The organism is Brevundimonas sp., from assembly GCF_030704825.1.
Classification (GTDB): Bacteria; Pseudomonadota; Alphaproteobacteria; order Caulobacterales; family Caulobacteraceae; genus Brevundimonas.
In genome coordinates, this window is sequence record NZ_JAUYNX010000022.1 from 1 (window position 1) to 55523 (window position 55523).

51 protein-coding genes (1 of these 51 running past the window's edge) are annotated in these 55523 nt (G+C 69.5%); 27 read left to right on the plus strand and 24 right to left on the minus strand.

The window, feature by feature from the left end; all coding sequences use genetic code 11:
* The first annotated feature begins 303 nt into the window (after positions 1-303).
* Genes Q8Q71_RS11975 through upp form a run of 3 tightly spaced genes read left to right on the plus strand, consistent with a single transcriptional unit; the run spans position 304 to position 3435 of the window.
* Entirely contained in the window at positions 304-1557 is a 1254-nt protein-coding gene (locus Q8Q71_RS11975) for a GTP cyclohydrolase II (RefSeq protein WP_305759827.1), read from the plus strand.
* Complete coding sequence (locus tag Q8Q71_RS11980; protein ID WP_305759828.1) at positions 1544-2785, plus strand: URC4/urg3 family protein; 1242 nt, start codon at positions 1544-1546, stop codon at positions 2783-2785. The genes Q8Q71_RS11975 and Q8Q71_RS11980 overlap by 14 nt, the downstream gene beginning before the upstream one ends.
* Before the next feature lie 20 nt (positions 2786-2805).
* Positions 2806-3435 carry a uracil phosphoribosyltransferase gene (upp, locus tag Q8Q71_RS11985; protein WP_305759956.1) on the plus strand — a complete coding sequence of 210 codons (630 nt, stop codon included), beginning with the start codon at positions 2806-2808 and terminating at the stop codon, positions 3433-3435.
* A 3-nt stretch (positions 3436-3438) separates the two neighbouring features.
* Here the strand turns inward: upp and Q8Q71_RS11990 are convergent, their stop codons facing one another.
* The 4 genes from Q8Q71_RS11990 to Q8Q71_RS12005 form a co-directional block, all read right to left on the minus strand.
* The gene (locus Q8Q71_RS11990) at positions 3439-7008 is read right to left on the minus strand and encodes a M1 family aminopeptidase (RefSeq protein WP_305759829.1); all 3570 of its coding nucleotides are present in this window, start codon (positions 7006-7008) and stop codon (positions 3439-3441) included.
* Between the two features lie 10 nt (positions 7009-7018).
* Entirely contained in the window at positions 7019-7897 is an 879-nt protein-coding gene (locus Q8Q71_RS11995) for an ABC transporter ATP-binding protein (protein ID WP_305759830.1), read from the minus strand.
* A gap of 64 nt (positions 7898-7961) precedes the next feature.
* Positions 7962-10094 carry a malate synthase G gene (locus tag Q8Q71_RS12000; RefSeq protein ID WP_305759831.1) on the minus strand — a complete coding sequence of 711 codons (2133 nt, stop codon included), beginning with the start codon at positions 10092-10094 and terminating at the stop codon, positions 7962-7964.
* A gap of 66 nt (positions 10095-10160) precedes the next feature.
* Positions 10161-10613: a hypothetical protein gene (locus Q8Q71_RS12005; protein WP_305759832.1), complete on the minus strand. Its 453-nt coding sequence runs from the start codon at positions 10611-10613 to the stop codon at positions 10161-10163.
* Positions 10614-10989: 376 nt separating this feature from the next.
* On the opposite strand from Q8Q71_RS12005, the gene Q8Q71_RS12010 reads away from it, so the two are divergent.
* A complete protein-coding gene (locus tag Q8Q71_RS12010; protein WP_305759833.1) occupies positions 10990-12492 on the plus strand; it encodes a DEAD/DEAH box helicase in 1503 nt (500 codons plus the stop codon).
* Positions 12493-12599: 107 nt separating this feature from the next.
* Here Q8Q71_RS12010 and Q8Q71_RS12015 read toward each other — a convergent pair whose 3' ends face one another.
* A complete protein-coding gene (locus Q8Q71_RS12015; protein WP_305759834.1) occupies positions 12600-14654 on the minus strand; it encodes an alkaline phosphatase in 2055 nt (684 codons plus the stop codon).
* Between the two features lie 191 nt (positions 14655-14845).
* A complete protein-coding gene (gene ctrA, locus Q8Q71_RS12020; protein ID WP_305759835.1) occupies positions 14846-15559 on the minus strand; it encodes a response regulator transcription factor CtrA in 714 nt (237 codons plus the stop codon).
* A gap of 238 nt (positions 15560-15797) precedes the next feature.
* Here ctrA and Q8Q71_RS12025 point away from each other — a divergent pair, with 238 nt between their 5' ends.
* Positions 15798-16217 carry a chromosomal replication initiator DnaA gene (locus Q8Q71_RS12025; RefSeq protein ID WP_305759836.1) on the plus strand — a complete coding sequence of 140 codons (420 nt, stop codon included), beginning with the start codon at positions 15798-15800 and terminating at the stop codon, positions 16215-16217.
* Positions 16214-16945: a DUF6456 domain-containing protein gene (locus Q8Q71_RS12030; RefSeq protein WP_305759837.1), complete on the plus strand. Its 732-nt coding sequence runs from the start codon at positions 16214-16216 to the stop codon at positions 16943-16945. Before Q8Q71_RS12025 ends, Q8Q71_RS12030 begins: the two co-directional genes overlap by 4 nt.
* 22 nt (positions 16946-16967) lie before the next feature.
* On the opposite strand, the gene Q8Q71_RS12035 is transcribed toward Q8Q71_RS12030, so the two are convergent.
* Positions 16968-17393, minus strand: a complete 426-nt coding sequence (locus Q8Q71_RS12035; protein WP_305759838.1) for a SufE family protein — start codon at positions 17391-17393, stop codon at positions 16968-16970.
* A gap of 173 nt (positions 17394-17566) precedes the next feature.
* Here Q8Q71_RS12035 and Q8Q71_RS12040 point away from each other — a divergent pair, with 173 nt between their 5' ends.
* Positions 17567-19264 carry a HAMP domain-containing sensor histidine kinase gene (locus Q8Q71_RS12040; protein ID WP_305759839.1) on the plus strand — a complete coding sequence of 566 codons (1698 nt, stop codon included), beginning with the start codon at positions 17567-17569 and terminating at the stop codon, positions 19262-19264.
* A gap of 15 nt (positions 19265-19279) precedes the next feature.
* On the opposite strand, the gene Q8Q71_RS12045 is transcribed toward Q8Q71_RS12040, so the two are convergent.
* Together Q8Q71_RS12045 and Q8Q71_RS12050 are read right to left on the minus strand one after the other, a co-directional pair.
* On the minus strand, positions 19280-20722 hold the full coding sequence (locus Q8Q71_RS12045; protein WP_305759840.1) for a PAS domain-containing protein: 1443 nt from the start codon (positions 20720-20722) through the stop codon (positions 19280-19282).
* A 69-nt stretch (positions 20723-20791) separates the two neighbouring features.
* A complete protein-coding gene (locus Q8Q71_RS12050) occupies positions 20792-21652 on the minus strand; it encodes a hypothetical protein (RefSeq protein WP_305759841.1) in 861 nt (286 codons plus the stop codon).
* Positions 21653-21708: 56 nt separating this feature from the next.
* Between Q8Q71_RS12050 and Q8Q71_RS12055 the strand changes: the two genes are divergently transcribed.
* Entirely contained in the window at positions 21709-22038 is a 330-nt protein-coding gene (locus Q8Q71_RS12055; protein ID WP_305759842.1) for a DUF1491 family protein, read from the plus strand.
* A 148-nt stretch (positions 22039-22186) separates the two neighbouring features.
* Entirely contained in the window at positions 22187-22567 is a 381-nt protein-coding gene (locus Q8Q71_RS12060; RefSeq protein WP_305759843.1) for a hypothetical protein, read from the plus strand.
* Between the two features lie 27 nt (positions 22568-22594).
* On the opposite strand, the gene Q8Q71_RS12065 is transcribed toward Q8Q71_RS12060, so the two are convergent.
* Entirely contained in the window at positions 22595-22729 is a 135-nt protein-coding gene (locus Q8Q71_RS12065; RefSeq protein ID WP_305759844.1) for a hypothetical protein, read from the minus strand.
* 200 nt (positions 22730-22929) lie between these two features.
* Between Q8Q71_RS12065 and Q8Q71_RS12070 the strand changes: the two genes are divergently transcribed.
* Genes Q8Q71_RS12070 through Q8Q71_RS12080 form a run of 3 tightly spaced genes read left to right on the plus strand, consistent with a single transcriptional unit; the run spans position 22930 to position 27728 of the window.
* Positions 22930-24504: a lipopolysaccharide assembly protein LapB gene (locus Q8Q71_RS12070; protein ID WP_305759845.1), complete on the plus strand. Its 1575-nt coding sequence runs from the start codon at positions 22930-22932 to the stop codon at positions 24502-24504.
* Positions 24505-24535: 31 nt separating this feature from the next.
* On the plus strand, positions 24536-26167 hold the full coding sequence (locus Q8Q71_RS12075) for a peptide chain release factor 3 (RefSeq protein WP_305759846.1): 1632 nt from the start codon (positions 24536-24538) through the stop codon (positions 26165-26167).
* Positions 26168-26222: 55 nt separating this feature from the next.
* Complete coding sequence (locus Q8Q71_RS12080; protein WP_305759847.1) at positions 26223-27728, plus strand: hypothetical protein; 1506 nt, start codon at positions 26223-26225, stop codon at positions 27726-27728.
* Here the strand turns inward: Q8Q71_RS12080 and Q8Q71_RS12085 are convergent.
* Complete coding sequence (locus tag Q8Q71_RS12085) at positions 27725-28645, minus strand: DMT family transporter (protein WP_305759848.1); 921 nt, start codon at positions 28643-28645, stop codon at positions 27725-27727. The genes Q8Q71_RS12080 and Q8Q71_RS12085 overlap by 4 nt on opposite strands.
* A gap of 71 nt (positions 28646-28716) precedes the next feature.
* Between Q8Q71_RS12085 and Q8Q71_RS12090 the strand changes: the two genes are divergently transcribed.
* The 3 genes from Q8Q71_RS12090 to Q8Q71_RS12100 all read left to right on the plus strand — a co-directional run bounded on the left by Q8Q71_RS12090 (position 28717) and on the right by Q8Q71_RS12100 (position 31344).
* The gene (locus tag Q8Q71_RS12090) at positions 28717-29574 is read left to right on the plus strand and encodes a LysR family transcriptional regulator (RefSeq protein WP_305759849.1); all 858 of its coding nucleotides are present in this window, start codon (positions 28717-28719) and stop codon (positions 29572-29574) included.
* Positions 29575-29650: 76 nt separating this feature from the next.
* Positions 29651-29995: a hypothetical protein gene (locus tag Q8Q71_RS12095; protein WP_305759850.1), complete on the plus strand. Its 345-nt coding sequence runs from the start codon at positions 29651-29653 to the stop codon at positions 29993-29995.
* A gap of 107 nt (positions 29996-30102) precedes the next feature.
* Positions 30103-31344 (plus strand): hypothetical protein, encoded by a 1242-nt coding sequence (locus Q8Q71_RS12100; RefSeq protein ID WP_305759851.1) that lies wholly within the window; start codon positions 30103-30105, stop codon positions 31342-31344.
* On the opposite strand, the gene cysQ is transcribed toward Q8Q71_RS12100, so the two are convergent.
* The gene (gene cysQ, locus Q8Q71_RS12105; protein ID WP_305759852.1) at positions 31341-32126 is read right to left on the minus strand and encodes a 3'(2'),5'-bisphosphate nucleotidase CysQ; all 786 of its coding nucleotides are present in this window, start codon (positions 32124-32126) and stop codon (positions 31341-31343) included. The two genes, Q8Q71_RS12100 and cysQ, sit on opposite strands and share 4 nt — an antisense overlap.
* An 89-nt stretch (positions 32127-32215) precedes the next feature.
* On the opposite strand from cysQ, the gene chpT reads away from it, so the two are divergent.
* From chpT to Q8Q71_RS12120, 3 genes are all read left to right on the plus strand, one after another.
* Positions 32216-32884, plus strand: coding sequence for a histidine phosphotransferase ChpT (chpT, locus tag Q8Q71_RS12110; RefSeq protein ID WP_305759853.1), 669 nt, complete (start codon positions 32216-32218; stop codon positions 32882-32884).
* Positions 32885-32983: 99 nt separating this feature from the next.
* Entirely contained in the window at positions 32984-33355 is a 372-nt protein-coding gene (locus Q8Q71_RS12115; protein WP_292098782.1) for a PleD family two-component system response regulator, read from the plus strand.
* A 4-nt stretch (positions 33356-33359) separates the two neighbouring features.
* Positions 33360-34175 carry a protein-glutamate O-methyltransferase CheR gene (locus Q8Q71_RS12120; RefSeq protein ID WP_305759854.1) on the plus strand — a complete coding sequence of 272 codons (816 nt, stop codon included), beginning with the start codon at positions 33360-33362 and terminating at the stop codon, positions 34173-34175.
* 272 nt (positions 34176-34447) lie between these two features.
* Here Q8Q71_RS12120 and Q8Q71_RS12125 read toward each other — a convergent pair whose 3' ends face one another.
* Positions 34448-34699, minus strand: a complete 252-nt coding sequence (locus tag Q8Q71_RS12125; RefSeq protein ID WP_305759855.1) for a CopG family ribbon-helix-helix protein — start codon at positions 34697-34699, stop codon at positions 34448-34450.
* 122 nt (positions 34700-34821) lie between these two features.
* Here Q8Q71_RS12125 and Q8Q71_RS12130 point away from each other — a divergent pair, with 122 nt between their 5' ends.
* Both Q8Q71_RS12130 and Q8Q71_RS12135 read left to right on the plus strand, forming a co-directional pair.
* On the plus strand, positions 34822-36708 hold the full coding sequence (locus Q8Q71_RS12130; RefSeq protein WP_305759856.1) for a M20/M25/M40 family metallo-hydrolase: 1887 nt from the start codon (positions 34822-34824) through the stop codon (positions 36706-36708).
* 7 nt (positions 36709-36715) lie between these two features.
* Positions 36716-37162: a MaoC family dehydratase gene (locus tag Q8Q71_RS12135; RefSeq protein ID WP_305759857.1), complete on the plus strand. Its 447-nt coding sequence runs from the start codon at positions 36716-36718 to the stop codon at positions 37160-37162.
* A gap of 34 nt (positions 37163-37196) precedes the next feature.
* Here Q8Q71_RS12135 and Q8Q71_RS12140 read toward each other — a convergent pair whose 3' ends face one another.
* Both Q8Q71_RS12140 and Q8Q71_RS12145 read right to left on the minus strand, forming a co-directional pair.
* A complete protein-coding gene (locus Q8Q71_RS12140; RefSeq protein ID WP_305759957.1) occupies positions 37197-37649 on the minus strand; it encodes a MarR family transcriptional regulator in 453 nt (150 codons plus the stop codon).
* 18 nt (positions 37650-37667) lie between these two features.
* On the minus strand, positions 37668-38960 hold the full coding sequence (locus Q8Q71_RS12145; protein ID WP_305759858.1) for a S41 family peptidase: 1293 nt from the start codon (positions 38958-38960) through the stop codon (positions 37668-37670).
* A 254-nt stretch (positions 38961-39214) separates the two neighbouring features.
* Between Q8Q71_RS12145 and recA the strand changes: the two genes are divergently transcribed.
* On the plus strand, positions 39215-40297 hold the full coding sequence (gene recA, locus Q8Q71_RS12150) for a recombinase RecA (protein ID WP_305759859.1): 1083 nt from the start codon (positions 39215-39217) through the stop codon (positions 40295-40297).
* A 229-nt stretch (positions 40298-40526) separates the two neighbouring features.
* Here the strand turns inward: recA and Q8Q71_RS12155 are convergent, their stop codons facing one another.
* A complete protein-coding gene (locus tag Q8Q71_RS12155) occupies positions 40527-40829 on the minus strand; it encodes a hypothetical protein (protein WP_305759860.1) in 303 nt (100 codons plus the stop codon).
* Positions 40830-41029: 200 nt separating this feature from the next.
* Here Q8Q71_RS12155 and Q8Q71_RS12160 point away from each other — a divergent pair, with 200 nt between their 5' ends.
* Positions 41030-41500: a hypothetical protein gene (locus Q8Q71_RS12160; RefSeq protein WP_305759861.1), complete on the plus strand. Its 471-nt coding sequence runs from the start codon at positions 41030-41032 to the stop codon at positions 41498-41500.
* A gap of 14 nt (positions 41501-41514) precedes the next feature.
* On the opposite strand, the gene Q8Q71_RS12165 is transcribed toward Q8Q71_RS12160, so the two are convergent.
* Entirely contained in the window at positions 41515-41934 is a 420-nt protein-coding gene (locus Q8Q71_RS12165; protein WP_305759862.1) for a VOC family protein, read from the minus strand.
* Positions 41935-42021: 87 nt separating this feature from the next.
* On the opposite strand from Q8Q71_RS12165, the gene Q8Q71_RS12170 reads away from it, so the two are divergent.
* Together Q8Q71_RS12170 and alaS are read left to right on the plus strand one after the other, a co-directional pair.
* Positions 42022-42546 carry a MarR family winged helix-turn-helix transcriptional regulator gene (locus Q8Q71_RS12170; RefSeq protein WP_305759863.1) on the plus strand — a complete coding sequence of 175 codons (525 nt, stop codon included), beginning with the start codon at positions 42022-42024 and terminating at the stop codon, positions 42544-42546.
* A gap of 70 nt (positions 42547-42616) precedes the next feature.
* Entirely contained in the window at positions 42617-45280 is a 2664-nt protein-coding gene (gene alaS, locus Q8Q71_RS12175; protein WP_305759864.1) for an alanine--tRNA ligase, read from the plus strand.
* Here alaS and Q8Q71_RS12180 read toward each other — a convergent pair.
* From Q8Q71_RS12180 to Q8Q71_RS12190, 3 genes are all read right to left on the minus strand, one after another.
* The gene (locus tag Q8Q71_RS12180; RefSeq protein ID WP_305759865.1) at positions 45277-45837 is read right to left on the minus strand and encodes a DUF2939 domain-containing protein; all 561 of its coding nucleotides are present in this window, start codon (positions 45835-45837) and stop codon (positions 45277-45279) included. The genes alaS and Q8Q71_RS12180 overlap by 4 nt on opposite strands.
* Positions 45838-45912: 75 nt before the next feature.
* Positions 45913-46590 carry a DUF2939 domain-containing protein gene (locus tag Q8Q71_RS12185; RefSeq protein WP_305759866.1) on the minus strand — a complete coding sequence of 226 codons (678 nt, stop codon included), beginning with the start codon at positions 46588-46590 and terminating at the stop codon, positions 45913-45915.
* Between the two features lie 202 nt (positions 46591-46792).
* Complete coding sequence (locus tag Q8Q71_RS12190) at positions 46793-48010, minus strand: NADP-dependent isocitrate dehydrogenase (RefSeq protein ID WP_305759867.1); 1218 nt, start codon at positions 48008-48010, stop codon at positions 46793-46795.
* Positions 48011-48251: 241 nt separating this feature from the next.
* Between Q8Q71_RS12190 and Q8Q71_RS12195 the strand changes: the two genes are divergently transcribed.
* Positions 48252-49256, plus strand: coding sequence for a DUF1176 domain-containing protein (locus tag Q8Q71_RS12195; RefSeq protein WP_305759868.1), 1005 nt, complete (start codon positions 48252-48254; stop codon positions 49254-49256).
* Positions 49205-50248, plus strand: coding sequence for an NAD(P)/FAD-dependent oxidoreductase (locus Q8Q71_RS12200; RefSeq protein WP_305759869.1), 1044 nt, complete (start codon positions 49205-49207; stop codon positions 50246-50248). Before Q8Q71_RS12195 ends, Q8Q71_RS12200 begins: the two co-directional genes overlap by 52 nt.
* 78 nt (positions 50249-50326) lie before the next feature.
* Here Q8Q71_RS12200 and Q8Q71_RS12205 read toward each other — a convergent pair whose 3' ends face one another.
* Both Q8Q71_RS12205 and Q8Q71_RS12210 read right to left on the minus strand, forming a co-directional pair.
* On the minus strand, positions 50327-52177 hold the full coding sequence (locus tag Q8Q71_RS12205; protein WP_305759870.1) for a DUF885 family protein: 1851 nt from the start codon (positions 52175-52177) through the stop codon (positions 50327-50329).
* A gap of 222 nt (positions 52178-52399) precedes the next feature.
* On the minus strand, positions 52400-52522 hold the full coding sequence (locus tag Q8Q71_RS12210) for a hypothetical protein (protein ID WP_305759871.1): 123 nt from the start codon (positions 52520-52522) through the stop codon (positions 52400-52402).
* Between the two features lie 108 nt (positions 52523-52630).
* Here Q8Q71_RS12210 and Q8Q71_RS12215 point away from each other — a divergent pair, with 108 nt between their 5' ends.
* Positions 52631-53551: a LysR substrate-binding domain-containing protein gene (locus tag Q8Q71_RS12215; protein WP_305759872.1), complete on the plus strand. Its 921-nt coding sequence runs from the start codon at positions 52631-52633 to the stop codon at positions 53549-53551.
* On the opposite strand, the gene Q8Q71_RS12220 is transcribed toward Q8Q71_RS12215, so the two are convergent.
* The gene (locus Q8Q71_RS12220; RefSeq protein WP_305759873.1) at positions 53538-55337 is read right to left on the minus strand and encodes a DUF885 family protein; all 1800 of its coding nucleotides are present in this window, start codon (positions 55335-55337) and stop codon (positions 53538-53540) included. The two genes, Q8Q71_RS12215 and Q8Q71_RS12220, sit on opposite strands and share 14 nt — an antisense overlap.
* Positions 55338-55402: 65 nt before the next feature.
* Positions 55403-55523: the 3' end of a DUF885 family protein gene (locus tag Q8Q71_RS12225; protein WP_305759874.1), read on the minus strand. Its footprint extends 1712 nt past the window's final position; only the last 121 of its 1833 coding nucleotides appear in the window; the start codon falls outside the window, past its right edge; the stop codon is at positions 55403-55405.

Genomic DNA, 55523 nt, shown 5'->3' on the forward strand with positions numbered 1-55523 from the left:
GATGGCCTCGTGTCCGCCCCGCGTCGCAGGCAGCAATGTCTGCGGCGGATGATCCGGCAAGGCTCGAATGTCAGGGCCGCCAGCCGGAGAGCGCGTGGAAAACGACCGCGCGGGGCTGTCTGTCTCGTCGAAACGGTAAAACATTCAAGCACCGGGCGAGGCCCGGCCGCCCCGCACCCTCCCCGCACCGCCGCGAAAGCAGGCGGCCAATGAGTCATGCCCACTGGACAGAACCCGCGACCGGGTGTGTCCTGACGAGTCCGGCTCAAAGAACAACAACAGGCCGGTTTCGAGTGAGGAAACATGTCCAATCGTCCGAGCCATATCCGGCTCAACTCCCACCCCGGCGCGGGGACCGTCAGCCGCTTCCCGGTCGAATGGGGCGCGGCCACCGCGAAGGAACGCGGCCCTGTCATCGGCACGGTGAACTCCGGCAGCGACCGCAACGCCATCGGCGCCCACGGCGGCGCCTATTCGGTCTATCGCGCCCTCGCCGTCTCCTCCGGCGCCATGGCCGCCAACAACCGGCCGGACCTGACCAACACCGCGCCGACCACGCCGATGGGCCCGTTCCCGCAGTGGACCGACGCCTCGAAGATCGTCTCCCTCGACCCCTGGGGCGCCCGTGTCGCCGAGGATTTCGCCGACCAGATCGCCGAGGGCGTCGACATCCGCCCCACCATCGCCGTCACCCGCGCCCGCCTGCAGCTGGGCGAGATCGGCGAGGCCATCGCCGCGGGCCGGCTCAAGGCTGACGGCCAGATCGTGCATGAGAGCGGCGACGTCGCCGTCACCAAGGCCGCCATCGATCCCGTCTGGTATCTGCCCGGCATCGCCGAACGCTTCGGCGTCACAGAGACCGCCCTGCGCCGCACCCTGTTCGAACAGACCGGCGGCATGTACGCCGACCTCGTCACCCGGCCCGACATCAAGGTCTTCCTGCCGCCGATCGGGGGCATCACCCTCTACATCTTCGGCGACCCGGCCGCGATCGCCGACCCGAAGCGCCGCCTGACCTGCCGGGTGCACGACGAGTGCAACGGCTCCGACGTCTTCGGCTCGGACATCTGCACCTGCCGTCCCTATCTGACCCACGGCATCGAGGAATGCATCCGCGAGGCCCAGGACGGCGGCGCCGGCCTGATCGCCTATAACCGCAAGGAGGGCCGGGCCCTCGGCGAGGTGACCAAATTCCTCGTCTACAACGCCCGCAAGCGCCAGCCGGGCGGCGACCAGGCCGCCACCTATTTCGAACGCACCGAATGCGTCGCCGGGGTCCAGGACGCCCGCTTCCAGCAGCTGATGCCCGACATCCTGCACTGGCTGGGGATCACGAAGATCGACCGCTTCGTCTCCATGTCCAACATGAAGCACGACGCCCTGACCGCCTCGGGCATCGAGATCGGCGAGCGGGTGCCCATACCCGACTATCTGGTGCCGCCCGACGCCTCGGTGGAGATGGAGGCCAAGAAGGCCGCCGGCTATTTCACCCCCGACGCACCGCCGTCGGCCGAGGACCTGACCCGCGTGGTGGGCCGCGACCTTGAGCAGTTCTGAAACGCAGCAGGCCCACGGCCTGCTCAACGCCGCCGCGGTCCGCGAACGGGCGCATGAGATGCTGGCCATCGGCGTCGCCGGCGGCCTCGAACACTGGACCGTCGATCTCGACCGCCTGCCGGAGACGGCGCGCTTCGTCGCCGCCGTGATCCGCGACCAGTATCCCACCCTGGCCGTGCCCTTCCACGCCCGCTGGCGCCATTTCGCCGTCGACGGGGTCGACCTTTGGGGCCCCGCCGCGGAGGATCGCGACTGGCTCGACCCCGCCTCCCGCGCCCGGGCCGAGTTCGATCTGGCCATCGTCTCCGTCCTGCTCGACGCGGGAGCCGGACCGGACTGGTCCTACAAGGACCGGCAGACCGGCCGCACCCTGACCCGTTCCGAAGGTCTGGCCATCGCCTCCCTGCGCATGTTCGAGGCCGGCGCCTTCTCCATCACCGAGGACGATCCCTGGCGGGTCGACGCCGTGGCCCTGACCTTCCTCACCGCCGCCGATCTGGCGAAGGGCTTCCAGGTCGCCGACAAGAATCCGTTGGTCGGTCTCGACGGCCGCGCCGCCCTGCTGCGCCGGCTGGGACAGGCCTGCCTCACTCAGCCCGACCTGTTCGCGCTGGAGGACGAGCCCCGGCCCGGCGGCCTGTTCGACGCCATGGTCGACCGAGCCGACGATCAGGACCGCCTGCCCGCCCCCGTCATCCTCGAGGTCCTGCTCGAGGCCCTCGGCCCCGTCTGGCGCGACCGCCCGACCCGCGGCGGCGTCGACCTCGGCGACTGCTGGACCCACCCGGCGATGAAGCGCGCCGACGCCACGGACGGCCTCGTGCCGATCCACAAGCTGTCGCAGTGGCTCAGCTATTCGCTGGTCGAACCCCTGCAAACGGCGGGCGTCGAAGTGACCGATCTCGACGGCCTGACGGGCCTGGCCGAATACCGCAACGGCGGCCTGTTCATGGATCTCGGCGTCCTGACGCTGAAGGACCCCGCCGACGCCGGAAAGCCGTGGCCCGTCTCCGACCCGCTGGTGGTCGGCTGGCGCGCCATGACCGTGGCCCTGCTGGACCGGATCGCGCCCCTGGTCCGCGCCGAGCTGGGCGTCACCGCCGCCGACATGCCGCTGGCCAGCGTGCTGGAGGGCGGCACCTGGGCCGCCGGCCGCCGCGCCGCCGCCGAACGCAGACCGGGCGGCGGACCGCCCCTGACCATTCTCTCCGACGGGACCGTATTCTGATGCCGGCCAGGCCTTTCAAGATGGACGGCGTCACCGTCGTCACCCACCCGCTGGTCGCTCACAAGCTCAGCATCATGCGGGCGAAGGACACCTCCACCGCCCGCTTCCGCCAGCTGCTTCGCGAGATCTCGACCCTGCTCTGCTACGAGGTCACCCGCGACCTGCCGCTGGAGGACTATGCCGTCGAAACCCCGGTCGGCCCGACTGTCGGGCGGCGCATCGCCGGCAAGAAGATGGTCTTCGTCCCCATCCTGCGCGCCGGCCTCGGCCTCGTCGACGGCATGCTGGAGCTGGTGCCGTCCGCCCGCGTCGGCCACATCGGCCTGTACCGCGAGCCGGTGACCCTCGACGCGGTCGAATACTATTTCCGCGCGCCCGAGGACGTCGCCGAACGCCTGTGCGTGGTCATCGACCCCATGCTGGCCACCGGCAACACCGCCGCCGCCGCCATCGAACGGCTGAAAGAGCGCGGCGTGACCAACCTCCGCTTCGTCTGCCTCGTCGCCTCGCCCGAGGGGCTGGAGCGCCTGCGCGGCTGGCACCCGGACGTCCCCATCTGGACCGCCGCCGTCGACGACCGCCTCAACGACCACGGCTACATCGTTCCGGGCCTGGGCGACGCCGGGGACCGGCTGTTCGGGACGCGGTAGGCCTCAGCCCACCGGCCGCACATTGTCGTCCGAGTTGCGGTCGATCCATTTGTTGTACGGATCGACCCCGGCGAATTCCGGCTCCCGCGTGGTGATGAAGCGCAGGGTCTGCACCCCTGAGCGGATCGGCCGCCGCTCCAGCAGGACCACGTCGTCCTCGTCGAAGGCGCCCTTGCCCGGCTCGGCGGCGAAGACGCCGACGTCGAAGACCTCGTTCAGCGGCGCCGCGGTCTCGACCCCCTCGCCGTCCGCATACAGTTTGCGGGCGTCGACCGTGACCGTCACGTCCCAGCGGCCGTCGGCCCGACGCGCGGCCGTCACCCCGGTGGTCTTGACGTCGTACAGGGTGATCTTCTCGAACAGGTCGGTGATCAGCGCCTGCTTGTCGGCCGGAGCCTCGGCCCGGATCGCCGCGATCAGGTCCAGCGAGCGTGGATAGGGGGCGCCCTTGAAGGCATACTGCGCCAGCACCCGCCGCAGGGCGCGGTTGACCGCGTCCTCGCCGATCTGGTCGCGCAGCAGATACATGACCAGCCCGCCCTTCTGGTAGTGGATGTAGCCCTGGTTCTCGACCCGCATGAGCGGGAGCTCCTCCAGCCGCTCGGTCCCGCGGGCGCGCAGATAGCGGTCCAGCTCCAGCTTCAGGAAGCGCCGGATCTGGTCCCTGCCGTACATCTTCTCCATGACCATCAGGGCCGAGTACTGGGCGAGGGTCTCTGACAGGGCGGTCATGCCCTGCTGGTTCGAGCCGACCACCTGGTGGGCCCACCACTGGTGCCCGAACTCGTGGGCGCCGATGTAGGTGACGTAGTCGATCCTGGCCGGATCGCTGAGGTCGGCGATGAAGCCGAGCCCTTCCGACCAGGCGAAGGTGTTCGGATAGGACTGGGCGTAGCTCCCGTAGGGGAACTCCACGATCCGGGCCTGCCGGAACTGGTACGGGCTGAAATTGGTCTGGAAATAGTCCAGCGATGCTTCCAGGCCGTCCAGCATCCGCGGCACGTTCCGGGCGTGGGCCGGGTCGTGGAAGACCACCATCTCCACGCCGTTGTGGAGCCGCGCCGTCCGCTCATAGCGGGCCGATTGAACCGAAAAGAAATTCAGCACCGGCGACTCGGTGACGAACCGGCTGGTGCGGCGATCGCCGGCCACCACGTCGGAGACCATCTGTCCCGGCGCGACCACGGTCTGGTCGGCCTCGGTGGTCACGGTGATGTCGGCCGTGACCCAGTCGGCCCCGATATAGTTGCGGGCGCGGGCGGATTCGTCCTCCAGCCTGGCCGGACGCAGCTCGGCCGGCAGGCCCAGCTTGCGCCGCTTGCTGCGATCGGTCAGCAGCCCCTGACGATCCATGCCGATCCTCGGGGCGAACTCGAAATTGTTCACGAAGCTGCCGTTGTCGACCAGTCGGGTGGTGTTGCCGCTGGCCTTGAAGCCACGTTGCTCCAGCACCGTCTCGAAGGTCACGTTGCGCCGCTCGCCCGGCTGCATCGGCGCGGCGAAGCGGTAGATGCGGTACTCGAAATCCTCCCACTCGCGGGCGATGCTCGCGCCCTCGACGGTCAGGCGGACCATCTCCAGATCGTCCCCCCAGCGCAGATGGACCTCGGGCAGCGGCGCGCCGGTGTTGTTGACGAGGACATAGGAGCCCCGCGTGGTCAGCTTCGGTTGACGCGGGCGCAGATCCATGACCAGCCGCACGTCCGCCACCGAGGGCTGGGGCGTGATCTCGTAGCGCAGCAGCGCCTTCTCATAGGCCGCCTGCTCCTTCTCCTGCGCCTCCTGCGTCCGGTATTCGTTCCAGACGTTGGTGTTCATGTAGATGAAGACGCCCAGGCCGACGAAGGCCGCCAGGGCCGCGCCGCCGATCAGGCCCGCGGGGCCCGCGAGGCGATGCGGCAACCGCTTCAGACGCGGCCACAGACGCTGCTCCGTCCCCCGCCGCCACAGGCCGTAGGCCAGCACCAGCAGGATCACCGCGAAGGCGGTCCAGTAGCCATCGAACCACGCCGCGAAGCCGGCGAAGTCGCCCCGACCGTTCATGTCCGACAGCGGCATGCCTACGCCGCCGCTGTACTGGTACAGCGGGTGGTCGAGGCCAAGGTTGTTCATGACGATCGTCGAGATCACATAGACGACCATGATCGCCCAGCCGACGAACTTGTTGGGCGACAGGGCCTGGATGAAGATCGCGAGCACGGCCAGCTGGAGGAAGCCCAGCGACTGGGGGATCACGTACCAGACGAGGTATTTTCCCAGTTCATAGTCGGTGTGTCCCTTGATCGTCTGGGTCACCACGCCCGCCAGGACGCCGATCAGCAGGGTCGAGATAAGAACCAGCGCCAGCGCCAGGGTCTTGGGGACCAGAAAGGTCCAGTCCGGCGTGGACGAGGCGTCGACGATCTCGTGCATCTTGCGGTCGCGATCGCGCCAGACCAGTTCGCCCGAGTAATAGATGGCGATCACCATCGAGATCAGGCCGAAGGTGCCCGTCAGGCCGGTGATCACCACCCGTGTCACGAGCAGGATCGGCGCGCCGTAGATTTCGCCGGTGAAGAGCAGGAAGGAGACGGCGAAGGCCATGGCCAGCAGCACCAGCACCACATAGGCCGGGCTCTTGAACACGAGCGCGGTCTCGAACAGGGCCCGGGACCACAGCTGGGTCAGGCCACTGCTGAAGCCGTAGCCGGGCTTCGGCAGGGCTCCGACGGGCGTGACGATCATGTCCTTTTCGACCAGAGCCTTGAGGCGCTCCTGCTTCTTCAGCTTGGCTCCGCGCGGCGACGGCCGGTACAACAGATAGGCCGAGGCCAGCAGCAGGGCGCCGACGGCGGTCCAGATCACCCGGTTCCACAACAAGACGTCGACCAGGGGCGCGTTGAGCGTGTTCCGCTCGGCGCCGGTCCAGTATTTGGTGACGAGGCGGTAGGCGCCCGCGCCGAACGGTTCGGCCCAGGCCATGGCTGTCTCGAACTCCGGACGCGATCCCAGCACTCCGTCCGCGGCCAGATAGAGGATCAACACCCCGACCACGCCGATGTACGTCGCCATCATCGACCGGGTGACGGTGGCCAGCATGAAGAACAGGGCCGAGGTCAGGAACAGGCCGCTCAGGCCGAACACGCCATAGGCGTAGGCGTAGTCGCCGAGCCGCAGCGGCCCGAGCGTCTCGGGATCGACCCAGGGCATGAAGGTGCCCAGCAGGGTGCCGAGGGCGATGCTGAGGTAACAGAGGGCCACGGCCGCGAAGGCGCCGAAGAACCGGCCGTACAGATAGGCGCCCTTGGTGATCCGGGTGGACAGGATCATCGGCCCGAAGCCGGTCTGTGTGTCCCGAGCCACGACGTTCGCCACGATCGCGGTCGTCGCCAGCATGAAGAAGACGTTGAAGACGATGTGCGCGCTGGTCAGGGCGAAGGGGGCGTTCTTGTTGACAATCCCCCCGGAGCCGATCTGCACGTTCGGACTGGCGACCGCGCCGAAAGCCAGCAGGCCGAAGACGATGGCGATGACCCAGAAGGCCGGCTGGCGCAGCTGGTAGCGGAATTCGAAACTGGCGATCTTGGCGAACATGATCCGTCCCTCAGGCCGCGCGGCGCGAGGCGTTGACGGTGGCCAGATAGACATCCTCCAGCCCGCCCGGCGCACGCTCGAAGCCGTCGCCCGGATTGGTGTCGGACAGGACGTGGATCACGGTGCGACCCGCGAACAGCCGGGTCGAGATGACGTTGCGGCTGGCCTGTTGGGCCGCCAGATCGGCCTTGTCGATGGTCTTGCGCCAGACCCTGCCCTCGAGCGCGTGGGTCAGTTCGACGGGCGATCCCTCCAGCTGGATCTTGCCGCCCGCCAGCACGGCCATGCGCGGACACAGGTCGGTGACGTCCTCGACGATGTGTGTCGACAGGATGACGACGACGTTCTCGCCCACCTCGGCCAGCAGGTTCAGGAAGCGGTTGCGCTCCTCGGGATCCAGCCCGGCGGTCGGCTCGTCGACGATGATCAGCTGGGGGTTGCCGATCAGGGCCTGGGCGATGCCGAAGCGCTGGCGCATGCCGCCCGAGAAGCCGGCCAGGGCCTTGCCGCGCACCGGCCAGAGATTGACCTGGTGCAGCAGGGCCTCGACCGTCGCCTTGCGGTCCTTGCCGTTGGAGATGCCCTTCAGCACCGCCATGTGATCCAGCATGTCGTAGGCCGAGACGCGCGGATAGACGCCGAAATCCTGGGGCAGATAGCCCAGCACGCGGCGCAGCTTTTCCGGGTCCTTGATCACGTCGATGTCGCCGAAGCGGATCGAGCCGGAGGTCGGGGTCTGCAGGGTGGCGATCGAGCGCATCAGCGTCGACTTGCCCGCGCCGTTGGGACCCAGCAGGCCGAACATCCCCTTGGGAATGGCCAGGCTGACATCGTCCAGCGCCCGCGTGCCGTTGCCGTAGACATGGGTCAGGTTTTCGATCGTCAGCATGGGCCCCTCCATAAAGTAAAGGAACCTTGTCATCCTCCCGGATGGCGCGCAAGTTACGGTTCGTTCAGGTTGGAGCGTCCGTTCGTGGCCGGTCCCGTTCCTTCACCCGTCGCCTGAAGGCGTGCAAGAGCGGTTCGGTGTAGCCGTTCGGCTGAGCCACGCCGTCGAACACCAGGGCGCGCGCGGCCTGGAAGGCCAGGCTGCCGGCGGGATTCGCGGCCATGGGCCGATAGAGCGGATCCGCGGCGTTCTGGACGTCGACCTTCGCCGCCATCCGCAGCAGCGCCGCATCCGCCTGTGCGGCGCTGCAGACGCCGTGCAGCAGCCAGTTGGCCATATGCTGGGACGAGATGCGCAGGGTGGCGCGGTCCTCCATCAGGCCCACGTCGTGGATGTCCGGCACCTTGGAGCAGCCCACGCCCTGGTCGATCCAGCGCACGACATAGCCGAGCAGGCCCTGGGCGTTGTTGTCCAGCTCCTCCGCGACCTCGCCCTCCGACCAGTTCACGCCGCCGGCCAGCGGCGGGGTCAGGAGATCATCCAGTCCGGGCGTCGGCCGCGCCGCGATCGCGCCGCGCAGGGCGAAGACGTCGGTCTGGTGATAGTGCAGCGCATGCAGGGTCGCCGCCGTCGGGCTGGGGACCCAGGCGGTGTTGGCCCCGGTCGTCGGATGGGCCGCCTTCTGCGCCAGCATCTCGGCCATGCGGTCGGGCGCGGCCCACATACCCTTGCCGATCTGTGCCTTGCCGGACAGGCCGCAGGCCAGGCCGATGGCGACATTGCGGGCCTCATAGGCGGCGATCCAGGCGGACGTCTTCATGTCGCCCTTGCGCACCACCGGACCGGCCTGCATCGCCGTGTGGATCTCGTCGCCGGTGCGGTCGAGGAAGCCGGTGTTGATGAAGACGATCCGGTCCTTCACCGCATGGATGCAGGCCGCCAGATTGGCCGAGGTGCGGCGCTCCTCGTCCATCACCCCGACCTTGACCGTGTGCCGCGCCAGACCCAGCAGGTCCTCGACCGCGTCGAACAGGGCGTCGGTGAAGGCGCACTCCTCGGGCCCATGCATCTTGGGTTTGACGATGTAGATCGAGCCGGCCCGGCTGTTGCGGAACCGCCCCCGCCCCTTCAGGTCATGCATCGCGACCAGGGAGGTGACGATGGCGTCCAGCATCCCCTCGGGCGCATCCGAGCCGTCCGGCAACCGGACGGCGGGCGTAGTCATCAGGTGGCCCACGTTGCGCACGAACAGCAACGACCGGCCCGGCAGGGTCACGGTCGATCCGTCGGGCGCGGTGAACTCACGGTCGGGCGCGAGGGACCGCGTCATCGATTTCCCGCCCTTGTCGAACGTGTCGCTGAGATCGCCCTTCATCAGGCCCAGCCAGTTGCGGTAGGCGGCCGTCTTGTCGGCGGCGTCCACGGCCGCGACCGAGTCCTCCAGATCGACGATGGTGCTGAGGGCCGATTCCAGCACGACGTCGGAAATCCCGGCGGGGTCGGACGCGCCGATCGGATGGTCCGTATCGAAAACGACTTCGATGTGCAGGCCATTGTGCCGGAACAGCCGCGATCGTCCGCCCTGGCCGACATACTGACCGGGGTCGCGGATCGCGATGCCCCGGTGCGGATCCGTCAGATCGGCCCATGACCCTTCGGCGAGCGGGACGGCCTCGTCGAGGAAGGCCTTGGCGCGCGCCACCACCCGTGACCCACGCGCGGGGTCATACGGTCCCGGCGGCGGCAGGTCGCCCAGCGCATCGGTGCCGTACAGGGCATCGTACAGGCTGCCCCAGCGTGCGTTGGCGGCGTTGAGCACGAAGCGGGCGTTGAGGCTCGGCACGACCAGCTGGGGCCCGGCCAGGGTCGCGACCTCGGCGTCGACGTCGCGCGTGCCGATGGCGAAGGGCGCGGGCTCGTCCGCCAGATAGCCGATCTCGCGCAGGAAGGCGGTCGCGGCGGGAACGTCATACGGTTGACCGCGATGCTGCGCATGCCAGGCGTCGATCCGCGCCTGAAGATCGTCGCGGACGGCCAACAGCCGACGGTTCGCGGGCGTGAAGCGGGTGAAGATGTCCGCCACCCCGGTCCAGAAGACCCCGGCGTCCAGCCCCAGCCCGGGCAGGACTTCGCTCTCGAGGAAGGCCGCCAGGGCGGATGAAACCGTCAGCGTTGAACGAAGAACGGCGTCGGACATGGGGCGGGCTCCGGGCTATTGCATCGCAACATTGGCCCGGCGCCCCTGGGGAAGTCGAGAGCTTGTTCAGTCGGTCGCGGCCGCGGCTTCCGGCGCGGACGGCTGAACCGCCGCCTGGGCCAGTTGCTGATCACAGTTTCGCCCCGCGTACAGGCCGTTCAGATAGTACCACCGCTGTTGCGCCACGAGCCGTTCGGCCTCGCGCCGTTCACGATCCCGGCGGGCCATGGCGCCCATCGCATTGCCCAGAAGCCCCATGCCGGGGATCGCCCGCCCGGCTCCGGATACGATCGCGCCCTGGATCGCGACGCTGGTCGCGGCGCTGATCGCCTGTTCGCTGCCGAAGACCCCGCCCTCGGGCGCTCCCCCGAGGACCTGCGCCAGTTGACCGGCCCCCTCGACGATCTGGGGACAGGTCAGGCTGGCGTCGCCCAGTTGAATGACCTGTCCCTGCTGGGCCAGGGCGGGCCCGGCAGCCGCCATGGCCCCCGTCGCCGCCAGAATCATGAGTGTACGCATCGTGCCCTCCCTTGTTTGGGTGCCGCGGTCGCGGTCCGGCTCGAATTAGGCGGTTGCGCGTCCCTCCTCTGCTGACGATCCCTGATTTCGCATGAGGCGCCGCCTTGACTTGGCCCTATTGAGCGCCCACTTACGCTGCGTCGCACAATTGCGATGCCCCGGTGCGCTCCAGCGCGTGTGGGTCTTCAGAAGACGAAGACCTGACTGTAGCAGCGGCCGGCCCTCAAGATTCATTCGCTGCCCGGACACGCGGGGCGGCGCCCGATCCACCCCGAAGGCCTCATCCAGAGGCCCGTCGGGACTGGCGGTGCGCGGCCTTTTCGGCGTTGAGCCATGGCTGTTGCGCGTCGCCGCATACGCGAAAGACATCCGCTCCATGAGCAAGACATTCGACACCTTCGGCCTGAACCCGGCCCTGCTGCAGGCGCTGGCCTCCGAGGGCTACACCACGCCCACCCCGATCCAGGCCCAGGCCATCCCCGACGTCATGCTGGGCAAGGACCTGCTGGGCATCGCCCAGACCGGCACCGGCAAGACCGCCGCCTTCGCCCTGCCGATCCTGCATCGCCTGGCCGCCAACCGCGTGGCTCCGAAGCCGCGCACGGCGCGCGTCCTGATCCTGTCGCCGACCCGCGAACTGGCCAGCCAGATCGCCGAAAGCTTCAAGACCTACGGCCGCCACCTCGGCTTCAAGGTCGCCGTCGTCTTCGGCGGCGTGAAATACGGCCCGCAGGAACGCGCCATCCAGGCCGGTCTCGACGTGCTGGTCGCCACGCCCGGCCGCCTGCTGGACCACATGCAGCAGAAGACCCTGGACCTGTCCTGCACGGAAATCTTCGTCCTCGACGAGGCCGACCAGATGCTGGACCTCGGCTTCGTCAAGCCGATCCGCCAGATCGTCAGCCGCATCCCGGCCATGCGCCAGAACCTGTTCTTCTCGGCCACCATGCCGACCGAGATCGGCAAGCTGGCGGGCGAACTGCTCAAGGATCCGGTCAAGGTCTCGGTCACGCCCCAGGCCACCACGGTCCAGCGCATCAGCCAGTCGATCATCCACATCGAACAGGGCCGCAAGCGCGCCTTGCTGACCGAGATGTTCGCCGATCCGCACTACACGCGCTGCCTGGTCTTCACCAAGACCAAGCACGGCGCCGACAAGGTCGCGGCCTATCTGGAAGCCGGCGGCGTCGAAGCCGGCGCCATCCACGGCAACAAGAGCCAGCCCCAGCGTGAACGCACCCTGGCCGCCTTCAAGGCCGGCAAGCTGCGCGTTCTGGTCGCCACCGACATCGCCGCCCGCGGCATCGACGTCGACGGCGTCTCGCACGTTCTGAACTTCGAGCTGCCCTATGTGCCGGAAGCCTATGTGCACCGCATCGGCCGGACAGCCCGCGCCGGCGCCGACGGCACGGCCATCAGCTTCGTGGCCGGCGACGAGATGAAGCTGCTGCGCGACATCGAGAAGGTCACGCGCCAGAAGATCCCCTCGACCGACCGCCGCAACGACAAGTCCCTGGCCCTGCTCGACCAGTCGATCATGGCCTCGGGCGTCAAGTCCAAAGCCTCGATGCCCGACGACGGCCGCGGCGACCGCCAGCAGCAGCGCGGCCCGCGCAACCCGCGCCGCGACGGCGTCAAGCTGGAAGGCGGCGGGCAACCGCACCGCGTCCGCAAGGCCGGCCCGGGCCGCGACGCCCGTCCGATCCCCGAGCGCGCCTTCGACCCGCTGGCCCGCGAGCGTCCACGCAACAGCAACAACGATCCGCGCCACACCTCGGCGCCGGCCACGGCCTCGGCCAAGCCCGACGGCGAGATCAAGCGCCGCCCGCGCCGCCGGCGTCCGTCGAACGGCGGCCAAGGCTACGCCGCCAAGGGCTGATCCTCACGGCTGAACAGTCAAAAGCGCCCGCCGGAGCGATCCGGCGGGCGTTTTCGCATCTGCGGGTCACGGTCCGCGTCCGACCCGAGACGGACGCGATCCGCTTTTCAGATCGCCAGCCCCGGGTCGCCCTCGAGGACTTCCTGCCTCAGCTCGGGACGCTCGCCCGGCTGCCACAGCGAGACGCGGTGCGCCACGCGGTAGACCAGCGGCCCGCCGTCTTCGGTCTCGCTTCGCTCGTGCGGAATGGGAATACAGACGAACTCGGTTTCAAGTTCGTCGGCCGAGGCCCGCACCGTCGTATAGCCGTGACCCGCGAAGTCCATGAAGCGGAGATGCGGCGCCAGCTCCGGATTGCGCGCGGCGCGCGCCTGGGCGGGATCTCCCGTCTCATGCAGGGCCAGGGTGGACTGGACGCCGTGCATCAGGGTCATGCCAAAGGCGCACTCCGCCGTGCCGTCCAGCCTGTCGCGAAGGTAGAAGGGCCGCAGGGGGCGCTCCCTGGAGGCGAGCTGCTGGACCTCGGCGAAGGTCTGGGACGAGATCGAACCGGTCACGAACTCGACCCCGACGGGATCAAACGCCAGTGGCGGCAGGGTCTTGCTGGGATAGCCGGCCCAAAACGCGTGTTTGTCGCCGGCCACGATGGTGAAACCCGTGATCCCTTCCCCGCGGATCATGTCGAAGATCTCGGCGTGTTCGACCCTGTAGCCGCCGCCTTGCATGATCCCGTACCCGGCGCCGGTCGGCCACCGGTCCGCGAACGCCGGGGGCAGGTTCTGGGGATCGGTGCGCCCGGTCAGCGTGCCGAACGAATGGCCCCAGATCTTCCAGGGCGCCCGGGCGGCGCGCAGGCGGTCCTTGAACCAGGCCATCTGTTCGAGGCCGAGATACGCCTCCGGTGGCGCGTCCACGTTCGGATTGGGGAAGTCGGCCCCGCCGACGCGGATCATGGCCGGCGGAGAGCCGCTCCCATGGTCCCGGCCCTCGTCGAGTATCGCGTACATGTCTTCGGGAATGGCGCCGCCGAATTTGAGGTCGGGATGACCGCTGTAGCTGCCCCCGGGCGATCCGTAAGAGCGGTTGTCCGTCAGGATCATGTCGACGTTTTTGCCATACCGGAACGCCCGCTGGATCTGCAGCGCCTTGATGGCCGCAAGGTTGTTGGGCTCCAGCCCCGTGCCACGCGCGTCGAGCTCGGCCAGAAGCATGTTCTCCACCGCCGGCGCCTCGAACACGTCGCCGCTTCCCGGCTTGCGCACCCGCGCGGGCTGGTACTCGTACCAGGCCTGGCTGGCCGCGACCTTCAAGGTTTGGGCCGGACTGATCTCGCCGTTGAGGATCCGCTGGCTCTGATAGGAGCGCCAGTTGAATTCGTGGTTGTCCCACACCGGAACGAACGGCCATCGGGCCCGGGCGTCCTGCAGATCCGGATCGAGGAGATAGCCGCGGTAGGCCGTCCGGTAGTCCTCCAGATCCGCCGGGATGTGGAAGGTCTCCACCTTTTCGCCGGTCGGATAACGCACGATGTCGCGCAGCCGCCGACCCCGCTCGACCCCGCCCGGCCGCTCCTCGGCGTACCAGACCAGTTCGTAGATGAAATCGCCGAGATGCAGGACGAATCCCAGTTGGTCCTCCCGGGGCCGGCGCACGTCTTCGTACAACATGCGCCGGTAGGCGTTCAGGGCGCCCTGGGTGACGTCCTGACAGCTGACGAAGGCGAACTTCACCGCCCGATCGTCGTCGTCCGCCGGCGCGGTCAGGGTCCGGCCGATCCGGCTCGTGTTCCCTTGCTCGTCGACAAAGCGATACCAGTGTTCCCGCGCGGGACTCAGCCCGGCGGCCAGAAAGCGGCAGGTCCAGTCTGTCGCCGCCGTGACCGCGACGTCGCCGCGCGCGACCATGTTCGCGAATCCGGGATCGCGGGCGACCTCGACCGTCAGCCGGTGCGCGGCGCGGTCGCTGTCGGGCGCACGCCGCGTCCACAGGATCACGCTGTCCGCGCGGGGATCGCCGGAGGCGACGCCCTGCGGAAAGAGGTCGCGGCGTTCGCGGCGTGCGACAGTCCCCGGATGGGCGGAGGCCGGTCCGAACGCGAGCGCCGCGCCCAGAGCCGCAGCTTGGGCGGCGAAGGCTCGCCGCGACAGCGCAGATTTGTCCACGGTCCGCGCCCCTCCCGACGTGATGCTTCCCGTCGAAGAGCTGCGGGAAGGATGGAAGGCTGACGGACGACGTCCGGCCTGAGGCCGCAAGTTAACTTTCGTTCAGGAGGGCGGCGTCAGGGACCGGAGCGCCCAACAAAACGCCCGCCGGATCACTCCGACGGGCGTCTGCATATTCGGTGGTCCGTCGATCAGGCGGCGGCGCTGGACGGGTTCGAGATGGTGCTTTCGGCCGGGTCGCGCAGCACATAGCCGCGGCCCCAGACGGTCTCGATGTAATGCTTGCCGCCGGCGGCCGTGGCGAGCTTCTTGCGCAGCTTGCAGATGAAGACGTCGATGATCTTCAGCTCGGGCTCGTCCATGCCGCCGTACAGGTGGTTGAGGAACATTTCCTTGGTCAGGGTGGTGCCCTTGCGGAGCGAGAGCAGCTCCAGCATCTGGTATTCCTTGCCCGTCAGATGGACGCGGTGACCGTTCACCTCGACCGTCTTGCCGTCCAGGTTCACGGCGATCTCGCCGGTGTGGATGATGGCCTGGGCATGCCCCTTGGAGCGGCGGACCACGGCGTGGGTGCGCGCGATCAGCTCGTCCTTGTGGAAGGGCTTGGTCATGTAGTCGTCGGCGCCGCCGCCGAAGGTCTTGACCTTGGTCTCGATCTCCGACGAACCCGACAGGATCATCACCGGCGTATTGACCTTGCCGACGCGCAGCTGACGCAGAACCTCGAGACCGTTCATGTCGGGCAGGTTCAGATCGAGCAGGATCAGGTCGTAGTCATAGATCTTGCCGAGATCGATGCCTTCTTCGCCCAGGTCCGTCGTGTAGACATTGAAGCCTTCCGACTTCAACATCAGCTCGATGCTCTGCGCGGTCGCATGATCGTCTTCGATAAGCAGAACGCGCATTGATGCCCCTCCAGGCAAAGCTTGACAGTTGGGTCCGGCATCCGAAGCCGGGTAACCTTGTTCGAGAGTTAACCGAGTAAAAACTTAAGAAAGGTTAACGGAGCCTCGTTGAACCGAATCGTAGGCTGATTTGCGAATCGGCGTCGAGAGTCCCGAGTCAAGCGGACGCGTTTTTCTGGCCTGCCCCCAACGCCGCCCCGGAAACGCCCGCCCCTGCGACCAAATTCGACGTAACAGGATGATATTCCTATCCCTCGCGACGCCGGAACAGCCGGCGCTGCTGGATGACGGAGCTTGGGACATGGATGAAACGTGGCGCCCGCCGGCGGCGGATGCGGACCGGATCCGCGCGAGCCTGGCGATTCAGCTGGTGGCGACGGCCACGGGGGTCCCGGCCGAGCGGATCCGGGAGCGCGCCCGCCTCGGAGGGTCGGCCTGCCGGGCTCGGCGGCTGGCCATGTACCTGGCCCATGTCGCCTTCGGCTGGCCGCTCGAACGGGTAGGCTGCGCCTTCGGCCTGAACCGGGCGACGGCGGCGGCGGCCTGCCGCTGGGCCGAGGACGGTCGCGACCAGCCCTCGCTGGACGCGATGCTGGACCGGCTGGAGCGGTGCGTGAAAGAGGTGCTGGAGGCGCCGGCCTGCGAGTTGCCGGCATGAGCGGGGCGGGCGAGAGCGGGCGCGGTTCGCTGACGCGGACGCGACGGCTGCTGGCTCGCGGCGGCTGGATCGAGCCTGTCGCGAACGGCTACGCCGTGAGGGCGGGCGGCGACCGCCGCGGACGCGTGCTGTCGACCCTGGACGAGGCGGACTTCCGCCGGTTGATCGCCGAGCCAGGCCTGAGGGTTCGTCAGGGCGGCGGCTGGGCCGCGGCGCGGTCGCCGGTCGCCGGACGGGCGGACCGGCCCCCGCCGGGCCGGCCCGGCGTGATCGACGGCGAGCGCACGGTGATGCAGGACGACGGAAGCCCCGTGCTTCGTCGCGCCAACCTGGGTCATTCCGCCATCGCCTGGCTGGCGCATCGGCCGGGGGCGGACGGGCGGCCGTGGCTGGATGCAGCCGAAGTGGCGGCGGCGACCCGGCTGGGACTCGACGCTGAAATGGCCGCGCGCGGCCCGTCGCTCACCCTGCGATGGGACGCCCTGCCACGTGGGGGCGGCGGCCCGGCGGGCCGGGTCGAGCCCGGCGAAGCGGCCCTTGCCGCGGCGGAGCGGGTGAGGTTGGCGCTGGCCGCCTGCGGGGCGGCGGGTCCCATGGTCGAGGCGATCTGCATCCGCGCCTCGGCCCTGCAGGCGGCGGAACGGGACCTGGGCCTGCGCCGGCGCGACGGCAAGCGGCTGCTCAAGGCGGGCCTGGCGGCCCTCACCGCCCACTACCGCATGGGCTGAGCGCGAAGGTATCCCGGAGGGCTCAGGAGGCGGCCATGGCCGCTTCCCTGATGCGACCGACCATGGCGTTCAGGCCGTTGGCGCGTTGACGGGTCAGGGCGGATGGCAGGCCGAGGCGGTCCAGGGCGGCCCGGGCGTCGAAGGCCAGGATTTCGGCCGGCGTTCGGCCCGAGTAGAGGCGCAGCAGCAAGGCGATGTTGCCCTTCGACAGGGCGCTGTCGCTGTCGGCCCGAAAGTCCAGCCGGTCGCCCTCGCGCCGGACAGCCAGCCAGACCTGGGCGGCGCAGCCGGATACCTTGTTGGCCTCGACGCGATCCGCATCGGCCAGCGGAGCCAGATCCCGGCCCAGTTCGATGACGTATTCGATCCGGCCTTCCCAGTCTCCGAGCAGATCGAACTCCTCGACCAGTTCGGCCAGAACGTCGTCGATGGAGGGGGCGTCAATCATGGGCGGCAGATAGGCCCGACCGGCGTTAACGACAACCATCCGTCTGTCCCCGGAAATCGGTCCGGCGGCGCTTTCGGCCAGTCGCCTGAAACGCGTGCGGGCTTTGGACGACTCACCCGCGCGGCTAGGCTGGCGGGCCGGCGGCGTTTTGACCGGCGCGCAAAACCCCACCCTTGATCCAGCCCGTCCGCCCCGACCCGAAACCCATAGCCGACGCCGCGGCGAGCGATCGCCCGGCGCTGGCCGCTTGGCATGCCGGCTGGGCCGTGGCCGCGGCGCTGCTGGCGCTGGGCGGGCGATGGATGGGCGGCGTCGACGGCCCGGTCTTCTACGGCGTCCTGGCCATGGTCGTGCCGGGGCTGACCGGTCTGGGCCTGCTGCGACGCGACGGCGCGGCGGAGCGGATGACGCTGCTGGGGGTCTGGGGTCTCGCGGCCCTGCTGACGGCGTCGCTGTCGGGCGGCCTCACCGGTCCGTTGGCGGGTTTTGTCTTCCTGCCCCTGGCGGCGGGGATCGCCCTGGGCGGCCCGCGGCCGGTGCAGGCTGCCGCGCTGGCGGTCGGCCTGGCCGCCCTCGCCGGACTGTTCTCGGCCTGGCTGGCCCCGCCGGCCTCGCACCTGCCGGGCCTGGCGGCCATCTCGGCCCTGCTGACGGCGGGGGCGGCGGCCCTGGCGGTGCGGCTCTCGTGGCGTCAGCGTGAAATCCGGCTGGCCGCGGCCGAGGGCGAGACGGCGCGGCTCGAAACCCTGCTGGCGGCCCAGCCCGGACTGACCCTTGTCCTCGAACCCTCGGGCCGGGTCGTGGCGGCCTATGGCGCGCCGCCGGCGGCCCTGCCGGTCGATCCCCTGTTCGAGCACGGGCTGGTGGCCGCCGTACACGCGCCGGACCGCCCCCGCCTGCTGGACGCCATCGAACGGGCCCTGGCCGGTCAGGACGGCGCAGCCCTCTTCGCCCCCCGCGCGGCGCTGGACCGCCGGGTGCAACTGATCCTGCGGCGGCTGGACGATCCGGCCCCGGTTCCCGGCCCCCCTCGCCTGATCGCCCAGGCCTTCGACGCCACCGCCCAGTACGCGCGGGAACTGGGCCTCGAGATCGCCCGCCAGGAAGCCGAGACGCGCGAGGCCGGCAAGACCCGCTTCCTGGCCAATATGAGCCACGAGCTGCGCACCCCCCTGAACGCCGTCCTCGGCTTCTCGGACATCATGCGCCAACGCATTTTCGGCCCCCTGCCCGACCGCTACGGCGAATACGCGGAGAACATCCACCAGGCCGGCGGCCATCTGCTGGACCTGATCAACGACGTGCTGGACGTCACCAAGATCGAGGCCGAACGCTATGCGCTAACGTTGGAGCGGTTCGACGCCCGGGAAGTGGTTTCGGCGGCCATGGCGCTGGTGCGGGTCAACGCCGACGACAAGCGCGTCAGCCTGTCCGGCGTCCTCGGCAACGACCCGGTCGAGGTCTCCGCCGACAAGCGAGCGTTGAAGCAGATCGCCCTGAACCTGTTGTCCAACGCGGTCAAATTCACGCCCCCGGGGGGCGCGGTCACCGTGACGGTCGAGGCCATCGGCCCCTATCTGGAGATCGTCGTCGCCGACACCGGCGTCGGCATCGCGCCCGAGGATGTCCGCCGCCTCGGCCGGCCGTTCGAACAGGCCGGCGAGATCGAACAGCGCCGACAGGGCACGGGTCTCGGCCTGTCCCTGGTTCGCGCCTTCGCCGAACTGCATGGCGGCCGGATGAGCATCGACTCGACCCTGGGCGAGGGCACGGCCGTCACCGTGCGCCTGCCCGTGGCCATGGTGGCCCGCGCGCCCGCCCCGGAGGGCGGCGCCGAGATCATCCGGATGCCGGTGAAGAGCGGAGGGTAGAGTCCGGGATCGCCGTTATTCTGCGGCGAGACGGGGCGCCTGCTCCAGTCCGGTCGCCGGCGCCTCTATGCGGCACGCCAGGCCTTCGGGCCGGAATTCCATCGACACCCGGCCGCCGATCTCGCTGGCGAGGGCGCGTTCCAGCATCTGGGCGCCGAATCCCCGCCGGACAGGCGCGGTCACCGGCGGCCCCCCGCGCTCGCGCCATTCCAGATCCAGCCGATCTTCGGCGAGCGTCCAGGCGATGCGAATCCGCCCCTCGGGAATGGACAGGGCGCCGTATTTGACCGCATTGGTGCAGAGCTCGTGCAGGGCCATGGCCAGCGACACGGCGGTCTGCGGAGACAGCTGCACGAACGGACCCTGGAGGTCGAAGCGGCCCTCGGGCGAACAATGCGGCGCGACGACACGCAGGATCAGATCGTCCAGGGGAGCGCCCCGCCAGCTTCTGACCGTCAGCAGGTCGTGGGCGGCGGCCAACGATTGCAGGCGCGCCTCATAGGCCCGCAGCGCCTGCGGCGAAGTCTCGCCGCGCAGGGTCAGATGAGCCAGGGACTGGACCACGGCCAGGGTGTTCTTCACCCGGTGATTGAGTTCGTTGATCAGCAGTTGCTGGCGCTCGTCGGCGCGTTTGCGCTCCGAAATGTCCACCAGCATGTTGACGCCGCCGACCAGTTCGCCGTCGGCGTCGAAAAGGGGCGTGGCGTAGGGCAGGAAGGGACGCTTCAGGCCGTCCGGCCGCTCTGCGACGGCCTCATGCTGGCCCAGGCTTGGAGTGCGGGACCGGAGCGCCATGGCCATGGGGCACTGGTCGTGCGGCAGGGGCGTTCCGTCGGGCCAGGCCAGCTTCCAGCTGACGCACCAGCTGTCGCTGCCGAGGTCGGGCACGCGGCCCGAAAACTCGACGGCGGCGCGGTTATAGTAGGTGATCCGTCCGTCGCGGTCGGTGGTGTAGACGGCGGCGGGCATGGCATCGAGGATCGTCCGCAACCGGCGCTCGCTCTCCTCGAGCGCCTCCTCGTGGCGTCGCTCCCCGGTGATGTCCCGGGTGATGGCGAGCTGGCCGACCTCGCCGCCGGGCAGGCGGATCGGCGCCGCCCGGGTCTCCATCGTGCGCCGCCGTCCGTTCAGGCCGACGATGTCGAACCTCCAGTTCAGACGTTCGCCCGCGCAGACCCGACGGTGGTTCTCGAGCCACAGCGGACGATCTCCCTCGGCGATCAGATCGAAGGCGCAGACGCCCGCGACATCCTCGAACGCGGCGCCGCCGACCATGTCCACGCCCGCGTGGTTCATCAGCAGAAGGGCGCCGTCGGGGGCGACGACCTTGATGCATTCCGGCGTGGTGTCGATCACGCTGCGCAGGAATGCATGGTTCCCGCCCGCGGCCGCTTCGAGAGCCTCCAGGGTCGTTCCGCCGATGGCGTCTCGCTTGGACGACAGGGTGCTGACATTCATGAAGCAGTAGTTCCGGGGACGCCCAACGGCGAAAACGCCCCGATTTTCATCGGGTTCCACTTCGGCTCGCTACAGTGTGCCCATGGCCAGGAAAGCCCGTCCGGCGGCGAAATCCCCGGCCTCGAACGAAGCCGTGGCCACGCTCCCGTCGCGGAAATGGAATTCGACGGCGAAGGTCTCGCGCGGGTCCAGCCGCTCCAGAGCGGCGGCTGCCGAGGCGGGGAAGCGCCAGGCCTCGCCGGTGCGGCGCCCCTCGGCCAGCAGGGTCGGATCCGCCGCACTGACCCCGGTGGCCCAAAGGCTGGCGCGGGCCGAAACCGGGACGAGACCATCGCCGGCCAACCAGGGACGCGGAACCCGGACCGGGTCGCGCAGAACAATTCGCGCCGCGTACGGACGCGACCGGCCGACGAAACTGACCACCGCGGTCAAGCCCGGCGCGTCGCCCTTGCCGGCATAACCGAACGCCACCGGAGAGGCTCCGACCACGGACATCTGCTGTAGCCGCCAGTTGGCGTCAGTCGAACGGACCCGATTGGCGGTCCATGGCTGGCGCGCACCGGGGAAGACCATGCGCGGCGTCCGCAACCAGCCCGAAAAGGCGCCGTCGACACGGGTCCGCACAATGGCCAGCTGCGGATCGGTGCAGGACACGCCGCGGGCCCGGGCGCGGGCGCGGGCGGCGGCGGCGGCCAGATCAGCCTCGGCCGCGCCCGAGCGCAGGGCCGCTCCGCGGGCCTGGGCCGTGGCTGCATTCAGGGCCGCGTCGATCCGCGGCGCGAACAGGTCGCAGCGGGCGTCGGCGGCGATCACGAAGGCGCGCTCATAATAGGTCTCGGCGGGACCGGCCCACGCCGCACCGGGCAGGCACAGGGCCGCCGCGGCGAGCAGGACGGCTTTGGTCTTCGAGGCGGTCTGGCCTATCGTCATGGGCCGCACCTTACGCATCACGCGTTCCGGTCCGGTTTCCGAGCAGGGTTATCGAAATGCTTCTGTCGAGCGACCTGTGGGTGTCCGCCCTGATCCGCCGCGCCGAGCTCGGCGGGGCCTTCGCGACGGTGGCGCGCAAGGGCGACGCACGGGCGGGGACCGTGATCGTCAAGGCCTTCGACACCTCCACCCGACGCGCCAGACTCTACAGCGAGGCGTTCGGCCCTGACGGCGAACGGCTGTGGGTGCAGCCGGTGGAGAGCGAATTCGAAAGCGAGCTCGACGCCTACATCCAGCGCCAGGCCGGCTACGATCCGGATATCTGGGTGGTTGAGATAGAGGACCGCGAGGGCCGGCACTTCATCACCGAGAAGGTCGCCGACTGATCCCGACGGGTATGGAAACCGACGGGTTAACGCCGCCGCCGGCGGTGCGAATTGCTTAACCGCGTTCGGGAACGGAACCGCAAGCGCGTTGGCCTAGGGTGACCTTCAACGGGCCGGGAACGAGCCCGGCGATGGTGGGTGTTGCTCGATGCTCTTTCTTCTCAACGACGTTGTGTTCGACCTGGACGAGGCCTCTCCGGTCACGCCCGGCGACGCGCGCCGGTTCGAGAACCTTGAGCTGGACTATGTGCTGGAACTGGGCTGCGAACTGTTCGCCGAGGATCCGCTGCTGCACCTCAACGACCCGCAAAGGGCGCGCCGCCTGGCCTGGCTGATCCACGACCGCTCGCCGGACGTGAACGCCGCCCTGTTCGCCGCTCCCGCCGCCGGTTGCGACCCCGATCTGGTCGAACCCCAATTCTGCGCCTTGCCGGACGCCGTGATGCGCCAGCTGAAGAACCGCGCGGCCCGCGGCCAGCTCAACGCCGTCACCGCCGATCGCGCGGTGTGGATGCGCCTGGCGGCGTGACGCCCGCTGGCCTCCCGACCGAGGCCTCTAGACCAGCACGTTGAACACGATGTGCACGATCATCGCGCCCAGCACGATGACGCCGAAGCCGACGATCAGGCTGAGGGCGGGATGCGGGCCGTGGTGATGCGGTGGGGGGGCGCCGGGGTGAAACAGGGCCATGGCCGTTCCTTGCGTTTCCAAGGCGGCGCCCGATTGCGTGACCGGGTCGTCTCGCCGGAACGGACGATGACTCCAATGGCCCCGGGTGGCTAGGGGTTATTCGGAGTCCATGAAGATTGTTGTCGGAGCGACACCGCGCCCCGGTTTGCCTTGACGCACAACGCCTGCGATTGTCCCCTCGTGGGTGTGGGGGCTCGAGGATGTTGACGAGACTGATCGCCGCCGCGACGTTCAGCGTCGTGGTGGCCCTCGGGGTGCTGGCCGCGCCGCGCGAGGCGCATGCGGACTGGCTGCGCGCCGAAAGCGAACGCTTCATCGTCTATAGCGACGGCAGCGAACGCTCCCTGCGCGACTATGTGCGCAAGCTGGAGACTTTCGACCGGGTCATGCGGTTCCGATCGGGATTCCGGATCGCGGACGCCCCGCTTCGCAAGCTCCCGATCTACCTCGTCGGATCCCGCGCCGGTCTGCAGCGCGTGTATCCTCAAGCCCAGGAGAATGTGGTCGGAACCTATTTCCCGACGGAAGAGGACATCTTCGCCGTCGCCATTCGTGGAGAGAACGACGAGGTTCTCCTGCACGAATACGCCCACCATTTCATGCTGGGAAACATGCCAGGCGCCTATCCCGGGTGGTTCGTCGAGGGGTTCGCCGAATACTATATGACCGCCAATATCGAGGGTGATCGGATCGAGATCGGCGGCTACAGCGAGAATCGCGCCTACTGGCTGGTCAACAGCACATGGATCCCGCTCGAGACACTTCTGAGTTCACGGCCGGCCGCCGTGAGGCGCGGCAGCCATCGCGATACCTACTATCCCGTCGCCTGGCTGCTGACCCACTGGTTCTTCAGCAACGACCAGAGGATGGTCCAGTTGAACGCCTATCTGGCTGATGTCGCCGCCGGCGGCGATCCTGTCGAAGCCATGGAGCGGGCGACAGGCCTGTCCATGGCCGAGCTGCGAACCACTCTGCGTCGTTACATGGGCCAGCGGTTGGCCGGCCACGTGATCACCGCCAATTTCCCGGACCCCGAGATCACGGTCACCCGTCTTCCCAGGGCGGCGAACGACCTCCTGCTCCTCAACCAACGCCTGAAGGTCGGGGTCCCGGACGAGGATCGGGCCGCCCTGGGCCAGGAAACCCTGCGCCTCGCCGCCCGCCATGGGGACGACCCTCTGGCGCTTCTGGCTGCCGGTCACGCCGGCATGCATTTCGGCGACAGACCGGCCGGCGAACTGGCGCTCAAACGCTTGCTGGAGCTGGAGCCGGACAATGTCGAGGCGTTGCAGTTCCTGGCGCAGGAACGGCTTCGACAGGCGCGTGACAGCGAGGACGAGGCCGGCGAGCGGGCCCTGTCTCGCGAGGCGCAAGGCTATCTGGCGCGCGCCTACGCAGCCGCGGACAACGATTACCGTACGCTGATGCTGCTCGGTGAATTGCGAAGCGCCCAGCCCAGCTATCCGAACGACAATGATCTGCTTACCCTCGGCCTGGCGTTCGACCGGGCGCCGCAGCTGGCCGGCGTCCGGCTGAACTACGCCGCGGCCCTGGCCGGGAGGGATGAAACCGAAGAGGCGATCGCCGTCCTCGGCCCCCTCGCCAACAACCCCCACGGCGGAGGCGCCGCAGAGGTGGCCGAAGAGATGATCGCGGCCCTGAAAGCCGGAGAGGCGCCGCCGCCGTCTCCGGAAAGCACCGGCGGGACCGGGATCGTCCAGCCCGCACCGGATCCCGCCCCGCCGGAATCAGCGCCCGAGCCCGCGGACGAGTGACTTTCGGCGCACGGCGGGGTAGTCGCCCGCCATGTCGAAACTGACCCTGCCCGAAGAAGCCGCCCGACGGCGGACCTTCGCCATCATCGCGCACCCCGACGCCGGCAAGACCACGCTGACCGAGCACATCCTGCTGGCCGGCGGGGCCATCCGCGCGGCCGGGGCCGTGCGCGCACGCGGCGAGAACCGGCGCACCCAGTCCGACTGGATGAAGATCGAGAAGGAGCGCGGCATTTCCGTCAGCGCCTCGGTCATGACGTTCGAACACGACGGCAAGATGTTCAACCTGCTCGACACGCCCGGGCACGAGGACTTTTCGGAAGACACCTACCGCACCCTGACCGCCGCCGACTGCGCCATCATGGTGCTGGACGCCGCCAAGGGCATCGAGCCGCAGACGCTGAAGCTGTTCGAGGTCTGCCGCCTGCGCGACATCCCGATCATCACCTTCATCAACAAGCTGGACCGCGAGGCCCAGGACCCCATGGCCCTGCTGGACGAGATAGCCTCGCGCCTCCAGCTGGACCCGGCCCCGATCTGGTGGCCGGCGCAGAGCGGCAACCGCCTGCGCGGCATGGTCGAGATGGGCACGGGACGCTTCCAGCCCTACGCCCGCAAGCCCGCCGGCGCCGCCGAGGACGTGCCCCATCCCGAGGCCCTGCCCCTGACCGAGGCCGCGCAATATTTCGAGGCCGGCGAACACGAGGCCCTGCTGGAGGCGCAGGAACTGGTCGAGGGCGGCTATCCGGCCTTCGACCGCCAGTCCTTCCTCGAGGGCCATATGACCCCCGTGCTGTGGGGCTCGGCCCTGCGCCATTTCGGCATCGACGAACTGCTGGCCGCGATCGGCGAATGGGCCCCGCCGCCCAAGACGATGAAGGCGCACAAGGCCGCCCCCGCCGGAACCCGCAACGCCGCCGAACCGGTCCCCCTCACGGTCGCCCCGGGCGAGGCCGAGGTCACCGGCTTCGTCTTCAAGGTCCAGGCCAATATGGACCCCAACCACCGCGACCGCATCGCCATGTTCCGCATGGCCTCGGGCAAGTTCCAGCGCGGCATGAAGCTGAAGGTCCAGAACACCGGCAAACAGCTGTCGGTCAACGCCCCGATCATGTTCTTCGCCAGCGACCGCGAACTGGCCGAGGACGCCTATGCCGGCGACGTCATCGGCATCCCCAACCACGGCGTCCTGCGCGTCGGCGACAGCCTGTCCGATAGCGGCCTGATCCGCTTCGCCGGCCTGCCCAATTTCGCGCCGGAAATCCTCCAGCGCGTCCGGGTCAAGGATCCGCTCAAGGCCAAGCATCTGAAGAAGGCGCTGGACGGTCTGGCCGAGGAGGGCGTCACCCAGCTGTTCCGCCCCGAGATGGGCAGCGACTTCATCGTCGGCGCCGTCGGCCAGCTGCAGTTCGAGGTCATGGCCGACCGTCTGGGCGAGGAATACGGGCTGGAGGTCATCTTCGAACCCTCGCCCTGGGCCGAGGCCCGCTGGATCGGCGGGACCAAGGCCGACCTCGAGGACTTCATGGGCAAATACCGCGGCCAGATGGCCCGCGACATCGACGACGACCCGGTCTTCCTCGCCAAGTCCAGCTGGGAGACCGGCTATGTCATGGAGCGCTTCCCGCAGGTGGCCTTCACGAAGACGAAGGAGCGGGGCTGACGGCTGGACAACCTGTCATCGAAGCCCGTTAGTGGCGCAGGTTGTGAAAGGGGCGATGGTGATAGACAAACTGTTGGCGTTCTGGCGGCCGCTTGCGATCGCCCTGGTTCTCGGTGCGGTCCCCGGCCTCGCCCACGCCGAGTGGCGGCGGGCCGAGACCGATCATTTCGTCGTCTACAGCAACGGTTCGGAACGAAACCTGCGCGACTACGCCGTGCGGCTGGAGCGCTTCGACGCCTTGGTGCGCAGCCGCACCAGCCTTCCGCCGGCGCGGAATGTGCGCAAGCTGCCGGTCTATCTGGTCGCCAACCGGCGCGACCTGGCGATCGTCCGGCCCGGTCTTCCGGACGGCGTGAGCGGCTTCTATTCCGCTTCGGATCGGGACATCCGGGCCGTGGTCGTCCGCGGCCTGGGCGACGACATCCTGCTGCATGAGTACGCCCACCATTTCATGTTCCAGAACTTCCCCGGCGGCTATCCGGGGTGGTTCACTGAGGGCTTCGCCGAGTATTTCATGACCGCGACGGTGAACGATCGCGGTCGGGCGACGATCGGCTATTTCAATCCGGGCCGATTGCACACGCTGAACCAGCAGGCGTGGATTCCGATGGATACGGTGCTCAGGGCCCGGCCGCGCGACCTCGAACGGCGGGGGCAGCGCAGCGCCTACTACGCCCAGTCCTGGCTGTTGCTTCACTACGTGTTCGGGGATCCGGAACGCGTTCGGAAACTCGACGCCTACCTGACCGCGGTGGTCCGGGGCGCCGATCCGGTCGAGGCGCTGCAGACTCATTTCGACCTCACGCCGGACTCCCTCGAGCAGACGCTGCGCGGCTATCTGAACGGCCGCATGACCTATCTGGAGCTGGATGTCCCGGTGATCGACCCGCATGTGGTCGTCACCAGCCTGCCCGACAGCGCGGATGACACCCTGCTGTTCGCCCTCGATATCCGGGACGGCGCGCCCGACTCCGAGGGCCCGGGTCTGCTGGCGCGGGCTCGCACGATCGCGGCCGGGCATCCGCAGGACCCGCTGATCCTGGCGGCTCTGGCCCGGGCGGAACTGGAATGGGGCGAGCCCCCGGCGGCCGAAGCGGCCCTGGCCACGATTTTGGGAGCCGAGCCGGACAACGGGGAGGCTCTGAGGCTCCTCGCCGAGACGCGCATGTCGGCGGGCGACGCCCTCGACGACCCGACGGAGCGGGAGCGGCTGTATCGTCAGGCGCGCGGCCTGCTGGCGCGGGCCATGAATGCGGATCCGACGGACTATCGGGTCTATCGTCTGCTGGCGCACAGCCGCCAGGCGGCGCCGGATTATCCCACCGACAACGACCTGGAAACGTGGCGGCTGGCCGTCGCCCATGCGCCGCAGGTGCTGCCGATCCGCGGGGAGGCGGCGGAGGCGATGCTGCGAAGGGACCTTCACGACGAAGCAACCGCCCTTCTGCTCCCGGTCGCCAACGATCCCCACGGCGGAGGCAATGCGGAACGGGCGCGGGACATGCTCGCCCGGATTCAGACCGAACGCGCCGAAGCCGGCGCATCCATCGCCACGCCCTAGGTTGTTGCGGCGCGGTTCACCATCCGCATCCGCGCCAACTGCACCACCAGCACCCCCGCCCCCGCCAGCGCCAGGCCGGCGACCTGCATCGCCGTCAGCCGCTCGCCCAGGAACAGCACCGCGAGCACGGCGATCTGGATCAGCATGGTGTTGTTGATCAGGCTCGACTCCAGGGCGCTGAGCACGGCCTGGGCGCGGTTCCACAGCCAGAAGGCCAGGGCCGTGTTGGCGGCGGCCAGCCACCCGACGATCATCCAGCCGCGCGGGCTGATCTCGGGCCAGCCCTGCACCGCCACGCCTGTGGTCAGCAGGGCGGCGGCGCCCGCGGCCATGCTGACCGCGGTGATCAGCGACGGCGGCAGGCCGATGTCGCGGTTGATCTTGCGGCCGAGCAGATGCTGGCCGGCGTTTGCGAGGACGCCCGTCGCGCCGATGATCAGGCCGATGGCGGCTCCGGCCGGCAAGGCCTTCGAGAGGAAGTACAGCCCCGCGCCTGCGAGGAAGACGGCGACGCCCAGCACCTCGCGCCAGCCGATGTGCTCGCCCAGCAGCACGCCCCCGAGGATGGCCACCAGCGCCGGGGTGAAAGCCAGCATCAGGCTGAGCGTCGTCGCGGGCAGGTACGACAGCGCCAGGAACTGACAGGCTTGAGTCACCGCATACTGCAGCAGGCCGAAGGCGATCAGCAGGGCCCAGCGCTTGCGGCCGCATTCGGCCAGCCGCTTGCGGTTGGCCGCGGTCAGGATGATCGGCGACAGCAGCAGGGCCGCCAGGGCGTAACGCAGTCCGGCGAACGGCAGGGGCGCGATGTCCACCAGTCCCCATTTGATCAGCACCCAGGACGACGACCACAGCAGGGTCACGAACAGGGCGACGGCGATGGCGGTCAGGTGGGCGCGGCTCAGATGCAGGGTCATCGACGCCTGATGCCCCGCTTGCGGCGCGCGGCCTAACGACTTATCGGACGCTGTTCGTGAGTTTTTCGCACATGAAACCACCCGTTCCCGCCCTGCCCCTGAAGGCGCTCCAGGCCTTCGAAGCGACAATGCGGCTCGGCGGCATGGGCCGGGCGGCCGAGCGGCTCGGCGTCACCCATGGCGCGGTCAGTCGGCAGATCGGACTGTTAAGGCAGGCTCTCGGCCACCCCCTGTTCGAGGGGCCCCGTAACGCCCGGCGGCCGACGGCCGAGGCGGAGCGGCTGTGGAAGGAGATCGCCCCGGCCTTCGCGACGCTGGAGCAGGCGGTGGCCGGGCGCGGCCGGGCCGAACGACGGGTGCGGGTGTCCTGCCTGTCGACCCTGGCGGCGCGCTGGCTGATCCCCCGCCTCCCGCGCTTCGCCGCCGCCGCCCCGGGCGTGGTGGTCGAACTGACCGAGTCCTACGCGGCGCTGGAGCGGACCCTCGGCGGAGCGGACCTGGCCATCCGCATGCTCGCGCCGGGGCAGGCCTGTCCGGAGGGGTTGCGGGCCACGCTGTTCATGGACAACGCCATCGGCGTGGTGACCGCGTCCGCCGGCGCGCCCGACGTCCGGCTGGTGTCGCGCTCGCACCCGGCGGCCTGGAGCAACTGGACCGCCCTGACCGGGCGGCCCGCTCCCCTCGGCGGCCCGATCGAGTTCGACCACCAGCAGACCATGATCGAGGCGGCGGCGGCGGGTCTGGGCGCGGCCGTGGCCCAGCGGCCGCTGGTCGAGGCCGACCTCGCCTCCGGGAGACTGTCCGCGCTCCATGGCTTCGTCGGCGACGGCGCCATGTTCGCCGCCTTCAGCCGAGCCAATGACCTGGGCCCGGCGGCGCGGCGGCTGCTGGACTGGCTGGGCGAAGAGGGCCGATCACGAGCGCGTTGAGCGCCTTCCTTCCGCCGCCGGGCCGTGTTTCTGTGCGGATCGACGAAACGGCGCGGGGCGCGTCGTGGAGGTTCCGATGATCATTCTGGCCTTCTCGGCCGCCCTGACTCTCGCGGGCCCTTTCGCCGCGCAGGATCCGCTCCCGTCCTACGACGAAGCGGTGCGCTGCGCCGGCCTGACCCAGGCCGCGTCGGAACTGGAAGGCGGCGAAAGCGGCGAAGGGCGCAGCCTCTACGACGCGGCGCTCTACTGGTCGCTGACGGCCCTGCAGATGGCCCAGGCCGCCGCCCGGCCGATCCCGGCCACGGAGGCGGACCAGACCCGCGCCCGCATCCGCGGGGTGCGCGAACTCAGCGCCGGGGACGCGGCGGCCCGGACCGAACTGCAACGCTGCCGGACGCGGGCGCCGCGGTTGGGCTGAAGCGGCTGTACGGTCAAGCCGAACCTCGGGCGCGGCGTCGCGTTTGCTAGTCGAAGCCTGTGGGACGCCTGACGGTCCCGAAGCGGGACGACCGGAGCGCCTGGCCCATGTTCGAATTCGGCCGAGACCTGAGAAAGCTGTTCGAAAAGGCGCGCGAGAGCGACGATCTGGGCTGGTTGGAGCTGATCGGCGCCGATCTGGTCGCGGCCGAGGCCCAGTCCCTGGCCCTCGACGCCGGCCGGGTGTCCTGCGCCCGCCCCTTCGACGCCTGGATGCGGGCGTCGGCCCTGTGGCGCGAGCATGCCCGGCGAACCGGCCTTCGGACCAGCCTGGACCGGGCCGCGGCGGCCGCTTCCGACGCGGCGCGACATACCGCGACGCCCGATCAGACGGCGGTCGCGGCGATCGAATCCGGCCAGATTCACCTGCTGCGTTTCGACCTGTTCGGCGGTCCGGAGAAGCTGACGGCGGCGCTGGCGGATGTTCAGTCCCTGACCGCCGAGCGGCCGGTCACCCGTTCCGCGGCGGCGGCCCTGCACGCCCGGCTGACGGCGCGGCGGGCGCGGCTGTCGGGCGAGCCGGGAGCCATGCTCGACGCCGCGGCCCTGCTCGACGCGGCCCTGCACGGGGCCAGGGCCCTGCCGCCGACTTTGGGCGACGACCTGCGGCTGGACCGGGCGGCGCTGGCGCTGGAGGCAGGGGTGGCGCGGCGCGACGGCCGACTGCTGGACCAGGCCGGGCGCGACCTGCGGGCGCTGGTCGAATGCGCCTCGCCGGACTACCGGCCCCTGACGCGGGCGCGCGCCCTGGCCCTGGCCGGGGCCGGGCTGATGGCCCTGGCGCGGCTGGCGAAGAATGAAGCCGCCGAGGCCCAGGGCCAGGCTCTGTTCGAAGCCGCCGCCGACCAGTTCACCCCCGATCACAGCCCGCTGGACTGGGTGGCGGTGCAGCTGGTCCAGACCGATCGTGAGACGCCGTTGGCGCGGCTGGTCGAGGCCGAGGCCCTGACCCGCGCGCCGGGGCTGGTTCTCGGGGCCCTGACGCGCGAACGTCGGCTGGCGGCCGAAGCCGCCCTGGCGGAAGCCGCGGGCGATGTCGAAAGCCTGACCGGCCTGGAAGCCGTGGTGCGGCGCGGTCTGGCCGAGGCGGCCCGGACCCAGCCGCTGGAATGGGCCGCCGACCAGATCGGCATGGCCCATCTGGCCCTGGCCAAGGGTCGGCTGACTGGAACCGAGCCCCGCGCGGTCGGCATGATGCTGGCCGAGGCGATGGAGACCGCCCGCGAATGGGGCGCTCCGGCCCTCGCCCGGCGCGCCTCGCTGGTGCAGCCGCAGCCCGCCGCGGTCTAGCCGCCCAGGGCGACGAACCCGCCGTTGGCGAAACACGGCTTGCCGTAGCGCAGGGGCTGGCCGTCTTCCGCCATCACCCGTCCGCCGGCGGCCTCCAGCACCGCCTGCCCCGCCGCCGTGTCCCATTCCGAGGTGGGGCCGGTGCGCGGATAGGCGTCGAACCGGCCCTCGGCGATCAGACAGAATTTCAGCGACGAATCCGTGCCCTGCCACTGGACGCAGCCGTGGCGCGAGGCCAGACGCCCGGCCTCGACGTCGGTCATGCTGTGGCTCATCACGGCCATGGGCGAAGCCGGGCGGTTGCGGACCTTGATCGGCTGCCAGGCCTCGCCGAACCGGCGGCGGAAGGCGCCGGCGCCCGGCGCGCCGCTGCGCCAGGTGGTGGCCGTGGCCGGGGCGGTCACCACGCCCGCCACCGGCGCGCCCTTGTGGATCAGCCCGATGTTGACGGTGAAGCTCTCGCGCCCCTCGACGAAGCCGCGGGTGCCGTCCAGCGGATCGATCAGCCAGAACCAGTCGGCGGCCGAGGCCGGCGCCCCATCCGCCGCGACGGCCTCCTCGGCCACGGTCTGGACGCCCGGATACAGGACCTCCAGCCGCGCCAGAATGAGCGCTTCCGCCTCCTGGTCGGCCCGGGTGACAGGACTGTCGTCGGCCTTGGTCTCCGCGACCACGCCGTTGCGCCAGTAAGGCAGGATGACGCGCGCGGCGTCCTCGGCGATGTCGGCCAGGGCCTCGATCAGGGCGCCGGACGCGAGGTCGGCGGTCAGTCGTTTGCTCATGCCGCCCGATTAGAGCATCGGACCGGTTTCGCGAACCGGCAAATCAGGTCAGCGTCCGGCCTGACATCCGACTGTTGCTCCGGGGCCCTATGACCGACACCTCCACCGCCCTGCCCGACGGCCAGGCGCTTCCTGACGGCCAGGCATTGGCCGCCCTGATCGCCGGCAAGCTGTGCCACGACTTCATCAGCCCGGCCGGCGCGATCAGCTCCGGCCTGGACCTGCTGAAGGATCCATCCGCCCAGGATATGCGCGACGACGCCATGGGCCTGATCGAGGCCAGCGCGAAGAAGATGGTCGCCCTGGTCTCGTTCGCGCGGGTGGCCTTCGGGGCCGCGACCTCGGCCGAGCGGTTCTCGGGCGTCGAACTGGGCGGGCTGGTCGCGGGCCTGACCGAGGGCGGACGGGCGACCCTGGACTGGCGTGTCGCCGAAGGGGACTATTCCAAGGCCCAGTCGCGGGCGCTGGTCAACCTGGCCTGGCTGACGACGGCCGCCCTGCCGTCGGGCGGCGTGGCCGCGATCACGACCCGGCGCGACGGCGCGGATCTCGTGATCGAGGGGCTGGCCGAGGGGAACCGCGCCCGGCTGAAGGCGGAGGCCGTCGCGGGACTGGCGGGACAGCCCCTCAGCGAAGGCCTGCCCGGACAATGGATCCAGCCCTACTGGCTGTGGCTGACCGCCCGCGACGCCGGCGGTTCGCTGGACGTCCAGGCCGACGAGGGCCGGGTCGTGCTGACCGCCCGCATGCCTAACTGACGCTTAAGCCGGTTTCCCAAGGACTCGTTAACCGGCGCGGGCCGATTATGGGCCCTCGCACACGGGGGCGTTGTGCACCCTGTTTCGGAATCTTCAACCGTGACTCCCAGAACCTGTCTGATCGTCGACGACAGCCGGATCATCCGCAAGGTCGCGCGGCGCATCGTCGAGGGACTCGGCTTCGAGGTCGACGAGGCGGCCGACGGCTCGGAGGCCCTGGCCTTCTGCGGCGGAGTCATTCCCGAGGTCATCCTGCTGGACTGGTCCATGCCGGTGATGGATGGCATGACCTTCCTGCGCCGCCTGCGCGCCCTGCCCGGCGGCATGGCTCCCAAGGTGCTGTTCTGCACCATCGAGACCCGCGCCGAACGCATCGCCGAGGCCCTGTCGGCCGGGGCCGACGACTATGTGATGAAGCCGTTCGACGGCGAGATCCTGACCTCGAAATTCGCCGAAGTGGGGGCCGTCTGAGCCGATGACCCCGGACGATTTCGATCGCCTGCAATCGCTGATGGCCTCGCGGGCCGGCTTCCGGCTGACGCGCGACCGGATGAAGCTGGCCGAACACCGGCTGGGCCCGGTGGCGCGGCGCGAGGGATTCGAGACCGTTGACGCCATGCTGGCCTCGCTGTGGGCCAGGCCGGTGGCCTCTCTGGGGTGGTCGGTGATCGAGACGCTGCTGAATCCGGAGACCTGGTTCCGGCGCGACCGCGACAGCTTCGACACCTTCGGCAAGGAGCTGCTTCCGGCGCTGGCCAAGGCCCGCGGCGGACAGCCGATCAGGGTCTGGTCCGCCGGCTGTTCGACCGGTCAGGAAGCGTGGTCTCTGGCCATCGCCGCCCGGGACGCCGGCGCGCCCGTCGAGATCGTCGCCACCGACCTGTCCCAGCGCGCGCTGGAAAAGGCCCGCTCCGGCGCCTACACCGGCTTCGAGATCCAGCGCGGCCTGAAAGCCGAAACCATGTTGCGCTGTTTCGACCAGGTCGAGGACGCGTGGATCGCCAGGGCCGAACTGCGCGCCATGGTCCATTTCGCCCGCGCCAACCTGGTCGACGCCCCGACCGACGAGCACCGCTTCGACATCATCTTCTGCCGCCATGTCCTCGGCGACGCCGATCCGGCCCGGCGCGGCGAGATGTTCGACAATCTCGAACGCCGGCTGGTCGACGACGGCTGCCTGTTCCTCGGCCCGGAGGAACAACCCGACGGGGACAGCATCGCCTTCCGCGCCGTCGCCGGTCGCAAGGGTCTGTTCGTCAAGTCCCCGGCGGCGCTGCGCCGCGCGGCCTAGATCCGGTCCACGGGCCGTCGCGCCATGTGACGGACGTGCATGATGCGGAGGGCGTCCGGATCGATCACATAGATGACCAGTAGGGAGGTCTGGCGCACGGGCAACTCGCGCGTGCTCTCCACCCGACCCGACCAATTTCGGGATGACGTTCCAGGCGACCGACGGCCTCGATCACCGTGCTTCGACGTCAAACGCCGCTGCGGGACTGTCCCGGGCGATGTAGTCACATTGCGCCCGCAGGTCCGAAAGGGCCCGCCGGGTCCAGAGTGGTTTCACGGCCCGGTTTGCGCGGCCGCCCGCCTCGCTTCGAATTCCGCCGCCACGTCCTCATGCGACGTGACCCGGCCCGCGGCGATATCAGCGCGGGCCTCGGCCACCGCCGCGATGATCTCGCGTTGGTCCTGGACATAGATGGCGACCGCCTCCGCCACCATCGAGCCGACCGGGACGCCGCGCGTTTGCGCCCAGGCCTCGAGATCGGTCCTGTCCGCATCCTCCACGGGGACGGAGATGTGTACGGTCATGGCGTGGAGACTACGCCCAAATCGACGAGGTCGCCAAGATCGGGAACCAACCGTCGATAGAACCCGAGGATGACGGACGCGCAAGGGCCCGCTAGCGTAGCCTTTCATCGGGGAGGTGGATCATGCGGCTGTTCTGGCTGATCGGGTCGTTGGCGCTTGCGCTCGGTCTCGCGGCGTTCACCTTGCAGGTCCCCGCGCCGGCGGGTATCGGCGCCCCGGTCACGGACTTCTCCGCCGGGCGGGCCATGATCGATGTCCGCGAGATCGCGCAACGGCCTCACCCCGTGGGCTCGGCGGATCATGCGCGCGTCCAGGCGCTTCTGCTGCGGCGGATGGCGGCGCTCGGCCTGCAGACCTCGACCCAGACCGGCCCGATCTCGCCGGGCGCGATCCAGTATCTGCGCGAGATGGGCGGCGACCCCGAGGCCGCCGATTTCGCCGCGACCAATCTGGTCGGCGTCCTGCCCGGGCGCGACCCGCGCCTGCCCGCCGTGGCCCTGATGGCCCATTACGACACCGTGCCGATGTCGGCCGGGGCGGCCGACGACAGCACCGGCGTGGCGGCTGTGCTGGAGGCGGTGCGGGCCATCCGCGCGCGCGGTCCGGCCGACCGGACGCTGGTGGTCCTCTTCACCGACGCCGAGGAGATCGGCCTCGACGGCGCCCGCGTGTTCTGGGGCGGCCACCCCCTGCGCGACCGCATCGGCGCGGTGGTCAACCTCGAGGCGCGCGGCGGCGGGGGTCGGGCCATGATGTTCGAGACCGGACGCGGCAACGCCGGAACCATCGGCCTGTTCGCCCGCGCCGGGGCCCGCGCCACCGGGGGCGTCTCGTCCAATTCCCTGGCGGTCTTCGTCTATGAGGCCATGCCCAACGGCACCGACTTCACCATCCCCAAGGACCGCGGCGTCCAGGGGATCAACCTGGCCTTCATCGGCCGTCCCGAACAGTACCACGCGGCCGTCTCGACCCCCGGGGCGCTCGATCGGGGCAGCGTCCAGCACATCGGCTCCCAGGCGCTGGAGATGTCGGACGCCCTGTTGCGCGCGCCCGCCCTGCCGGCCGCCACGGCCAACCTCGTCTACGCCGACCTGTTCGGCCGGGTCGTCGTCGGCCATCCGCCCGTCGCGGGATGGGGACTGCTCGCCCTGGCCCTCCTTGGCCTCGGCCTCGCCGTCTGGCGCGCCAGGACCCGCGCGGGTCTGACCTTCGCCGACGCCGGGCGCGGCATGGTCGATGGCCTGTGGTTCCTGTCGACGGGACTGGTCCTGACCCAGCTCGTGCGCCTGCTGGCCGGGCCGATGTCGGCGCGGGCCGAGAGCGCCGACGCCTACTACACCCTGCTGGGCCGGCTGCCGTGGATGGAGGCGGGCGCCGCCCTGACCGTCCTGGCCGTGGCGCTGGCCCTGTTCGGCGGACGGACGCGCGTGGACCGCCGCATCGTCGCCGGGGCCATCGCGGCCGCCGCCGTTCTGGCCCTGATCCTCGGCGGCGTGAACCCGATCGTCATCGGCGCCGCTGTGATCGCGGTCGGCCTGTCCCTGGTCCCCGGCCTCGCCGCCCGCTCGACCTGGGGCGGGTGGACCGGCCTGATCGCCCTGATCCTGGTCGTCGCCACGGCCGCCCAGGCGGCGGCTCCCGAGGCCGCCTTCCTGTTCGTCTGGACCGGGCTGCTCGCCGCGACCGCGGCCGCCCTCGCCGCCTTCCTCGACCCCGGCCTGACCGGTCCGCGGTCGCTGGTCCCGGCCGCCGTCGCCGCCGTGCTCGGCGGCGCATGGATCATGGGCCAGGCGCACACCGTCTTCCTCGGCATCGGCATGGACCTGCCCGGCGTTCTGGTTCTGCTGGGCCTGCTGGTGCTGATGCTGGTGCGGCCGCTCAGCCCGGAACGGGGTCTGGCGCGGCCCCTGCTGATCGGGGCGGCGGCGGCCCTGCTCCTCGCGGGCGGTCTGTCCGTGACGGCCCGGATCATGGAGCCCATGGGCCCCGCCGACGCCGCCCGGACCTGAGCCGGGCATGACGGAGCCGCTCTATCTCGAAGACCTCCACGTCGGTCAGACCTTCGTCGGCGGGCCGGTCACGGTCACCACCGAACAGATCAAGGCCTTCGCCGCCGAGTTCGACCCCCAGCCCTTCCACCTCGACGAGGCCGCCGCCCGCGACAGCCTGTTCGAGGGTCTGGCCGCCAGCGGCTGGCACACGGCGGCCCTGACCATGAAGCTGCTGGTCGGCGCCTTCCCGCTGGCGGGCGGCCTCGTCGGGGCGGGCGGCGAGACCACCTGGCCGCGCCCGACCCGGCCCGGGGATGCGCTCACCGTCCATGTCGAGGTGCTGGAGATCATGCCCTCCCGGTCACGCCCCGACCGCGGCATGATCCGCACCCGCAGCGAGACCCGCAACCAGCGCGGCGAGGCGGTGCAGGTCTCGACGGTGCGCATCGTGGCCTGGCGCCGGCCGGCCTGAGGCCTGGGCCGCCCTGGGCGCCCGTCGCGGACTTTCAGACGACTATGCGGTCGATCAGGGGGCGGGACCTGAGGGAGCTGATCGCGCGATTTATGGCTTCGAACACGGGGCCGGCGTCCTCCTCCATTTCGGCGTAGGCGCGGTCGAACTCGGGATCCAGCCGGTCGAGCAACGCCAGTTGCTCGCGCCCCCTGTCCGTAATCTCGATCAGGATGACGCGCTGGTCGTCAGGATCGGGCCGGCGGCTGATCAGGCCCAGCGTCAGCAGCTTGGGCATCTTCTGTTGGATGAGTTGGTGTGAACGGTCCAGCGCCCGCACGAGATCGGCGACAGAAACCGGGCCGAGCGTCGCGATGGCGCCCAGCAAGGACGAGGACTTGACCGGGATGACAATGCCGGCGCGCCTGAAAACTTCCGCCGACTGTTGCTCGATCAGTTCGCTCAACTGCTCGCTAAGGCGACCCAGGAAGGTGCGGTTCAACTCCATCATTTGTTCAACAGCCCCTCAATCCAGACGGCGATAGGCAGCCGTCTCGCCGGATTTCCACACACGCTCCAGACCGCTCACCGCACCATTTTCACGGACCAGACGTAACCGGTAGTCATCCGTTCCCTGGACCGCAAACAGATCCTTCCCGATCGGATCAAGAGCGAGAACGAAGCGATCGCGCCAGTGGTAGGAGAGACCCGTCGGAGTGCGGACAAGCGTTCGACCTTCGTACGTTCCGACCGCTTCATCCAGGTTCGCGGCGTCCGGGGCCTGGCCGGAGATCGCGAACTCGACGGGCGCCAAAGCCCATCCGGCGTCGGCGTCGCCCGCCTCCGCCCGGCTCTGCAGCAGGAATTTCTGCGCCGCCAGCAGGGCGTCGGAGGCCGGCACGACAAGGTCAGGGGTCACGCCGACGCCCTCGAAATCCTGTCCGTTGACCGGGTCCCGGATCTGACCGATCGGCACCTGCAGCATAAACCGGTCGTCTATCGGCACGCGGCCGACGGGATGCGCGCCACCGGCGGTGCGTTCGCCGATGATGGTCGCACGGCCGAGCCGCTGGAGCGAAAACGCCATCCATTCGGCTGCGGAGAAGGACGTCGATCCCGTCAGCACCACGACCGGCATATCCGCCGAGCGCTGGCCGGGCACGGCGGCCAGGCTCCACTGGCCCCGCTCCACGCGGACCCCATGGTCGTTGTAGTTATAGTCGAAGAATTCCTGCTCCTTGCCCGGCGCGTATAGGTAGCTCATCAGGAATTGCGCCATCTCCAGGACGCCGCCGTTGTTGTAGCGAAGGTCAAAGATGAGCCCCTCGGCGCCTTCGGCAAATCGCATGGCCCCTGCTGCGATCTCCTGAGCGTATTGCGGATCGGCGAAGAAATCGAAGCGGATATAGGCCAGGCCTCCATCCAGCCGTCGGGCCTCGCGAAAGCCGAAATTGGCCGCCCGCTCGCTGTCGCGCTGGGCCTGGGTCGCCGTCTCGCCGCCCGCCTTCGCCCGGTTTTCAGCCGCGACGCCATCGGGATCGAAGGCCACCGAGAAATGCAGATCGTCGCTCGCCCTGACCAAACCCTGCGCCAGGATTTCGGCGAAATGCTCGCCATCGACCGGCCCGGATTGAACCCGTCTCTCCAACTCGGCGGATATGGCGGGGATGCGTTCGGGAAAAACGTAGTTCTGCCGCAGCGCCGCCTCGAGGTGAGAAACAACTTCCCGCTGCGCCTCGCGATCGAGGGTCTGCGCGACGACCGGCCCCGGGGCCAGGGTGGCGACGGCCAACAGCGAGAGAATAGCCCGAAAAATCATCTACAACTCCTGTCATACAATATATTGCGCAATATATTGTATTATTCCTCGCGTCAACCTTCGCCGGCGGTAGGGCAAGAGGGACGCTCATCCGGGAGTCAGCTGCGTCAAATTTGGACGTACTCTCGCCGGCTCGCAAAAGAACATATTGGCAACCGGAACAAACCGTGTACTAACTGCGTCTCAACAGGGAGCGGGTCCAGGCGGGTCTCTCCCGGAACCAGATGGGAATCATGGCAAGGGAGAGCGGCAAGGTGGCGGCACAGGCGAATCTGAAATTGGTGACCCGGGACGACGGCGACAAACAACGCGCGCTTGAGGCGGCGATCGCCCAGATCGACCGCGCCTTCGGCAAGGGCTCGGTCATGAAGCTCGGCAAGGGCGGGGTGGTGGCGGAGATTCCGTCCGTCTCGACCGGCTCGCTGGGCCTCGACATGGCGCTCGGCATCGGCGGCCTGCCGCGCGGCCGGGTGATCGAGGTCTTCGGACCCGAAAGCTCGGGCAAGACGACGCTCGCCCTGCACACCGTGGCCGAGATCCAGAAGGCCGGCGGCACCGCCGCCTTCGTCGACGCCGAACACGCGCTCGATCCGGGCTACGCCCAGAAGCTGGGCGTCAATCTCGACGACCTGCTGGTGTCCCAGCCCGACACGGGCGAACAGGCGCTGGAGATCGTCGACACCCTGGTGCGTTCGGGCGCCGTGGACATCGTGGTGGTCGACTCCGTCGCCGCCCTGACGCCGCGCGCCGAGATCGAGGGCGAGATGGGCGACAGCCTGCCTGGCCTGCAGGCCCGTCTGATGAGCCAGGCGCTGCGCAAGCTGACCGCCTCGATCAACAAGTCGCAGTGCATCGTCCTGTTCATCAACCAGATCCGCCACAAGATCGGCGTCATGTACGGCTCACCGGAAACGACGACGGGCGGCAACGCGCTGAAATTCTACGCCTCGGTCCGCCTCGACATCCGCCGCACCGGCGCGATCAAGGATCGCGACGAGGTCGTCGGCAACACCACCCGGGTCAAGGTGGTCAAGAACAAGGTCGCCCCGCCGTTCCGCGAGGTCATCTTCGACATCATGTATGGCGAGGGCATCTCCAAACTGGGCGAGATCATCGACCTGGGCGTCAAGGCCGGCATCGTCGAGAAGTCGGGCAGCTGGTTCTCCTACGACAGCCAGCGCATCGGCCAGGGCCGCGAGAACGTGCGCGCCTTCCTCAAGGCCAATCCCGACATCGCCGATTCGATCGAGAAGGCCGTGCGCGCCTCGACCACCAGGATCGCCGAGGAACTGCTGGGCACGCCCGAACCCGACGAGGGTCAGGACCTCGAGGGCTGAGCCGGACGGAGCGGACTCTTCGGACGCTTCGGACGGTGTTTTTCGCCGCCGATCCGGACGGAGCGGACGCTTCGGACGCTTCGGACGCTTCGGACGGTGTTTTTCCGCCCGCGGCCCACATCGACCTTCTCCGGCCGGGTCCCGCGACCCGCCATCCGACCCCGCCGGGCCGGGCCGGACGGAGCGGCCGCTCGACCTCCACCCGGGTCGGGCGGCCTTTTTTCCGTGATCAGTACGGCCAGTCAGGCGGCAGATAGGGCCCCATCTCGGAGCAGACGTACATCGGGGTCTGATCGTAATAGGGGGTCGGGATATAGGGGTGGATCACATAGACCCAGCTCCCGCTTTGACCGCAGGAATCCGTCGCCGTGCCCAGTTCCTCGGTCTTCGCCTCGTCGGCGTAATAGACATAGGAATAGGCGACCAGGGCGGGATCCCAGGACTGCCGCATCAGCGCCTCGGCCGGCCCCACCGCCGCCGTCACCAGGGTCGCGGTCGCCACCGCCAGACCCAACCGTCGAATGTTCTTCATCTCGAACTCCCTCCGTGCGCCCAATGCGCGCCCGGACCATGAGAGGCCAGTACCGGCGGTTGCAAATCACATAGTCGTGCCTACCTATGGTTAATCCTGCGCGTCGCCCGCCGGACCGGACGGAGCGGCCGCGGGCCCGGCGGTGTTTTCCCTTGTTCGGGGCTCCGGCAAGCGTAACCATGGCGCCGGGAGGACTTCAGATGATGCGATCGGATTTCGGCGCTCTCGCCCGCGCCACGGTTCTGGCCGGTCTGGCCGGCGGCGCGGCGGATATACTCACGGCCTTCGTCATCTACCGCCCGGCCACGCCCGTGGTGATCCTGCAGGCCGTAGCCAGCGGTCTTCTCGGCCCGGAGTCGTTCAGCGGCGGCGTGGGCGCCGCGGCCGTCGGCCTCGCCGCGCATTTCGTGATCGCCATCATCTTCGCCGGCATCTTCGTCGCCGCCGCCCTCCAGGCGCCGGTGGCGTTCCGCAGGCCGGTGCTGGCCGGCCTGCTGTTCGGCGTCGCGGTCTATGGCGTCATGAACGCGATCGTGGTGCCGCTGTCGTTGTCGCCTGCGCGCCCCACACCGCCCGACCATATGATCGGCCTCGGCCTGCTGGCCCACGCCTTCTTCGGCGTCGCCCTGTCGCTGGTGGCCGCCCGGATGTTGCGCCGGGCGACGGACTGAGCCGTGCCCCGGCCTCAGGCGCGCAATTCGACGCCGTTGCCGTCCGGATCGGTGATCGAGAAGGACATGCCATTCCCGCTCGCCCCGTAGCGGACGCCTTCGGATTCGACCTCGACGCCATGCCGGCGCAGATGTTCGCGCGCGGCCTCGGGATCGAAGGCGGCGATACGGATGCAGATGTGGTCCATGTTGTGAGCGTCGGCGCCCGGAGCGGCTCCGCCCCGCTGGCCGATGACGCCGTCCACCGGCACGAGATCGATCAGCGACGCCCCGGCCCGCAGTTGGATCAGGCCCAGATCGTCCCGCCGACGCTCGACCGGACAGCCCAGCACCCGGGTGTAGAAGTCCAGCGACCGGTCCAGGTCCGTGACGCGCAGCACGACGTGATCGATGCCGGTGACGGTGAAGCCGTTCTCATGTTGGGCCCTAGCCATGTCCGTTTCTCCTTGCGCAGCCTGGAAGGCGAGTTATCTTGACGCCAAGATAATCCTCTTTGTCTCGACGTCAAGATACTTTTCCGCATGGCCCATGCCGCCGACCATATCGACCGCCTGCAAGCCCAGTGGGCGCGTGAACTGCCCGATCTCGATACCTGCGGCATGGAGGTGCTCGGTCGGGCCCGGCGCATCGTGCTGCGGAGTCGCCCCTCCATCGAGGCGGTGTTCGCGAAACACGGCCTGGACGCGGGCGAGTTCGACGTCCTGTCGACCCTGCGGCGCTCCGGCCCGCCCTACGCCCTGCGCCCCACCGAATTGTACCGCTCGCTGATGATCTCCTCGGGCGGCCTGACCGATCGGCTCAACAGACTCGCGAAGGCCGGCATGATCATCCGACCTGCCTCGCCGGACGACGGGCGCAGCCTGCTGGTGCAACTGACCGACAAGGGGCGGACCACCGTAGAGACGGCCTTTCGCGAGGACATGGCGGTGGAGGCCGCGATGCTCGCGCCGCTGGACGCAGCCGAACGCCGCCTGCTGGCGGACCTGCTGCGCAAACTGGCCCTGGGCATGGAGGCGTCGCCGGATGGGCCGAACGCCGATGGGTGATGCGTTCGGGGCGAAAGACCTATATGGACGCTGCCTCCCTGCCCTTTCCTGAACGCATTTGCGACGAACCATGTCCAGCCTGAACCAGATCCGTTCGACCTTCCTCGACTACTTCGCGGCCGACGGGCACGAGAAGGTCCGGTCGGCCCCGCTGGTGCCGCAGAACGACCCGACCCTGCTGTTCGTCAACGCGGGCATGGTGCCGTTCAAGGACTATTTCACCGGCGCGGCCACGCCCCCGTACAAGCGCGCCGCCAGCTCGCAGAAATGCGTCCGCGCCGGCGGCAAGCACAACGACCTGGACAACGTCGGCTACACCGCCCGCCACCACACCTTCTTCGAAATGCTGGGGAATTTCTCCTTCGGCGACTACTTCAAGGAACACGCCATCGAGATGGCGTGGAAGCTGTGCACGAAGGAATTCGCGCTCGATCCGAAGCGGCTGATGGTCACTGTCTACATCGACGACGACGAGGCCTTCGACCTGTGGAAGAAGATCGCCGGCCTGCCGGAATCGAAGATCGTTCGCATCGCCGGCTCGGACAATTTCTGGTCCATGGGGGACACCGGTCCCTGCGGTCCCTGCACCGAAATCTTCTGGGACCACGGCGACCACATCCCCGGCGGCCCTCCCGGCTCGCCGGACGAGGACGGCGACCGGTTCGTGGAGATCTGGAACAACGTCTTCATGCAGTTCGAGCAGGCCGCCGACGGCAGCCGCACGCTGTTGCCCAAACCCTCCATCGACACGGGCATGGGCCTGGAGCGGATCGCCGCCGTGCTGCAGGGCGTGCATTCCAACTATGAAACCGATCTGTTCCGCGCCCTGATCGCGGCTTCGGAAGAGGCGACCCATACGAAGGCCGAGGGCGACCGAACCCCCAGCCACCGGGTCATCGCCGACCACCTGCGGTCGTCGTCCTTCCTGATCGCCGACGGCGTCACCCCCTCGAACGAGGGGCGCGGCTACGTCCTGCGCCGGATTATGCGCCGGGCCATGCGCCACGCCCACCTGCTGGGGGCCGCCGATCCCCTGATGCACCGGCTGGTGCCCACGCTCGTGGCCGAGATGGGCGAGGCCTACCCCGAACTGCGCCGCGCCGAGGCCTTCATCACCGACACGCTGAAGCAGGAAGAGATCCGCTTCCGCACGACGCTGGGCCGCGGCATGGGACTGCTGGAGGACGCTGCGCGCGACCTCGGCGAGGGCGGCGTGCTGTCGGGCCAGACCGCCTTCACCCTGTACGACACCTATGGTTTCCCGCTGGACCTGACCCAGGACGAGGCCCGCCGTCGCGGCTTCACCGTCGACACCGACGCCTTCGACGCCGCCATGACCGAACAACGCAGCCGCAGCCGCGAGCACTGGACCGGCTCGGGCCAGACCGCCTCGACCGGCGAATGGCTGGCCCTGCGCGACCGCCTCGGGCCCACCGTCTTCACGGGCTACGACGCCGTCGAGGGGTCGGGCGAGGTTCTCGCCATCGTGCGCGACGGCGCGTCCGTGGACGAACTGGCGCCCGGCGAGACCGCCGAAGTCCTGTTCGATCAGACTCCCTTCTACGGCGAGGGCGGCGGCCAGGCCGGCGACCGCGGCGAGATCGAATGGACCGACGCAACCGGCCAGCAGGGTTCGGCTGCGGTGCTGGACGTCCAGAAGCACGCCGGCGACCTGTTCGCCCACCGCATCGAGGTGACCTCGGGAACCTTGGCCATCGGCGCCCGCGCCCAGCTGCGCTCCAGCGCCGCCGCCCGCCTGACCACCCGCGCCAACCACTCCGCCGCCCACCTGCTGCACAAGGCGCTCGCCAATGTGCTGGGCGGCCACGTGGCCCAGAAGGGCCAGATGGTCGACGCCGAACGCCTGCGCTTCGACTTCAGCCACAACGCCCCCGTCACCGAGGACGAACTGGCCAGGATGGAGGATGAGGTGAACGCCGTCATTCGCCAGAACCTGCCCGCCGAAACGAAGATGATGGCCCCGCAGGAGGCCATCGCCGCCGGCGCCGTCGCCCTGTTCGGCGAGAAATACGGCGACGAGGTCCGCGTCCTGACCCTCGGCCGCGCCCTGACCGGCGACGGCCCCTACTCCGTCGAACTGTGCGGCGGCACCCACGTGGCCCGCACCGGCGACATCGCCCTGTTCAAGATCACCTCCGAGACGGGCATCGCCGCCGGCGTCCGCCGCATCGAGGCCCTGACCGGAGAGGCCGCCCGTCAATTCCTGCTGGCCCAGGCCGGGGTGGCGAAAACGCTGGCCCAGAGCTTCAAGGTCCAGCCCGCCGACGTCCCCGCCCGCGTCGAGGCCCTGACCGCCGACCGCCGCGCGCTGGAGAAACAGGTCGCCGACCTGAAGAAGCAACTGGCCCTGGGCGGCGGCGGGGCATCGGCCAACGCCGCGCCGGAAGAGATCAACGGCGTCAAACTGATCGCCCGGGTCCTCGACGGCGTCGACGGCAAGGGCCTGCGCGGCGTGGCCGAGGACTTCCGCAAACAGGTCGGCTCGGGCGTCGTGGCCCTGATCGGCCTTACCGACGGCAAGGCGGCGATCACCGTCGCCGTGACCAGCGACATGGCCGGCAAGGTCAACGCCGCCGATCTGGCGCGGGCCGCGGTCGTCGCCATGGGCGGCCAGGGCGCGGGCGGCAAACCGGACTTCGCCCAGGGCGGCGCCCCGGACGGATCGAAGGCGGAAGAGGGCCTGACGGCGGTGCGGACGGCGCTGGCCGGTTAGGCGCCGCGCCCGGTCTGGATGTCGACCGCCGCCAGCTTCCATTCGAACAGGCCGCGCCGTTCCAGAATCAGGGCGAGCCGGTCGTCCGGCTGGTCCCGGTCGGTCAGGGTGACGGCGAATTCGTTCAGGCTGCGATAGCCCCAGGATTGGTGGATGTCGTCGCCGTCGGCCTCGTCGCCCGCGGGTTCGGGCGCCGGGCGGCGTGTCGGATCGGGCGCCTCGGCCGTTCGCACCATGTCCGCCACCACCTCGGGCGTGACCAGGGTGTCGACCGCGCCGGACAGGATCATCGGCGCCAGCATCATGCCCAGTCCGCCGAGGCCGCTCCCGGCCACGCGCGGGTCGCGCCGCATGCGGGCGACCAGTTCGGCGTTCAGCTCGTCCTTCAGGCTCTGGCGCAAGGCCGGGAAATCGACCAGCCGCTCGATCTTGCGCTCGTCCCCGGCCTTGGCCGCGCGGATCAGGGCCTGGGCCGTCAGGACGGGCGCGGCGGCCCAGGCGAGCGCGAGCAGGGCCACAGCCCCGGCGGCGACGCCGACGATCAGTTTCTGGTTCATGCGTCCCTCTGGCGTCGTAACGCCTCCCCACGGCTACGGTTGCCCGAGTCGCACGGGGACGCCAAGCCGGTGCCGTCAGCCGGCCTTGCGGTCGCTCCGCCCGGGCCCGGGCGCGGTCCGGGGAACGGCGGCCGGGGCGACGCCGTCCGGCAGGCCGACATGGACCAGTTTCCACTCGAACGGCCCCTTGCGCTCGAAGGTGAAGACAGTCTCGGACCCGCCCTCGTCGGCGACGCTCATCCGGGCGCGGTTCATGCCCCAGTAGACCGGCCTCGGCAGGGGCCCGCCGATGTTGGAGCTGTCGGGCGACGGCAGGGCGGCGCCTGTGCGCTGCGAGGCGTAGCGACCCTCGCCCCGGGTCAGGGCCGCAACGGCGGCGGGGGTCAGATAGGCATCGACGTCCGGCGTCGCGGCAGCCGTCGCCTGCTCGAACTGACGGCGCACCGCGCCGATGGGATCTTCCATGAAGGTCGGGGCCGGGGCCGAGGCGGCCGGGTTGCCGTCCAGTTGCGGACGCAGCGACTGGCGCACGGCGGGATAGTCGATGAGGCGCTCGAGGCCGGCGGCGTCGCTGGCCTCGGCGGCGGACCGGATCCCGAAGAAGGCCACGAAAGGCGCAGCAACGAAGACGAATGCCGCCATCAGCAGGACGAACAGGATCAGCTTGCCCAGCAGCCCTCCGCCGCCCCGGCGCCGCCGCGTCTCGCTGCGGGCCCAGACCGGCTGGTGGTGCTCGTCGGTTGGCGCGTTCAAGGCTGTCTCCCTCGTGACAGGGGCATCATGCACGAACGCCCGCCGGGCTCAAACGAAAGGCCCGCCGCACGCGAGTCCGGCGGGCCTCTTTTGTTGGGCCGCGGTCACAAGGCTCCGCCTTGTCGACCCGACGCGGCATGGCGCTTTGCGCATGCCCGGCGCTCAAGCAGCGAGCCGCCGCGCGGCGAGCGTTAGCGCCCTCCTAGGACGCCTTCATCGCCGCGGTCAGGTTCTCGGCCACCTTGTCGAGGAAGCCCTCGGTGGTCAGCCAGCCCTGCTGATCGCCGACCAGCAGCGCCAGATCCTTGGTCATGGAGCCGGCCTCGACGGTCTCGACCACGACGCGCTCCAGCGTCTCGGCGAATTTCGCCAGCTCGGCGTTGTCGTCCAGCTTGGCGCGGTGCGAGAAGCCGCGGGTCCAGGCGTAGATCGAGGCGATGGAGTTGGTCGAGGTCGCCTCGCCCTTCTGGTGCTGGCGATAGTGACGGGTGACGGTGCCGTGGGCCGCTTCCGACTCCAGGATCTTGCCGTCCGGCGTCATCAGCACCGAGGTCATCAGCCCCAGCGAGCCGAAGCCCTGGGCGACCACGTCGGACTGGACGTCGCCATCGTAGTTCTTGCAGGCCCAGACGAAGCCGCCCGACCATTTGATGGCCGCGGCCACCATGTCGTCGATCAGCCGGTGCTCATAGGTCAGGCCCTTCGCCTTGAAGTCGGCGGCGAATTCCTCGTCGAACACCTTCTGGAAGATGTCCTTGAAGCGGCCGTCATAGGCCTTGAGGATGGTGTTCTTGGTCGACAGATAGACCGGGAAATTCCGGCCCAGACCGAAGGAGAAGCTGGCCCGGGCGAACTCGGTGATCGAGTCGTCCAGGTTGTACATCCCCATGGCCACGCCGGCCGACGGGAACTGGAACACCTCGTGCTCGATGACCTTCCCGTCGTCGCCGGTGAAGGTCATCATCAGCTTGCCGGGGCCGGGGACCAGGAAGTCCGTGGCCTTGTACTGGTCGCCGAAGGCGTGACGGCCGACGACGATCGGCTGGGTCCAGCCCGGCACCAGACGCGGCACGTTCGAGCAGATGATCGGCTCGCGGAAGACCACGCCGCCCAGGATATTGCGGATGGTGCCGTTGGGCGACTTCCACATCTTTTTCAGGCCGAACTCCTTCACCCGCGCCTCGTCGGGGGTGATGGTGGCGCATTTCACGCCCACGCCGTGCTTCTGGATCGCCTTCGCCGCGTCGATCGTCACCTGGTCGTCGGTGGCGTCGCGGTGCTCCATGCCCAGGTCGTAGTAGTCGAGCTCGACGTCCAGGAAGGGGAGGACCAGCTTGTCCTTGATCATCTGCCAGATGATGCGGGTCATCTCGTCGCCGTCGATGTCCACGATGGGATTGGCGACCTTGATCCTGGTCATGCGGGTTCGCGCCTCTGAGTGGGAAATGGGAGTGAGGCGCGCGGTATAGCGGCGGCGGCGCGCGGGCGCAAAGGGCGGCGGCGACGGGTAGGAGCTGGAGGTGTATCGTCGGTCCGGCGCCGCGCCGTCGACCGGGGAGAAACAAGTGAACCACTGGCAATTGACGGCCGTCTGCGCAGGCGGACTGGCAATCCTGTCAGCCTGCGGGCCGGCCGACGCATCGGGAGACAAGACGGCTTCTTTGCGAGCGGCCGCCGCCTCGTCGGGGCCGCAGGCGGCGGCCCCCGGGGCCATGGCCTCCGAAGACGCATCTTTCCGCGACTGGATCGCCGTCTGCGACAACGGCAACGCCTGTTTCGCCTATGGTCCGGGTCGCGAGGGGTTCGGCTGGATCCGGGTCGCCGTCGAGCCGGGCCCCGACGCCCGGCCCGAGGTCGCGGCCGGCTACTGGCCAGACGGGGCCGAGGCGACACGCTCGTTCGCCCTGACCATCGACGGAACCGACTACCCCATGACGCTGGCCGTCAACGAGCCCGTCGCCGCCGAGGTCCCGGCGGCGCGGGCGCTGGACGTGGTGCGCGCGCTCGCCAGCGGCGGGACGGCCCGTATCGGTCCGGATCACGAACTTTCGCTGTCCGGCGCAGCCGCCGCCCTGCTCTGGATCGATGAGCGGCAGGGGCGGGTGGATACGGTGACCGCCCTGCGTCGCCCGGGGATCCGGCCAGCCTCCACCGTTCGGGCCGCACCGCCCCTGCCCGTGGTCACGCCGGCGGCGGCGGCGTCGCAGGATGGTTACGGCGACGAGAACCAGAGTCTGCCGGCCGCGTTGGAGACGGTTCCGGCGGTGATGGCGTGCCGCTCGGAAACTTCGGAACACTGGATCGGGAAGGAAGTCATGTCGGCCCGACTGAACGCCGCCACGGAGCTTTGGGCGGTCCCCTGCTTCGCCGGCGCCTACAACATGGGTCATGACTGGTACATTACCGGTCCGGGCGGCCGAAACCCTCGGCCCGCGCGATTGACCTCGACCTCTGACGAACCGACCGCCAGCACCATCAACGGCGGCTATTCGCCGGAGACCCGCACCATCACGGCCTTCGCCAAGGGACGCGGCGTCGGCGATTGCGGCACAGCTTCGACATGGACATGGACCGGTGGTGAGTTCGTGCTGACCAGCGAGTCGGAGATGCGGGAATGCTGGGGCGTCCCGGCCGACTACTGGCCGACGACATGGCGGACCCGTTGAGCAAGTCCGGCCCGGAGGTTCTCGTCATCGGAGCGGGCCCCGCGGGCCTGACCGCCGCCACCTATCTGGCGCGGTTCCGGCGGCGCGTGCTGGTCGCCGACGGCGGCGCGTCCCGGGCGTGCTGGATACCGCTCAGCCACAACATGCCGGGCTTCCCCAGCGGCGTCACCGGCGACGCCATCCTCAAGCGGATGACGGAACAGGCGACGGAATACGACGCCATCATCGAGGACGGACGCGTCGAAACCCTGGCGCGCGACGGCGACGGCTTTCTCGCCCGGCTGAACGGACGCGACCTGCACGTCCGCGCCATTCTGCTGGCGACCGGCGTCGTGGACCGTCATCCCGACCTGCCCGGCGTCGAGCGCGCCATTGAACGGTCGCTGGTCCGCATCTGTCCCATCTGCGACGGCTATGAGGCCATCGACAAGGCCGTCGCGGTGATCGGCGATGACGACAAGGGCGTGCGCGAAGCCGCCTTCCTGCGCACCTATTCCGATCGCGTGACCCTGATCCACACCGGCCACTCCGGGGCGCTGACCGGTGAGGACGAACTGACGCGCATGGGGATCGAGCTGATCCGCGCGCCCATCGACAACGTCACCCTCGAGGGCGACCGGGTCACGGCCCTGAGCTGGGGCGGGACTTTCCGCAGCTTCGACCTGGTCTATTCGGCGCTGGGGACCGCGCCCAATGCGGACCTGGCCGAGGCGCTGGATGCGCGGATCGGCGAGGACGGCCGGCTGTTCGTCGATGCGCACCAGGAGACCAGCGTGAAGGGCCTCTACGCCGCGGGCGACGTGGTCCGCGGCCTGAACCAGATCGCGGTCGCCGGAGCCGAGGCCGCCGTCGCGGCCACCGCCATCCACAACGCCTTGCGCGAGGCGGATGGCTGGACGGTGCGGAACCAGGCCTGCAGGCGTACGTCCGGAAGTGACGTATGCGCATGCTTACCTGATCCCGACCCGCCGGGTCCGGTCTTTGACAATTGAACGACAGGGAAGTCCCGGACGGAATAGACGCTGTAGACGCTGTAGACTGTCTTTTTCGCCCGGCTCGTTATCCCTCGATCAGATCTGCCCCAGCCGCGTCGCTGTCCATTGGTCGACCACCCGGCCCAGCACCTCCAGCGGCATCGCCCCGCCGTCCAGCACCGCCGAGTGGAAGCCCTTGATGTCGAACCGGTCGCCGAGGCGTTCCCGGGCGGCGGTCCTGAGGCGGTCGATCTCGGTGTGGCCGATCTTGTAGCCGCAGGCCTGGCCGGGCCAGACGCAGTAGCGCTCGATCTCGCTCTCGGCGGCGCCGGGCGCCAGGCCGACCGTGTCGACCATGTAGCGGATGGCCTGCTCGCGGCTCCAGCCCAGAGCATGGATGCCGGTGTCGATGACGATGCGCGCGGCGCGGTACAGGAAAGACTGGTGGTAGCCCAGCTTCCCTTCGGTGAAGTCGTCGTACATGCCCAGCTCGTCGGCCAGTTGTTCGGCGTACAGGCCCCAGCCCTCGCCATAGGCGTTGAAGCCCATCGACTTGTGCAGCAGCGGCGTGTCCGTCGCCTCCAGCGCCAGGGCGCCCTGGAGGTGATGGCCCGGCAGGCTCTCGTGATAGGTCAGGGTCGGCAGGGCCCAACGCGGCCAGATCGCCGTGTCGACCAGGTTGATATAGTAGGCGCCCGGCCGCGACCCATCCAGCGAGGGGCTCTGGGCATAGCCGCGCGGCGCGCCCAGTTCGATCGACGGCGGCACCCGGCGCACCTCGACCCGGGCGCGCGGCAGGCGTTCGAAGACCTGGGGCAGACGCGCCTCGATCGCCGCGACCTGGCGGTTGAGATCGGCCAGCAGCGCGGCCCGCCCGTCGTCCGTGTTCGGATAAAGGTATTGCGGCTCCTTGCCGAAGGCGGTCAGCCGCGCCCCGACCGAGCCCTCGGTATAGCCGCGCTGGCGCAACAGGGGATCGGCCAGCGCCTCGATCCGGGCCACCTGATCCAGGCCGACCTGATGCGCCTCCGTCGGCGTCAGGCCGGTCGAGGTTTGGAACCGGAGGCAGAGATTGTAATAGGCCTCGCCGTTCGGCCGCGCCCCTATCCCGGCGTCATGCGAGGCGTTCGGAAGATGGCGCTCCATCTGCCCGATCTGGGCGTCCAGAGCGGCCGCGACCGGTCCGTCCACCAGCGCCGCCGCCCGGCGCGCCCAGTCGCCGGCGACTCCGGCCTCGGCGGTCTTGCGGACGAGGGACTGGACCAGGGCGGCGCCCTCCCCCGTCTCGCGGCGCAGGGCGCGAAGCTGGGTCAGGGCCTTGTTGATCACGAAGTCCGGCGGGACGACGCCGTGATCGGCCGCATCCGAGGCCGACCGCGCCGTCTCGTGGTTGAGACCCTCGGCGAAACTCTCCAGCCGCGACAGATAGGCTTCCGCGTCGGCCGCCGCGGCGACGGAATGCTGGCTGTCGAGGAAATCGGGAACGGCCTGATAGAGGCCCGTCAGCTGGCTGACGACATAGGGGCAGGGATAGCCGTAGCTGTCGACGCCGCCGAAGGGGAAGGCGGCGATCTCCGCCGACCGGTCGGCCATCCAGACCACGCTGTCGTAGTCCGAGCGGTCGCGGCCGGTCAGGCCGGAGGCGTCGATGGCGGACAGCGCCGGCCGCGCCCCGACCATGGGCTTGAAGATGTTCAGCCGGTCGGCGTAGCTCCGGCTGTCGAGGCGGGATTTCAGCGCGGCGTGGGGACCGACATCCAGCCCCAGGCTGGTGGCCCCCATGGGCGAGGCCTCGAGAACGCCTTCGAAGATGACGTCATAGAGGGCGCGGGCCCCGGACCTCACATCGCCCTGCCACGCGGGAACGCCCGCGCGGGCGATGGCGGGAAGGGCGAGCAGCCCCAGCCCGCCGGCGGCGGACGTCAACAGGCGGCGGCGAGTGAGCATGGATTTCCCCTGACTGAGGCCCGCACCCTCGCGCGCGCGCATCCCCCTGACAAGGCGGTGCTCGGGTCAGGACCCGCGCGCCCGGCGCGGGACACGACTCAGCCCGGATCCCGGGAGCAGGAGACTCCAGGATCCGGGCTTCGACCCATCGAATGCCGGGCCGACGATCATGCTGGGGAGACGGGAATTTCGCCTGTGGCAGACCGGATGGGCGAAGACGCCTCAGCGGCTCCAGGGCGTGACGATGCGCGAAGGCGTGCGCAGGCGCTGCCGGGTGCGGCTGCGGCGCCAGTCGTTCAGAACCGAAGCCCAACCCCACGCGGGTTCCTTATGCGTATGATGCATCTCTTCCATCGGGGCCTCCTCTGGCCGTTCGTTGATGACAAGGAGAGGATGGGCTTGACAGGCGCATCCAACAAACCAGATTGTGGCCACCATACATAAGGTTTGCTTATGGCCGATCCCCTTGCCGGCATCCCCCTCGCCTCCATCCGCGTGTTCGAGGCCGCCGCCCGCCTGAAGAGCTTCACCCGCGCCGCCGAGGAACTGGGCATGACCCAGGCCGCGGTCAGCTGGCAGATCAAGGCGCTGGAGGGCCGACTGGGCCAGAGCCTGTTCCGCCGCCTGCCCCGGGAGGTCCAGCCGACCGAGGGCGGCGAGCGGCTGTCCCGCGCCGCGACCGAGGCCATGACCCTGCTGCGCCGGGCCGTCAGCGACCTGACCGAGGCGGACGAACACATCCTGTCGATCACCACCCTCGCCTCCCTGGCCGCCCAATGGCTGGCGCCGCGACTGGGCGGCTTCCAGGTCGCCAATCCCGGGCTGGCGGTGCGGCTGGACACCAACCCCAACCTGCTCGACCTGTCGCGGGAAGGGTTCGATGTCGGCATCCGCTCCGGCTCCGGCGACTGGCCCGGAATGGAGAGCCAGCTGCTGATGCCCAGCGTCTTCACGCCCGTATGCAGCCCGGCCATGGCCGAGCGGTTGCAGCTGACCGAACCCGGCGACCTGCTGGACGCGCCGCGCATCGGCATGGAGAAGGAGTGGGCCGCCTGGTTCGCCGCGGCGGGCGTCAGCGGCGGCGCCCAGCCCATGAGCCGTCTGACCGCCGACTATCAGGTGCTGGAGGTCGCCGCGGCGCTCGGCGATCAGGGCGTGGCCCTCGCTTCGCCCATCCTGTTCGCGCGCGAGCTTCGCAACGGCCTTCTGGTGCGGCCCTTCGCCCAGACGGTGTCGTTCCACACCGGCTATTATCTGGTCTGGCCCGAGGGGCGGCGGCGATCGCCCAAGATCGCCCGCTTCCGGGCCTGGCTGGCCGCCCAGGCCGATGCCGATCCCACGATCGTTGCGGCGCGGGCGATCAGGTCCGCATAAGACCTTCCAACACCGCCAGCGGCACGGAGCCGTTCAGCAGCACCCGGTCGTGGAAGGTCTTCAGGTCGAACCCGGGACGCGCCTCGGCCTCGGCCCGCAGCCGGGCGATGACGGTCTGACCCAGCTTGTAGGAACAGGCCTGGCCGATCGAAACGCAGTAGCGGTCGATCTCCTTCTCGGCCGACTCCGGCGGCTCGCCGCATTCCTCGATCATGTAGCGGATCGCCTGGTCGCGACTCCAGCGCTTGTGGTGCAGGCCTGTATCGACGACCAGCCGCACCGCGCGGAACAGATAGGACTGCAGGTAGCCGACCCGACCCAGCGGGTTGCCGGCGTAGACATCCAGATCGTCGGCGGCGACACGCTCGGCGTAGAGGGCCCAACCTTCATTGTAGGCGGAATTGCCTGCGACCCGGCGGTAGATGGGCAGGCTGCCCGCCTCCCGGGCGACCGTGATCTGGAAATGGTGCCCCGGGGAGGCCTCGTGATAGGTCAGGGTCGGCAGGCCCCACTTCGGCCAGTTCGCCGTATTCGACAGGTTGATGTAGTAGGCCCCCGGCCGCGAGCCATCCAGCGAGGCGGCCTGGTAGTAGCCGCCCGGCGCGCCGAGCTCGATCGACGGCGGAACACGGCGGATTTCCACCCTGGCGCCCGGCAGGGTGTTGAACACACGCGGGAGCATCGGCTCCAGTTCAGCCATCTGGCGGTTCAGGGATTCGATCAGCTCCACCTTGGCTGCGTCGGTATTGGGCCACAGGTGTCGCGGGTCCTCGCTGAGCGTCTTGATCCGGGCGCCGACCGAACCCTCGGCCATCCCCATGCCCTTGAGGATCGTATCGATCTCGGCCTGGATGGACGCGACCTGTTCCAGGCCGATGTCATGGATGGCCTGGGCGTCATAATCGGTCGTGGTGAACGCGCGCAGGGCAAGGGCGTAGACCTTGTCGCCCTGCGGCAGCTTCCAGGCCCCGGCGTCGTCGGTCGCCGCCGGGCGCTGGGCCTCGAACACCGCGATCTGGCGGCCGAGCGCAGGCTTGACCTCGCGGTCGAGGATGGCGGCGGCGCGGGCGCCCCAGTCGCCGGCGATCCCTTTCTCACCGGTCTTGCGGACGAGCGCCTGCACCATCGCCATCTCGGCCGGAGCCGTGTCGCGCAGGGTGCGCAGCTGGGTCAGGGTCTTCTCCATCAGGAAGGACGGCAGCATGACCCCGAGGCCGCCGTCGGCGGCGATCCGCTCATTCTCCTGGTCCAGCACCTTGGCGAAGGCGTCCAGCCGCGACAGGAAAGCCTCGGCGTCCGCCGCGGTCTCGACCCGATGCTGGTTGGCCATGAAGTCGGGCACCGAGAAATAGGCGCCCGACCGCTGCGTCACGACATAGGGGCCGATGCCGCCGCCGTAGGGGATATCCGCCGCCCGGGCCGCGCCCTCGGCCGTGAAGCGATAGACAGCCAGCGACACCCTGGCCTGATCCGAGAGGCCGTCCCCGGATACCGTCTGGATCTCGGCCCAGCGCGCGCGGGCGCGGGCGCGATCGGCCTCGGCGTCGGCCAGCCCGACCTGCCGCAGCTTCCCCGACAGGTGGGCGCGGTCGCCCCGGTCCAGACCGAGGTTGGTCGCATACTCCGGCGACAGGTCGACATTCTCCTCGAACCAGCGCGTCAGCATGGCGTCGAGCCGCGCATCGGCCGCGGACAGGACCGGAGCCGGGGTCTGGGCGACGGCGGGCAACGCCGCCATCAGGCCGAGGCCGGCGGAGGAGAGCATCAGGCGGCGGCGGTCGATCATGGAGGAGCCTCGGTTGCGATGTCCTGCTTCCGGCCCCGCGGACGGGGCCGGAAGAGGAGTTCGTATCAGGTGCGCTGCGATGCGATCCAGTCGGTCATGATCTTGTCGAGCACGGTGAGCGGCACGCCGCCCGCGTTCATGCCCGCGTCGTGGAACGCCCGGATGTCGAACCGGTCGCCCAGCGCC

Excerpts from the sequence above, each read along its gene's own strand:
- Q8Q71_RS12065 (WP_305759844.1), bottom strand. The coding sequence starts at position 22,729 with ATGGCCCTGTTTCACCCCGGCGCCCCCCCACCGCATCACCACGGCCCG.
- Q8Q71_RS12215 (WP_305759872.1), top strand. The coding sequence starts at position 52,631 with ATGGCCGATCCCCTTGCCGGCATCCCCCTCGCCTCCATCCGCGTGTTC.
- Q8Q71_RS12050 (WP_305759841.1), bottom strand. The coding sequence starts at position 21,652 with ATGACGATAGGCCAGACCGCCTCGAAGACCAAAGCCGTCCTGCTCGCC.
- Q8Q71_RS12000 (WP_305759831.1), bottom strand. The coding sequence starts at position 10,094 with ATGTCCGACGCCGTTCTTCGTTCAACGCTGACGGTTTCATCCGCCCTG.
- ctrA (WP_305759835.1), bottom strand. The coding sequence starts at position 15,559 with ATGCGCGTTCTGCTTATCGAAGACGATCATGCGACCGCGCAGAGCATC.
- Q8Q71_RS12145 (WP_305759858.1), bottom strand. The coding sequence starts at position 38,960 with ATGATTTTTCGGGCTATTCTCTCGCTGTTGGCCGTCGCCACCCTGGCC.
- Q8Q71_RS12070 (WP_305759845.1), top strand. The coding sequence starts at position 22,930 with ATGTTGACGAGACTGATCGCCGCCGCGACGTTCAGCGTCGTGGTGGCC.
- Q8Q71_RS12140 (WP_305759957.1), bottom strand. The coding sequence starts at position 37,649 with ATGGAGTTGAACCGCACCTTCCTGGGTCGCCTTAGCGAGCAGTTGAGC.
- alaS (WP_305759864.1), top strand. The coding sequence starts at position 42,617 with ATGTCCAGCCTGAACCAGATCCGTTCGACCTTCCTCGACTACTTCGCG.
- Q8Q71_RS12170 (WP_305759863.1), top strand. The coding sequence starts at position 42,022 with ATGGCCCATGCCGCCGACCATATCGACCGCCTGCAAGCCCAGTGGGCG.
- Q8Q71_RS12090 (WP_305759849.1), top strand. The coding sequence starts at position 28,717 with ATGAAACCACCCGTTCCCGCCCTGCCCCTGAAGGCGCTCCAGGCCTTC.
- Q8Q71_RS11990 (WP_305759829.1), bottom strand. The coding sequence starts at position 7,008 with ATGTTCGCCAAGATCGCCAGTTTCGAATTCCGCTACCAGCTGCGCCAG.
- Q8Q71_RS12095 (WP_305759850.1), top strand. The coding sequence starts at position 29,651 with ATGATCATTCTGGCCTTCTCGGCCGCCCTGACTCTCGCGGGCCCTTTC.
- Q8Q71_RS11975 (WP_305759827.1), top strand. The coding sequence starts at position 304 with ATGTCCAATCGTCCGAGCCATATCCGGCTCAACTCCCACCCCGGCGCG.
- Q8Q71_RS11995 (WP_305759830.1), bottom strand. The coding sequence starts at position 7,897 with ATGCTGACGATCGAAAACCTGACCCATGTCTACGGCAACGGCACGCGG.
- chpT (WP_305759853.1), top strand. The coding sequence starts at position 32,216 with ATGACCGACACCTCCACCGCCCTGCCCGACGGCCAGGCGCTTCCTGAC.
- Q8Q71_RS12045 (WP_305759840.1), bottom strand. The coding sequence starts at position 20,722 with ATGAATGTCAGCACCCTGTCGTCCAAGCGAGACGCCATCGGCGGAACG.
- Q8Q71_RS12220 (WP_305759873.1), bottom strand. The coding sequence starts at position 55,337 with ATGATCGACCGCCGCCGCCTGATGCTCTCCTCCGCCGGCCTCGGCCTG.
- Q8Q71_RS12035 (WP_305759838.1), bottom strand. The coding sequence starts at position 17,393 with ATGATTGACGCCCCCTCCATCGACGACGTTCTGGCCGAACTGGTCGAG.
- Q8Q71_RS12030 (WP_305759837.1), top strand. The coding sequence starts at position 16,214 with ATGAGCGGGGCGGGCGAGAGCGGGCGCGGTTCGCTGACGCGGACGCGA.
- Q8Q71_RS12210 (WP_305759871.1), bottom strand. The coding sequence starts at position 52,522 with ATGCATCATACGCATAAGGAACCCGCGTGGGGTTGGGCTTCGGTTCTG.
- Q8Q71_RS12005 (WP_305759832.1), bottom strand. The coding sequence starts at position 10,613 with ATGCGTACACTCATGATTCTGGCGGCGACGGGGGCCATGGCGGCTGCC.
- Q8Q71_RS12100 (WP_305759851.1), top strand. The coding sequence starts at position 30,103 with ATGTTCGAATTCGGCCGAGACCTGAGAAAGCTGTTCGAAAAGGCGCGC.
- Q8Q71_RS12075 (WP_305759846.1), top strand. The coding sequence starts at position 24,536 with ATGTCGAAACTGACCCTGCCCGAAGAAGCCGCCCGACGGCGGACCTTC.
- Q8Q71_RS12165 (WP_305759862.1), bottom strand. The coding sequence starts at position 41,934 with ATGGCTAGGGCCCAACATGAGAACGGCTTCACCGTCACCGGCATCGAT.
- Q8Q71_RS12080 (WP_305759847.1), top strand. The coding sequence starts at position 26,223 with ATGGTGATAGACAAACTGTTGGCGTTCTGGCGGCCGCTTGCGATCGCC.
- Q8Q71_RS12160 (WP_305759861.1), top strand. The coding sequence starts at position 41,030 with ATGATGCGATCGGATTTCGGCGCTCTCGCCCGCGCCACGGTTCTGGCC.
- Q8Q71_RS12120 (WP_305759854.1), top strand. The coding sequence starts at position 33,360 with ATGACCCCGGACGATTTCGATCGCCTGCAATCGCTGATGGCCTCGCGG.
- Q8Q71_RS12135 (WP_305759857.1), top strand. The coding sequence starts at position 36,716 with ATGACGGAGCCGCTCTATCTCGAAGACCTCCACGTCGGTCAGACCTTC.
- Q8Q71_RS12155 (WP_305759860.1), bottom strand. The coding sequence starts at position 40,829 with ATGAAGAACATTCGACGGTTGGGTCTGGCGGTGGCGACCGCGACCCTG.
- Q8Q71_RS12055 (WP_305759842.1), top strand. The coding sequence starts at position 21,709 with ATGCTTCTGTCGAGCGACCTGTGGGTGTCCGCCCTGATCCGCCGCGCC.
- Q8Q71_RS12010 (WP_305759833.1), top strand. The coding sequence starts at position 10,990 with ATGAGCAAGACATTCGACACCTTCGGCCTGAACCCGGCCCTGCTGCAG.
- Q8Q71_RS12085 (WP_305759848.1), bottom strand. The coding sequence starts at position 28,645 with ATGACCCTGCATCTGAGCCGCGCCCACCTGACCGCCATCGCCGTCGCC.
- Q8Q71_RS12180 (WP_305759865.1), bottom strand. The coding sequence starts at position 45,837 with ATGAACCAGAAACTGATCGTCGGCGTCGCCGCCGGGGCTGTGGCCCTG.
- upp (WP_305759956.1), top strand. The coding sequence starts at position 2,806 with ATGGACGGCGTCACCGTCGTCACCCACCCGCTGGTCGCTCACAAGCTC.
- Q8Q71_RS12200 (WP_305759869.1), top strand. The coding sequence starts at position 49,205 with ATGCTGGGGCGTCCCGGCCGACTACTGGCCGACGACATGGCGGACCCG.
- Q8Q71_RS12205 (WP_305759870.1), bottom strand. The coding sequence starts at position 52,177 with ATGCTCACTCGCCGCCGCCTGTTGACGTCCGCCGCCGGCGGGCTGGGG.
- Q8Q71_RS12130 (WP_305759856.1), top strand. The coding sequence starts at position 34,822 with ATGCGGCTGTTCTGGCTGATCGGGTCGTTGGCGCTTGCGCTCGGTCTC.
- Q8Q71_RS12025 (WP_305759836.1), top strand. The coding sequence starts at position 15,798 with ATGATATTCCTATCCCTCGCGACGCCGGAACAGCCGGCGCTGCTGGAT.
- Q8Q71_RS12060 (WP_305759843.1), top strand. The coding sequence starts at position 22,187 with ATGCTCTTTCTTCTCAACGACGTTGTGTTCGACCTGGACGAGGCCTCT.
- Q8Q71_RS12190 (WP_305759867.1), bottom strand. The coding sequence starts at position 48,010 with ATGACCAGGATCAAGGTCGCCAATCCCATCGTGGACATCGACGGCGAC.
- Q8Q71_RS12125 (WP_305759855.1), bottom strand. The coding sequence starts at position 34,699 with ATGACCGTACACATCTCCGTCCCCGTGGAGGATGCGGACAGGACCGAT.
- cysQ (WP_305759852.1), bottom strand. The coding sequence starts at position 32,126 with ATGAGCAAACGACTGACCGCCGACCTCGCGTCCGGCGCCCTGATCGAG.